Here is a 57,671-nt window from a genome sequence, read left to right on the forward strand (position 1 = left end):
AAATAAAGAAGGATTTTTGGATCTGAATTTATCGATGGAAATTCCTTCTATTAGTATTGATTATGCCGTCATGGAGCGAAGTAAAAAAATTAAAGTTGTTCCAGCTTCTTTTTCTTGGTCAGATTTAGGCTCATTTGAATCTGTATATGATTATTTAAATTCCAAAGGACATCCAACAGATGCTAATGGTAATATGGTTATAGGATGTGATAAGTATACCACTTTCTTGGGATTAAAAAATACAATTTTTGTTTATACTGAAACAGCTAATTTAATTTTACAAAAAGAGAGTTCACAAGATGTGAAAGATATATATATCGAATTAGAAAGAAGAAATTCGGATTTGTTAAATTAATTGAAATTTTAAATGAAAAAAATACTTATAACTGGCGGTGCAGGTTTTATTGGTTCTCATGTAGTTAGACGTTTTGTGAACAAATATTCACAATATCAAATTTTTAATTTGGATGCTTTGACTTATGCAGGAAATTTAGAAAATATAAAGGACATTGAAAACAATGCGAATTACACTTTTGTAAAAGGGGATATTGTTGATGAAAATTTTATAAATGAGCTTTTTGCTCTTCATAACTTTGATGGAGTTTTACATTTAGCTGCGGAATCACATGTTGATAGATCAATTGAAGATCCATTAGCTTTTGTAAAAACAAATGTGATCGGTACAATGAATTTATTAAACGCCGCTAAGAATCAATGGAAAGGAAATTTTGAAGGGAAAAGATTTTATCATATAAGTACTGATGAAGTTTATGGATCTCTAGGAGCTGAAGGACTTTTTACTGAAACTACTCCTTATGATCCAAATTCACCATATTCAGCTTCTAAGGCAAGTTCAGACCATTTTGTTAGAGCATATGGAGAAACTTATGGGTTGCCTTATGTTTTAACTAATTGCTCAAATAATTACGGATCATACCATTTCCCTGAAAAATTGATTCCACTTTTTATTAATAATATTATAAATAATAAGCCATTGCCAGTTTATGGTGATGGAAATTATACAAGAGATTGGCTTTTTGTTGAAGATCATGCAATAGCAATTGATTTAGTTTTTCACGAAGGAAAAAATCATGAGACTTACAATATCGGTGGGTTTAATGAATGGAAAAATATTGACTTAGTTAAATTGTTATGTGGAATAATGGATGAAAAATTAGGAAGAGAAAAAAACACTTCTGAGAAATTAATCACTTATGTAAAAGATAGACCTGGTCACGATTTGCGTTATGCGATTGATGCTTCCAAAATTAATAAAGAATTAGGTTGGAAACCTACAGTAACCTTTGAAGAAGGATTAGAAAAAACAATTAATTGGTATTTGAATAACAAAGAATGGTTAGAAAATGTCACTTCTGGAGCATATAAAGAATACTATCAAAAACAATATTCATAATTCATGAAAAAAATAACATACTTTATTTTCTTACTTTGTACGCTTACAATGTCTTTGAGTGTTCAGGCGCAGGATATAATGAAGTCTAAAGACTTAAGTACAGTTAATGTTGATTATTTATCTGATGACGATTTAGCAAAAATTAGTGCACAACTGAAAAGCAATAATGCAACTATTGATCAAGTTGAACAAATGGCATTATCGAAAGGAATGAGTCAGGCTAATTTTAACAAACTGAAAGCTAAGCTGAATGAATATCAAAAGAAAAATTTAGTAGTAAAAAAAGATGTTGAAAAATCTTCAGAAACCAACTCAGATTCTGGAAGAAAACAAGAAAATATTAAAAATATCAAAGTAAAAGATTCTGCGAATGCGATTATTTTTGGATCTGAGCTTTTTGATAATCCAACTCTAAATTTCGAACCGGATTTAAAGATGGCAACTCCTATGAATTATATTTTAGGGCCTGGAGATGAAGTGCAAGTTACAGTATACGGTATACAGGAGTATAATGGCAATCTACCAGTTAGTGTTGAAGGAAAAATTTCAATTGAATATGTTGGCCAAATTGCTGTTTCTGGAATGACGATAGAAGCGGCAACACAAAAAATAAAAGCAGCAATAGCTAGAGTTTATAGTACGGTTAGGTCTGGACAGTCGCAAGTAAGTGTAAGTCTAGGTAAAATTAGAACAATAAAGATTACGGTGGTTGGAGGAAAACAGCCAGGTAATTATTCAATTTCTTCTTTAGCCACAGTTTATAATGCTTTACATTTGGCAGGAGGACCAGGGAAAAATGGCAGTTACAGAAATATCGAATTAATACGAAATAATAAGGTTTTCAGAAATATTGACATTTACCGATTTTTAGTAAAAGGTGATCAATCTGATAATGTTAGTCTAAAAGAAAATGATGTAATCCGAATTCCTGCGTATACACAAAGAGTAACAGTAGAAGGAGAGGTAAAACGTGCAGGTATTTTTGAAATGAAAAAAGGGGAGAAATTCTCTGATTTATTAAGCTTTGCTTCAGGTTTCAATGAATTTGCTTACACTGCTTCTGTAAACGTAGTGCAAAAAACAGGAAAAGAATTTAAAGTGCATGACATAAATGAAAGTGAATATAATTCTTATCAGCCACAGTCTGGTGATGTTTTTAAAGTAACAAGAATTTTAAATCGTTTTGAAAACCGAATTAAGATTGAGGGTGCTGTTTTTAGACCAGATTACTATTCTTTCACAGAAGGAATGAGAATCTCAGATCTTATTACGAGAGCAGAAGGTCTAAAAGAAGATGCTTACAGTAAAAGAGCAAGAATAATTCGTTTAAAAACAGATTTGACTACTGAAATTGTTAATGTAGATTTGGGGGCAGCTTTATCAGGTGATTTAAATGCTGATGTAGAATTGAAAAGAGAAGATGTTGTTACTGTTTATTCTATTCTAGATTTTAGAGAAGAGTATAAAGTTACAATAGATGGAGAAGTAAAAAATCCTGGGGAATATGAATATTTTGAAAATTTAACATTAAACGATTTAGTGGTTCAAGTAGGAGGTCTTACTGGTTCTGCTTCTAAAAGGGTTGAAATTGCAAGGATGATTAAATCGGATGCAATAGATGATGCTGATCCAAAACGTATAGAATTAGTTGAACTAGAAATCACAGCTGATAATAATGAACAAATTAAAAATTTTGTATTAAAACCTTTTGATGTTATTAATATTCGCCGAATGGCGGTATATGAAAAACCTGAAATGGTAATTGTGAGTGGAGCAGTTGGTTATCCTGGAAAATATGTTTTAGCAAATAAGAAAGAAACTGTTTATAATGTAGTGATGAGAGCAGGCGGTTTAACCTCAATTGCTAATTTGGATGGTATGAAAATTAAAAGACCAATTAAAGCAGAACAAATCGAGACGTTAGAAAGAATTGATTTAAATATCAGTAAAAATGATAGCTTAAAAGGCAAATTGGCAAAGAAATTAAAAGAAGATTTAAAATTTGCAACAATTCCTGTAAACTGGGAAAAAATTGTAAAAGATAAGAATCATTATTCAAATGTTACATTGTTCCCTGGAGATGAAATTGAAGTTGCTACATACAATGAAGGTGTGAAAGTCACTGGAAATGTTCTTTTAACATCTGAAATTCCATATAGAAGAGGTAAAGGTTTTAAGTATTATATAAACTCAGTAGGTGGAGTCGATAGTAAAGGTTGGAAGAGAAAATCCTATATAATTTATCCAAATGGAAAAGCTGACGTAACCACTTCCTTTTTATTTTTTAGATCTTACCCCAAAGTAGAACCTGATTCACAAATTGTAGTTCCAGAAAAACCTGAAAGAAAGAAAATGAGTGCAGGCGAATGGGTTGGTATCGGAAGTGTGATTTCTAGCTTAGCTTTATTAATTGTTACAGCTTTTAAATAATTTTTTTGATGGATAATAAACAAATTGACAATGACGAAATTTCGTTAAAAGATTTAATACAAAAAGGTAATGAGTGGTATTCATATTTGCTTTCTAAATGGAAATTTGTTTTTTTAGCTGGGATAATTGGTGCAGGCTTTGGATTAATGTACTCAATTAGTAAAAAACCTGTTTATAAAGCCACTCTGTCTTTTGCTTTAGAAGATGAAAAAAGTGGAGGTGGTTTAGGTAATGCTTTAGGACTAGCGAGTACACTAGGTTTTGATTTGGGAGGAAATGGAGGAAGTATTTTTTCGGGATCAAACTTGACAGAATTATTTAAGTCTAGATCAATGGTTGAAAAAACATTATTATCTCCAGTAAAAGTAAATGGAAAAATAATTTCGTTAGCAGAAATGTATATCCAAAATAGTAACTGGAGAGAAAAATGGAATGATTCGCAAAAACTTACCACTATAGAATTTTTGCCTAATTCTAATCGCAAATTTTTTAGTCGTGAGCAAGACAGCATTTTGGGTAAAATGTATGAAGACTTGTCAAAAAAATGGTTGACTGTTGAACAGAGAGATAAAAAAGTATCTATAATTAATATTGATGTTTCTTCAACTAGTGAATTATTTGCTAAATACTTTTGTGAAGCTTTGGCAAAAGAAGTTTCAGATTTTTATATAGCAACTAAAAGTAAAAAAGCAAGAATGAATATGTCTATTCTTCAGCATCAAACAGATTCAATTAGAGGAGAATTGAATGGAGCAATTATTGGAGTAGCAGTTGCAAATGATAATACTTTTAATTTAAATCCTGCTCTTAATGTTCGTCGTACTCCATCAGCAAGAAGACAAGTAGATGTACAGGCTAATACAGCTATATTGACAGAATTAGTCAAGCAGAGTGAATTAGCAAAAGTGACTTTGCGGAAAGAAACTCCTTTAATTCAGATAATAGATAAACCAATTTTACCTTTGTATAAAGAACGTTTTGGTAAGATAAAAGGTGTTTTGTTAGGAGGAAGTTTAGCTGTCTTTTTAACGATATTATCTTTGATTTTAAAAAGAATTTTAAACGGATTATTGGAATAATTTCAAACATTAAAATGAAAAATTATACTTTAAAAGTTGAAGAGATTCGAAAAGAAACAAACGATACAATAACATTATGTTTTAAACAGCCTGGTTTAAAAAAAATAAAATATTTTGCAGGACAATATTTAACTCTTCAATTCAGAATAAATGGAAGAAGGTTTGTCAGACCCTATTCTTTTTCTTCTGCACCATTAATTGACTCTACTCTAAATGTTACAGTAAAACGAGTGACCAATGGAATAGTATCTAATTATATAAATGATAATATAAAAGTCGGCGATGTAATTGAAGTTCAAGAACCACTTGGTGATTTTGTTTATGAAGAAAATACATCAATAAATACAGTTGTTTTTTGGGGAGTTGGAAGTGGAATTACACCTCTTTTTTCGATGATAAAAGATTTGTTGAAAGTTTATCCTGCACTAATTATTTATTTAGTTTATGGTAATAAATCTAAAACATCAGTAATTTTTTATGATGAATTAGAGAAACTTAAATCTATTTATCCAGAACGCTTTAAGATCTATTACTTTTATTCAAAAGAAGAATTTTTTGATGATGAATCGCACAATTTTAAAGGACGAATCAATTCTAACTTTGTTGCTGATTTGATAAAAAAAATTGAGGAACCTACTAGGCATTATCTGTGTGGTCCAATAGGATTAAAAAACACAATTAAAGAGTCATTATTAAATCTATCAGGAAATCTGGATAATTTATTTTCTGAAGATTTCGAAATTGTTAAAAACCCTGAAGATTTTAAGGAGATATTTGATCAGGAAATTATATTAAATTTTCAAGATCGTGAGAATAAAATTGCAATAAGCAAAGGAAATTCTATATTAGAAGCAGCATTGGAAATTGGCTTAGAATTACCATATTCTTGTCAAACTGGAAATTGTAGTACTTGTAAAGCAATCCTTAAATCAGGACAAATGAAAATGATAGGATTAAGCAAGCCCAGAGCTGATTTGAATGAAAATGAATACTTATTATGTTGCAGTTATCCTTTAACTAATGATGTATCTGTAGAGATATAATAATCATAAATAAAAAATATAAAATAATGAAAGTAGTAATTTTTGCGGGTGGTTTCGGAACTCGCCTTATGGAAGAGACTGAAGCCAGGCCTAAACCAATGGTTGAAATTGGAGGGAAACCTATTTTATGGCATATATTGAAAATGTTTGAACAACACGGTCACAATGAGTTTATAATTTGTTTAGGTTATAAAGCTACTTATATAAAAGAATATTTTTATAATTATTATTTGCACAATTCTGATGTAACAATAGAACTGGCAAACAATAACATCAATGTTCATTATTCAGAAACAGAGTCTTTCAAAGTTACATTGATAGATACAGGTTTACATACAAATACGGCAGGAAGATTAAAACGTATTCAAAAATATGTTAAAGATGAGACTTTTATGCTTACTTATGGAGACGGAGTAGCGGATGTAGATTTATCCGAATTAATTCAATTTCATAAATCCCATGGTAGATTGGCGACCTTAACAAGTGTTCAGGTTCCTGGCCGTTTTGGGAATTTAGAAATTGGGAGTAATGGTGAAGTTGATAGTTTTATTGAAAAACCTGCTGGTGATGGAATGTGGATAAACGGCGGTTTTTTTGTTCTGGAACCTGGTATTTTTAAATATCTTGAAAATGATGTCGAAAATATTCAATGGGAAAAAGAGCCTTTAGGGTCTATCGCAAAAGATCAACAATTAGCTGCATATAAACACAATGGATTTTGGAAATGTATGGATGCTTTGAGAGATCGAGTAGAACTTGAAGCAATGTGGAGTTCAGGAAATGCAAAATGGAAGACATGGTAGATTCATCATTTCAACAATTAAAAAACATATATAGAGGAAAAAAAGTTTTCCTAACGGGTCATACCGGCTTTAAAGGTGCTTGGATGTTAAAGACCTTATCTTTATTAGGAGCTGAAGTAAAAGGTTACGCTTTAGAACCTCAAACTGTCAATGATTTGTTTTGTCTGATTGAGGGCGAAAAGATATGTGACTCTGTTATTGCTGATATAAGGGATAAAAAACGCTTGGAAAAAGAGATTATAGAGTTTCAGCCGGACTTTGTTTTTCACTTAGCTGCGCAACCTTTAGTTCGCTTGTCGTATGATATTCCAGCAGAAACTTTTGAAGTAAATGTAGTAGGTACAGCAAATGTTTTAGATGCTGTTCGGTTATTAGAAAAAAAATGTGATGTAGTATTAATTACAACTGATAAAGTCTATCATAATAATGAATGGTTGTATCCTTATCGTGAAAATGACAGATTAGGAGGATATGATCCCTACAGTGCAAGTAAAGCTTGTACTGAGTTGGTAATAGATTCTTATAGAAATTCATTTTTTAATAACAAAACATATAGTTTGCACCAAAAAGCAATTGCTGTTGCTAGAGCTGGAAATGTTATTGGCGGAGGTGATTGGTCAAAAGATCGTTTAATTCCTGATATTGCCAAAGCATTTGCTTTAAGTAAACCTGTTATCATAAGAAATCCGCAATCGGTGAGGCCTTGGCAACACGTACTAGAGCCTGTTATAGGATATTTAACTTTAGGTGTTCATTTATCTCAATTTCCTTTACTATATAACCAAGCCTATAATTTTGGGCCTCATCTTTCAGATGCTTTACCTGTAAATGAAATGTTGCAATTAGCGATCGACAGTTGGGGAAAAGGAGAATATATTGTGGAGCAACTACCAGGACAACCACATGAAGCGGGATTACTGAAATTAGATATAAGTAAAGCTATAAACGAATTGCAATGGAAACCTAAAAGGAATGCCTCACAAGCGGTGAGTATGACTATGAATTGGTATGCTGAGTTCGCTGCAGATAAAAATAAAATAGATGATTTTACTACAGACCAAATAAAAGATTTTTTGAATGAGTAATCACATTCTTATAACTGGTGGTACGGGCTATTTGGGGAGTCATATTATAAAAGAGTTACTTTCTAAGAACTATGAAGTTTCTGTTTTAATAAGGGAAAAGTCATCAACAAAAAGATTAGATTCTTGTGCTGGTAAGTTAAAATTTATTGATATTACCAATTTAGAAGCTTTTTTTGTGAATCGGAAAGTTGATGGGATTATTCATATTGCTACAAACTATGGTAGAAAAGGAGAAAGTGTTTTAGATGTAGTTAATTCTAATTTATATTTTCCCATACGATTGTTAGAATTTGCAATACAAAATAAAGTCGATTATTTTATTAATACAGATACCTCATTGCCTAAAAACATAAATCCTTATTCTTTATCAAAGGCTCATTTTAGAGATTGGTTATCTATTATACCAAGTGAAATGAAAATAATCAATGTTATACCTGAATATTTTTATGGACCCAATGATGACGAAACTAAATTTATTACAGGAATGCTTCATAAATTTTTTAGAAATGAAGAATCTATTGATCTAAGTGAAGGGATTCAAAAAAGAGATTTTATTTATATTGATGATGTAGTTTCAGCTTATATGTGTTTGATTGAAAATTTAAATAAAATTAAACATAATACAAATATACAGTTAGGATCAGCATTAACTATAAGCTTAAAAAATTTAGTACTATTATTGAAAGAAATGTCTTGTAATAGAAAAACTGTACTTAATTTCGGAAAAATTCCAATGCGTAAAGATGATGTTTTGGAATCTAAAGCTGATGTTTCCTATTTACTTCAATTAGGATGGAAACCAAAAATTAGCTTAGAAGATGGGATTAGAAAAATTATTGAATTAGAAAATTTAGAAAACAAATAATTTTGTTTTTAATTGAAAAATAAACTTAAATACTATGTTAAAAAATATTCAAGAGACAACACTTCTAGATAGTCTTAAGGTTATTGCAAAAGCAAAAACTACTCAGATTATAGAACCAGGTAAAAATTATATTCCTGTTACAGGAAAAGTATTGGATGAGGAAGATATTTTAATGGGAGTTGATGCAGCTCTTGATGGTTGGCTAACAGCTGGACGTTTTGCCAATAAATTTGAAGCAGATTTTGCGGCATATTTTGGAGCTCACAGATCACTTTTGGTAAATTCGGGATCTTCTGCGAATCTAGTAGCTTTTTATGCTCTAACATCTCCAAAATTAGGAGAAAGAGCAATTACACCTGGTGATGAGGTTATTACTGTAGCCGCAGGGTTTCCAACAACGATTAATCCGATCATCCAATTTGGCGCAATTCCAGTTTTTATCGATGTAGATATTGCCACACACAATGTAAAGGCAGATTTAATTGAAGCTGCAGTGAGTCCGAAAACTAAAGCGATTATGATCGCACACTCATTAGGTAATCCATTTGATTTGGATGAAGTTATGAGAGTTGCTAAAAAGTATAATCTTTGGGTAGTAGAAGATGATTGTGATTCATTAGGTGCTACTTACAATGGAAAAAAGACTGGTACTTTTGGCGATATTTCTACTTTTTCGTTTTACCCAGCACACCATATTACAATGGGAGAAGGTGGAGCAGTATTGATAAATAATCCAATTTTATCAAAATTGGCTGAAAGTTTCCGGGATTGGGGACGTGATTGTTATTGTGAGCCAGGAAAAGATGATACATGCGGATGTCGTTTTGGACAGCAACTAGGAACATTGCCTTATGGTTACGATCATAAATATACTTATTCTCATATTGGTTTCAATTTAAAAGTTACCGATATGCAGGCAGCATTTGGGGTATCACAAATTAAAAAAATAGATCAATTTGTACAACGTCGTAAAGAAAATTATGCGGCTTTGTATGAGCGTATGAAAGAATTTGAGGAAGTATTCATCTTGCCAGAGCCAACACCAAATTCAGAACCATCATGGTTCGGATTTTTATTAACCTTGAGAGAAGGAGATGCAAACGACCGTCACATGTTAGTACAACATTTAGAAAAAAATAAAATTGGTACTCGTTTGTTGTTTGGTGGTAACTTGCTGCGTCAACCTGCTTATGCAAATATAAAACATAGAGTAGTGGGGGATTTAAAAAATACTGATATAATCATGAACCAGTCTTTTTGGTTAGGAGTTTGGCCAGGATTGGACGAAACTCATTATGACTATATTGCTAAAGTAATTAGAGATTACTTAAATTCATAAAAATATGAGATATTTAATAACGGGTGGATGTGGGTTTTTAGGATCCAATTTGGCTGCTGAAGTTTTACAAAGAGGTGACGAACTTTTTGTTTTTGATAATTTGTATCGCACCGGTACAGAGCAAAATTTGAAATGGTTACAATCCATAGGGAAATTTAAATTTTACCATTCAGATATACGTTCATATAATGACGTTGAATATGCCATTAAAGATTGTAAACCTGATATTATTTTCCATTTGGCAGGACAAGTCGCTATGACAACTTCTTTGGATAATCCTAGATTTGATTTTGAGGTAAATGTATTGGGCGGTAATAATGTTTTGGAAGTTGTTCGAAAATTTAGCCCTGATACAATAGTAACCTATTCTTCTACCAATAAAGTTTATGGTGATTTGGAATGGGTAGAATATGAAGAAACAGAAACAAGATTCAAAGCAAAAGGTTTTGAAAATGGTTTTGATGAAAATGTATTACTTGATTTTCAATCTCCTTATGGATGTTCAAAAGGGGCTACCGACCAATATATGCTTGATTACGCGAAAATGTTTGATTTGAAAACTGTTGTTTTTAGACATTCCTCAATTTTTGGCGGGAGGCAATATGCTACAGCTGATCAAGGTTGGATAGGTTGGTTTGTAAAACAGGCTATTGATATAAAAAGTGGTGAATTAAAAGAACCATTTACTATATCAGGTTCTGGTAAGCAAGTAAGAGACGTCCTTTTTGGTGATGATCTTATAAAATGTTATTTCTCGGCTATCAATTCAATTGAGAAAACAAAAGGTAAAGCATTTAACATTGGTGGAGGGATGGGAAATAGTCTTTCATTATTGGAACTTTTTGCTATTTTAGAAAAAGAATTGAATATTGAAATGAAGCATAATAAATTACCTTGGCGAAAAAGTGATCAGAAGGTATATGTTGCAGACATTAAAAAGGCTAAAGATACTTTTAATTGGACACCAACTATTGATAGTCATGAAGGAGTTAGGAAAATGGTCGAATGGGTAAAGTCGATTTAAAGCAATAAATAAATTGAAAAATAAACTTTATTTATTAAAAAATAAACTAGGAATTGATGGAGCAATTGCTTTTACCTCTCTATCTCGAATCATTCAGGCGGCTGGAGGAGTAGTATCCATTGTTCTTGTCGCAAGTTTATTAGATGGTGTAGAACAGGGGTTTTATTATACTTTCGCAAGTATTCTTGCCATTCAGGTTTTTTTTGAACTTGGACTTAATGGTATTATAATACAATATGTTGCTCATGAAGTTTCACACTTGAATTTGGTAGGGAATAATTATGAGGGTAATATAGTAAATTTGTCTCGTGTTGCCTCACTACTCCATTTTACAGTTAAGTGGTTTTCAGCATTAGCAATATTTGTTTTTTTTTTGCTTTTGGGAGTTGGGTTTGTTTTTTTCAATTATTTTTATAAGTCAGAAGTAGTTGTAGATTGGCATTTGCCGTGGGTTTTTCTTTCAGTTGGCACAACATTAAATTTTTTGATTTCTCCCATTATTGCTTTTATTGAAGGACTTGGGAAAGTAAAGGAAATTGCTAAAATTAGACTGATTCAGCAGTTTGTTAGTTTGCTTTTATTATGGACAGGATTAGCAATTGGTCTAAAGCTATATGTTGGTGGAATTTCATCCATTATTGGTGTTTTTGTTCTGGTATTTTTTATTTTTAAAAAGTATAGTATTGTTTTGAGAAATATTTATAATCAAAAAATCACTGAAAAAGTAAGTTATAAAACAGAGATATTTCCATTGCAATGGAAAATTGCTTTAAGTTGGATTGGTGGTTATTTTATTTTTCAACTTTTTAACCCTGTTTTATTTGCAACTGATGGGCCGATTGTGGCGGGACAAATGGGTATGACTTTATCATTGTTAAATGCTGTTTTGGCATTAAGTTTTGCTTGGGTTTCAACAAAAATACCTATTTTTTCAGGGTACATTGCCCAACGGGATTTTTTGAAATTAGATAAATTATTCAATAAAACATTTAAACAATCCTCTATGGTTAACTTTGTTGCGATGACGGGCATGTTTTTAGTTATATTTTTTATAAGATATTTTGATGTAACTTTAGCGAATAAGAAATTAGGAAGTAAATTTTTAGCCTATTTGCCATTATTATTTATGATGATTTCATTTTATATGAATCATATTATTGGGGCGTGGGCTGTTTATCTTCGCTGTCATAAAAAAGAACCTATGTTGGTTCATTCGTTAGCTTACGGAGCGTTAAGCTGTGCTTCAACTGTAATTTTGGGTAACTATTTCGGTGTAATTGGAATTACTTCGGGGTATTGTTTTATTTCATCCACTTTTGCAATTTGGGCTTATTTTATATTTAACACGAAAAAAAAACAATGGCATCTTGATGAAAAATAATTTATTATCAATATTTATTCCGACATATAATAGAGGACATTTAATAGGCGAAACATTAGACTCATTTATTGAACAAGTATCTAAATATAGAATCCAAATTGTAATTTCTGATAATTGTTCAACAGATGATACCTTTCAAGTTGTAGAAAGATATAAGAGTAAGTATTCATATATTAAATATTCTAAAAATATAACTAACCTTGGTTTTGATGGTAATGTTATCAAAATGGGTGATTTGGTGGATACAAAATATTGTTGGCTATTTGGTGACGATGATATTATAAACGAAGGTGCTATTGATACCATTATGAATTTAATCGAAAAAAAAATCGATTTAATTGTGGTTAATGCCTCGTTAAAATCTATAGATTTGTCAAAGCAAATTACATATCGTAATCTTGCAATTGATGAAGATAAATCGTATAGTGGAAAAGAAAAAGAAAAGGCTTTTCTGGATTTAGTAATGTATACATCTTTTATTGGAGGACTCATTGTGAAGTGTGAATTATGGAAAAAAGTAGATTACACTAAATATTTAAAGACCGGATTTGTTCATGTAGGAATTGCTTTTGAATACTTGAATATTGAAAGCTTAGTTTATTATGTGTCAACGCCATTGGTTAATATTAGATTGGGGAATTCAGGTTGGTCTAAAAATGCATTTGAAATATGGAATGTTTTATGGGTAAAAGCAATAAATAATATTCCAAATTATCCAGATTCAGTTAAGCAAATGGTTTTTTCCGATTTCAGAAAAGTATCTTTAAAACGATATGTGATCGAAAGAGCAAGAGGAACATTTAGAGAGGATGTTTATAAGCGATTTTTTAAAAACGATACTTCAATTTCGATAAAAAAGAAGTTTTTTCTTCAATTGATTTTATTACTACCAATTTCTTTTGTAAGATTTTTCTGGAAAGAATATTTGAAATTTAAAAAGCCACCATCGTTCGAATATCAGCTTTATGAACTACGTAATGTTACGGCAAAAGAGACAAATTATTTATAATAAGAATGGTGAAAAAGGGAAGAATAATAGAATTTTATTTGCTATATTTTACCTAATAGCTGAAAATAGAAAATGTTGATGAAAAGAATTCACTTATTGTATAAATATTAAGCTAAGAAAGCATTATTTAAATGAGATAATTGACCTCAATTTATCATAATTATTACGATTTACCAGAAAACAAAGCACTTATAAGCAAGCAAAAATTTACCGAATAAAATGGAGTTGATGATTTTGACTTTATCATTATTTGTCTAATGAGTATGAGTTGTTACATCGACCAATAGAAAACTTAGTAGTGATATAGAGATAGAAATTTATGCCTTATCATTGGCAAATTAGCCTTAGACATGTGCACGAGATGGAGAAAATAAGGAAGTTTAATGGCTCAAGGGGATGGTGAAAAGTCGGATTAGAAATTACAATAGATTATTTACTTATTTTTTAGAAATTCTTTATAAAATAAAATAGATGGAATGTCGATTTTTAATCTTGCTATTCAGCACTATAGTCCTAAATAGTTGAAATTTTAATTTAAAATAATATTACCAGATGAAAATAGCATTTACAATATGCTCAAATAATTATTTGTCTCAGGCCAAAACACTTTTAGATTCAATGCAGTTATTGGCAAGTGATTATGTATTTTATATATTTTTGGTTGATGAATATTCAAGCGAAATTGATTATGATTTTTTTAAACCTGCCAATATCGTATTAGCTAAAGATTTGCCTATTGATTTTAATTCTTTAAAAGAAAAATACAATATAATAGAGTTAAATACCTGTATTAAAGCAAGTTGCTTTAAGTATGTTTTCGAGCATAACTCAGATGCTGTTCATGCCCATTATTTTGATCCAGATATTGAGATATTTAATTCGTTAAATTATTTAGATGAAAATTTTAATGAATATGATTTTCTTATCACTCCTCATATTTCAAAAATTCTACCATGGGGATCTAAGGAACCTAATGAAAATCTTTTTCTTAATCATGGTCTTTATAACTTGGGTTATATTGGTTTGAAAGGAAATTCAGTTAAGGTAAATGAAATGTTAAATTGGTGGGAGAACAGAACTTTAAACTATGGATTTTACAGATTAGAACGTGGTTTGTTTGTGGATCAGTTATGGATAAATTATGTGCCTATTTACTATCCAAAAGAAACAAAAATTTTATTCCATTTTGGATGCAATATGGGACCATGGAATTTGCATGAAAGAGAATTAAATTACGTAAATAATCAATATATTGTAAATGAGGATTATCCTTTGGTTTTCTTCCACTTTAGTTCTTATAAATATTCAAATCCAAATGTAATTTCTAATAATTATAGATACGATTTTAAAACTAATCCAGAACTTATATCCATATACAATTCTTATAATGAAAAAATACAAAAAAATAAAATAGAGGTTTTATCTAAAGTATCTTGTGCATATTTTAATAATAAACCAAGTATAAATTTTTTAAAGAGAATTGTCCAATATATGGAAGTTGCTTTATTTAAATTAAAATATTACTTAAATCCAATGTAGCTTTTGAATACAGAATCACCCAAAATCTCTATTATAACAGTGGTTTTTAATGGAGCAAAGACAATTGAAGAAACGATCAAAAGTGTTATTGCACAAAATTGTAAGGAATGTGAATATATAATAATTGATGGCGGGTCTACGGATGGTACATTGGATATTATAAGAAAGTATGAGCAACATATTTCTTTTTGGATAAGTGAGCCAGATAAAGGTATTTATAATGCAATGAATAAAGGTGTTATCCATGCTAATGGTGAATTTATCTATTTTATAGGTGCTGATGATGTTTTTTATGATGATAAGGTATTGGAAAAAATTTTACCTATTTTGATTGGTAATTATGTCTTCTATGGAAATGTTATTTTTAAAAGTAGAAATATCTTTTATGACGGAAAATTTTCATCATATAAACTGGCGACAAGAAATATTTCTCATCAAAGTATCTTTTATCCCAAGCATGTTTTAGTAAAAAATAAATTTAAAGAGATATATAATATTTTTGCAGATTATGAACTTAATATAAGGCTTTATTATAATTATCAATTTAAATATGTTCCCTTATTAATTGCATTGTTTGATGACAGCGGGGTTTCAGGGTCTAATACTGTAGATGTAAATTTTGAAAAAAATAGGTTGAGAATCATCAAAAAATATTTTAGTAGTGATGTTTTTATCTATAGAAAATTGAGAAGTTATATAGCTAAAAAAATTCGCCATGAATAATTATGTTTTCTATGAAGTAATTTTAAACAACATAAATTTATTCATAATTCTACTTCTTTTTTCAAGCGTCCTTCATGGTGTAATTTTTAAAAATTTGCTATATGGTTGGTTAGATCCATTCTTATTGCCCATTATTGCAAATATTTTCTGTTTCGTAGTTGTATATATTCTTTATTTAACCAGTAATACTTCATTTTATACTTTTTTAAGTTACAATTTAACCCAAATTTCATTTTTCTGCGGATTATTTATGTTTAAAAAAAGGATAAAGTTTAATTTTTCTAGGCCAGTGGATTCTATTTCATATTCATTAAATAGGTCAGCATACAATATTTTTGCATTCTATTTCTTTTCTATTATTTATTTGGGTTGTCAAATCACAATATACGTTTTTAAAGGAATTCCTCTTTTAATGGAATCGAGATTGTCAACTTTTGCAGATGGTGGTGGCACTGGTATTTTAGGGAGAATAACTGATGTTAGTTCAATTTTTGCCTTGTATGCTTTTTTTTGTGTTATAAAAATTGATAAATTTAGATTAAGTGAAATTCCTAAATTTTTAATACTACTTCTAATTTTTATAACTTATTTCTTAAGTGGAGGGAAAAGTAATTTTTTGGCCATATTTTATGTTTTCTGGTGTTTTGTATTCTTTTCTGCTATAAAAAAGGTTGATTATTCAGCGTATAAAAGATTTATAACAACTCATCTAAAAAAGGGGATAGTGTTTGCCTTTTTTTTTGTTTTGGCGATTATTTCTGTGCAGTCAAGAGATATTGAAGACCAATTAAATCCAGTGCTTTTATTAGTTTTAAGATTTGTTCATAGCGGGGATATTTATTGGTATGCATACCCTGATAATGTTTATCTGCAGATAGATTCATCGAATGGATTTAAAGCATTATTTAATGATGGCTTGGGTCTATTAAGAGTTTATCCATGGGAAGAACTGCCCACTGCCATCGGAATCGTTTTCAAGGATATTCATCACCCTAGTGATGTCCCATCAGGACCAAATGCTAGACACAATGTTTTTGGCCTAATATATTATGGATTTTATGGTAGCATATTATTTTCGTTCGTATTAGGACTAGTTATTTCATTTATACGCAATCTGTTGCCATTTTTACTTAGAAATAACTTACTCAACGGATTTATTTTTACATATCTTTTTTTAAAAATGACCGCTTTAGATTCCGATCCTATGCTAACGCTGACTTACGTAAATAACTTACTTTTCATTTTCCCTATTTTGTTCCTAACATTTCTTTTATTGTTCGAAGCATCAAAATTTAAATTTCAAAATAATGCTTAAATCCCTAACTATTATTGTCCCATATTATAACGGGGAAAAGTTCTACGCCAACTTATTAAAATCGATCAAGGTGGCTATTTTAAAATTGGATAATAGCAATGAGTTAAAGTTTGAAATTATAACGATTATTGATTCAATCAACACGTCTTTAAACGAAATAAAAGAGGTGAATAATTTTATTTTTGGCGAAGTAGATAACATAGATATTCTAATTCATAAAAATGATCAAAATATTGGTGTTGCGGCTTCTAGAAATATTGCTTTAGATCTTTCTGCAGGAGAATATATTCATATAATTGATCAAGATGATGAGGTGAATTCTTCTTTTTATTTAGATGCGTTCAAGTTATTGATTAATTCTGATTTTGTGTTAACAAATGGGTTTGTTATGTATGATGGGAGTACATATATAAGTCACAAGCTTTACTATTTTTCACCAAATCTTTCCACTCAAGGAATATTGGAAGATGATTTTATTAGATCTCCTGGGCAAGTAGTTTTTTCTAAGTCTCTTTTAAATGGTATACGATTTCCTGAAACCAAAAATTATAAAGGAGCTGATGACCGATTTTTTTGGATTAAAATATTCGTTTATAATATGAATATTATACGCCCAACGTATGTTGCACAACCAAACTATCTTGCTCACATACATAATAGTAACTATAGTAATGATTTAATAAATATGAAAAAAAGTGAACTTGAAAATTGGGAATTATTTAATCTTGATACTATCCCGTTAGATTTTAGGAGAATTGTCAATGACGATATTTTAAGAATTAAATTAACTTTGGGAGAAAATATGGCATTGATAGATAAGTTAAGAGCTGTAAGATGTAAAATAAGCTATTTTTTAAAGCCAAACAAATTATTAAGATTTATACTTAAAAGATTAAAATGTTAAAAATACTTTACGTTGTATCTACTTTAAAAAGAACAGGACCTACTAATGTTTTATATAATTTAGTAGCAGAGCTTGATAGAAAAGAGTTTGAGCCAATAATATTAACTCTCTCTGAGGAAGATCCTAATTTTCCAAGTTCATGGAGAGCGTTTGAAGATTTAAATGTTAAGATATTTTCATTTAATTTTTCTAGAATTAAAGGTTTTGTTAGTGGTAGAAAGGAAATAAGAAAATTTATAGAACAGCATAATATTAATGTTGTTCATTTATATGGTTTTAGGGGTGATTTTATGTTAAACCGAGAAATCACTAAAAATGTAAAAATTATTAGTACTATAAATAGTAATATTTATGACGACTATACAATGCTTTATGGTAAATATACAGGCAGAATTATGGCTTATTTACACATTAAATCTCTAAAAGGAAAAATAGGAGTTGCTTGCTCAAATTTTGTTTCAGAAGAATTAAAAAAAAGATATAATGTTGATTTGAAAGTCATCTATAATGGAATTCCTTATAAAGAATATACTGCAGCTTCAAAAGAAGAACAAATAAGTATTAGAAAAAAACTAGACTTACCGCTAGATCAAAAAATATTCATTTTTGTAGGATATTTAATTTACAGAAAAGATCCTATTACTGTCATAAATGCTTTTTTAAATTCTAGAGCTTGTAAAAATTCAACTTTACTAATAATAGGAGATGGTCCCTTAAGGGAGGAATGTAAAGAGAAATGTGATTTGAAAAAGGGAAATGTTAAATTTTTAGGTAATCAACCCTCAACTATTGAATATCTAAAGGCTTCTGATTTTTACATTTCATCAGCATATTCTGAAGGTTTGCCAACTTCTGTGATGGAGGCTATGAGTTGTGGTCTGCCAGTAGTTTTATCAAATATCAAACCTCATGAAGAATTAGTATCAGGTTTAAATTGGAATTATTTGTTTCCAGTAAATGATTATAAGAAGTTGTCTATAATTATAGATGATATTATTGAAAAAGATTATGGTACATTGAGTAACAAATGTCAATCTGTAATACTGAATGAAATTAATTCTAATGTTATGGCAACTAAGTATCAATTACTTTATAAATATGATTAGGGGATGAAAAAAAAATGCTTAGTTCTTGGTGGTGGTGGGTTCATTGGGTCAAATTTAGTAGGTTCTTTACTGTGCTCAGGTTATGATGTTAGGGTTTTTGATATGATCGGTTTCTCAAAAAAAAATATTCAAGAGTATTTAAATAAAATTGAAATTATAGAGGGAAGCTTTGATGATTTCTCAAAAATTAAGGAAGCTTTATCTGACATAGATTATGTCTATCATTTAATAAGTACAACAGTTCCGTCGAGTTCTCAATTGAATCCTTGTTTCGATATTGAAAGCAATCTTCTTCCTACTTTAAATTTACTAGAATCTATAAAAACGAGCTCAGTAAAAAAAGTAATTTTTTTATCTTCTGGAGGAACCGTTTATGGCATTCCAGATGAAACTCCAATAAAAGAAAGTCATCCAACGAATCCTATAAATTCGTATGGTATCACTAAGAAAACAATTGAAGATTATTTTAGACTATATAATAGGCTCTGGAATATTGATGTTTGTATTTTTAGATTATCAAATCCTTATGGTGAAAAACAAAATCCAAAGGGAATTCAAGGAGTAATTCCTGTTTTTTTGCATAATGCAATTAAGCATGAACCTATTGAAGTTTGGGGGGATGGTAGTGTAATAAGGGATTATATTCATATTAATGATGTAACCAAAGTTATGGTTGCTGCTTTGTCAATAGAAACGCCTGAAATTATTTATAATTTAGGTTCAGGGATTGGAACTTCAATTAATGATATTTTACGCTTTATAAAAGAAAATTTAGAGCCTAATTTAGTAGTTAATTATTCTGAGGGCAGAATTTTTGATGTACCAATAAATGTTTTGGATATTAAAAATCTTAAAAACAGATTTAGCATAAATAATTGTATTACTATTAATGATGGTATTAGAAAATTACACCAATACATTAAGAGTAATAATAGTTAGAAATAATTGATTAAAAAAATAAATTAAAAGGATGACGGAATTTTCAGTATTAATGTCTATTTATTTTAAAGAAAATCCAATATATTTTAGGCAGTGTTTGGAGTCAATTTTTAAACAGACATTTCTTCCTAATGAGATAGTTTTGATAAAAGACGGACCTTTACCAATAGAGCTTGATGCTGTAATAACCGAGTATACAAATAATTATCCCAAAATATTTAAAATAATATCTTTGTCTGAGAATAAAGGACTTGGCAATGCATTGGCTATTGGTGTTGTTCAATGTTCAAACCAAATTATAGCTCGAATGGATACCGATGATATTTGTGCAATTAATCGTTTTGAAAAGCAAATAAAGTTTTTAGATAGTAATCCTAATATTGATTTAGTAGGTTCTAATGTTGAAGAATTTAATAATGTTCCTGGAGATTTAAAACGTTATCGTAAAATGCCAGAACAAGGAGAAGCACTAAGGAAATATTCAAGATTTAGAAATCCAGTTAATCATCCTTCAGTTATGTTCCGTAAAGATAAAGTCTTAGAAGCGGGTAACTATAATGGAGATATATTGTTATTTGAAGATTTTTCTTTGTTTATAAGAATGTTACAGAATGGATGTGAATTTTTTAACATTCAAGAGTGTTTACTTTATTTTAGAACCGGCATAGGAATAGAAGTTATAAAAAGAAGAAGTGGACTATTCTATATAAAGAATGAATGGAAATTTGCAAAGTTAGCATTGAAAATAGGTAATTTAAATATATTTGAATGGTTGTTTTACATCGCAACTAAATTGCCACTTCGTCTATTGCCTCCCAGAGTAATTCTTTATATATATAATCAATTTTTAAGACATTAATCTTTAGTAAAGATGAATAATATATTAATAACTGGTTCAAATGGTTTTCTTGGGAAATTAATTTACGCAGAATTAGAAAATGGAAATAAAGTTTTTGGGTTATCTAAAAATTCGGGAAATTATAAGCTTTCATTAGAAAAAGATATTCCAGTTTTTTATGATAATTTTGATCTCGTAATACATTGTGCTGGAAAAGCACACGTTGTTCCTAAAACTAAAATTGAGAAAAAAGAGTTTTATGATGTTAATGTATTAGGAACTCAAAATCTGTTAAAAGGATTAGAAAAATCTAGATTACCTAAAGAGTTTATTTTTATAAGTTCAGTATCTGTATATGGACAAGATAAAGGTAATGATATTCAAGAAAATTATCCTTTGCAAGCTACTGATGCATATGGACAAAGTAAAATTGAAGCTGAAAAAATTATTACAAATTGGTGTGAAGACAACAATGTTACTTGTACAATTTTACGTTTGCCATTACTTGTAGGCAAAGATGCTCCTGGAAACTTGGGAGCAATGATAAAAGCCATTACCAAAGGATACTATTTTAATATAGGAGGTGGAAAAGCAAAAAAAAGCATGGTTTTAGGAAAAGATGTAGCTTCAGTAATCATGAAAGTTGCTCCAATTGGTGGGATTTATAATCTTACAGATGGACATCATCCAAATTTTCATGAATTAAGTTTGGCAATTTCAAAAAATAAAAACAAGAAAAAACCATTTAACTTACCAATTAAAATAGCTTTGCTTGTGGGTAAATTTGGAGATCTTTTGAAAGGGAAAGCGCCAATAGATTCGTTAAAAATAAAAAAAATGAGTTCTGATTTAACTTTTGATGATAGTAAAGCTAGAAACTTGTTAGGCTGGAATCCTCAATCAGTGATTGAATATATATATAATAATAAAATATAAAAATATAAAAATGAAAATTGCACTTATAACAGGAATCACTGGACAAGATGGATCCTATTTAGCAGAATTACTATTAGAAAAAGGTTATATGGTTCATGGAGTTAAAAGAAGAGCATCTTCTTTTAACACACAAAGAATTGATCATATTTATCAGGATCAACATGAAGCACATGTAAATTTTAAGTTACACTATGGTGACTTAACAGATTCTACGAATGTTATTAGAATTATCCAAGAAGTAAAACCAGATGAAATATATAATTTAGGAGCTATGAGTCACGTAAAAGTTTCTTTTGATTCTCCAGAATATGTTGCAAATGTTGATGGAATTGGAACATTAAGAATTTTAGAAGCAGTTCGTATTTTAGGTTTAGAAAATAAGACGCGTATTTATCAAGCTTCAACTTCAGAATTATATGGTGGATTAGCTGAGAATAAAAATGAAAGAGGTTTTTACGATGAGCATTCTCCATTTTATCCACGTTCACCTTATGGAGTTGCAAAAATTTATGGTTTCTGGATTACTAAAAATTATAGAGAGGCATATGATATATTTGCTTGTAATGGAATTTTATTCAACCATGAGTCTCCGCGTAGAGGAGAAACTTTCGTTACTCGTAAAATTACAATGGCTACAGCAGCTATAGCACTAGGAGAGCAAGAGTGTTTGTATTTAGGGAATTTAGATGCACAACGTGATTGGGGACATGCTAAGGACTATGTAGAGGCTATGTGGCGTATTTTACAACAAGATGTCGCAGAAGACTACGTAATTGCTATGGGAGAAACTACTTATGTACGTGATTTTGTTAAAATGTCATTTGCTGAAGTAGGAATCAATATCGAGTTTAGAGGACAAGGTGTAGATGAAAAAGGTTATGTTGCATCATGTAGTAATCCTGATTACCAAATTGAGATAGGTAAACAAGTTATTGCAGTAGATCCACAATATTTCCGTCCAACAGAAGTTGATTTGCTTATTGGTGACCCTACTAAATCAAAAACAAAATTAGGTTGGGTTCCTCAATACGATTTAGCTGGGTTAGTAAGAGAAATGATGGCGTCTGATCTTGACTATGTTAAGAGAGAAAAAATGTTAAATGAAGTAAAATCTTCAATTAGATATTAATTTAAATAAATCAAGAATGATTTATTATTCTTTGATTTAGAAATTATCATTATGAATTTACAAGATAAAATATATATAGCAGGACACCGTGGAATGGTTGGTTCTGCTATTTTACGTCAACTAAAATCACAGGGTTACAACAATTTTGTGCTTAAAACTTCTTCTGAACTAGATCTGCGAAATCAACAAGCTGTAGCTGATTTTTTTGTAGAAGAAAAACCAGATTATGTTTTTTTAGCAGCAGCAAAAGTTGGTGGAATTATTGCTAATAATACTTATAGAGGAGATTTTATTTATGAGAATCTGATGATACAAAATAATATCATCCATCAGTCTTATTTAAATAATGTCAAGAAATTAATGTTTCTGGGCTCTTCATGTATTTATCCTAAGATGGCTCCTCAGCCTTTGAAAGAAGAATACATGCTTACAGGTGAATTAGAGCCAACAAACGAACCATATGCAATTGCAAAAATTGCTGGTATAAAAATGTGCGACGCTTATAGAAGTCAGTTTGGATGTAATTTTATTTCTGTAATGCCAACTAATCTATACGGACCAAACGATAACTACGATTTAAAAAATTCTCACGTTCTTCCAGCAATGTTGAGAAAATTTATTACAGCAAAACGTAATAACGATTCTTCTGTAACAATTTGGGGGTCAGGAAGTCCAAAAAGAGAGTTTTTGCATGCAGATGATCTTGCACAAGCTTGTCTTTATTTAATGGAAAACTATAATGAAGAAGGGCTTGTAAATATTGGGGTAGGAGAAGATATTTCAATTCTAGATTTAGCTGTTTTAGTAAAAAAAATAGTTGGTTTTGAAGGTGAAATCTTAACAGATACTTCCAAACCAGATGGTACGCCTCGTAAACTAATGGATGTTTCTAAATTAAATGGTTTTGGTTGGAAAGCAAAAATAAGTTTAGAAGAAGGTATTCAAAAAGTATATGACGAAATAAAAAATATTAACTGGGAATAATTCATAAAATGGAATACACAATTTTAGGAATTATCTTAATGATTATTATGCTACTTTATTTCAAAGTAGCAGATCGATTTAATATAATTGATAAACCAAATCAAAGAAGTTCTCATACTGAAATAACTTTAAGAGGAGGTGGAATAATTTTCTGGTTTTCTGCTTTGCTTTATTTTGTACAGCACATACAGAGTAATTATTTTTTCTTTACAGGAATTACATTAGTTAGTCTGGTAAGTTTTTGGGATGATATTCAAAATTTATCTAATAAATTAAGAATCTCCATTCACTTTCTTGCAATTACATTGATATTCTTAGATTTGGATTTGTTCAATACTATTCCGATCTGGGGCATTTTGATTGCTTATGTTTTGGCTATTGGTTTGATAAATGCTTATAATTTCATGGATGGAATTAATGGCATTACAGGAATTTATACCTTATCAGTAATGGGAGCATTATTGTATGTAAACACAAAAGTGCAGCTTTTTACAGATGGAAGTTTCATAAAATATGCTATGATAGCAAGTTTTGTCTTTTTGTTCTTTAATTATAGAAAAAAAGCAAAATGCTTTGCAGGAGACGTAGGAAGTATTGCCATTGCTTTTTGGGTAATTTATTTAGTTTTGAAGTTAATTATTATTACTAATTCACTTGTTTGGTTACTTTTCTTAGCAGTTTATGGAGTAGATGCCGTGTTTACTATTATACATAGACTATATTTGAAGCAAAATATATTTGAAGCACATCGTTTGCATTTTTATCAAATCTTAAGTAATGAGTATAAAATTCAACACAGATTGGTAGCATTACTTTACGGTGTAATTCAAATTTCAATTTCATTTTTAGTGGTGAATCTTTATCAGAAAGTGGATGATATAATTATCTTTTTACTTATAATTCTACCTTTGCTTCTTGTTTATTCATTAAAATTCTATTTGCTAAGTAAAAGTAATTTAAGATTAAGAGCATGAAACCAAAAGTAATTCAAGGAGGGAATTTTGCAGATCATAGAGGAAGTATCTCTTTTGTAAATGATTTTAATTTTTCTGATATCGAAAGGTTTTACATTATTAGCAACTCTAATGAAAATCCTTTTCGTGGTTGGCAAGGACATAAATTAGATGCTAAAAATTTTTACTGTCTAACAGGATCTTTTAAAATTCATTTTATTAAAATTGATAATTGGGAAAATCCGTCAAAAGATTTAATGATTGAAACGATTGTGGTCTCAGAATCTGATAGTAAAATTGTTCATATTCCTGCAGGGTATGCAAATGCTGTAGAATCTCTGGAAGAGAAATCAAAATTAATGTCATTTTCTACCTTACCATTAACTAAAGTAAGTGAGGATGATGTCCGTTATCCGTTTGATTATTGGCATATTTAATAATGAATAATAATAGGATTTATTTATCGTTGTCTCAGGAAAGTGGTTTTGAACAAGAGTATATACAAAAAGCTTTAAAATCAAATTGGATTACTTCTGGAGGACCAAACGTAGATGAATTTGAAAATGAACTTCAAAATTATTTTGATAAAGGAAAATTTGTAGCCGCACTGAATTCTGGAACATCAGCAATACATCTGGCGTTACTTTTACTTGGAGTCAAAGAAGATGATGAAGTGATAAGTCAAAGTATGACATTTGCTGCTTCAGCAAATCCGATTTTGTATCAAAAAGCAATTCCAATATTGGTTGATAGTGAACCTGAAACATGGAATATCTGTCCTGAGTATTTAGATATTGCAATAAAAGATCGAATACAAAAAGGTAAAAAACCAAAAGCTATTATTGCAGTTCATTTATATGGAATGCCATATAAAGTGGATGAAGTTCATGCAATAGCGGAAAAATACGAAATACCAATTATTGAAGATAGTGCTGAAGCGTTTGGTAGTAGTTATAAAGGAAAGAAATGTGGACAATTTGGAACTTTTGGAATAATTTCCTTTAATGGTAATAAAATTATCACAGCTTCGAGTGGAGGAGCATTAATTGCTAACTCTCAAAAAACAAAAGACAAAGCAATTTTTTACGCTACTCAATCGAAAGATAATGCTGCACATTATCAGCACAGCGAATTGGGATATAATTACAGAATGAGTAATATCTGTGCAGGAATTGGTCTAGGACAAATGAAAGTATTAGAAAACAATATTAGTGCAAGAAGAAATAATCACTTGTTTTATAAAGAAGTTTTTAAAGAAATTAAAAATGTAAAGCTTTTTGATAATTCAAATGAAGATTTTTTTTCAAATTATTGGCTCAGTACAATACTGCTAGATACACAAGAAGAAAGAGAGAAATTAAGAATTACTTTTGATAAGGCAAATGTAGAAAGTCGTCCTTTATGGAAACCCATGCATTTGCAACCACTTTTTGAAAATTATCCCTATTATGGAAATAAGGTGTCTCAAGAATTATTTGAGAAAGGATTATGTCTTCCATCGGGATCAAATTTAAAAAATGAAGATAAAATTAGAATAAAGGAAGTTATATTTAGTTTCTTTTAAATTGAATAAATTTAAAATATGAAAATCGAAAAAACATTTATCGAAGACTTAGTAATTGTAGAACCAGCAGTTTTTGGAGACGAAAGAGGTTATTTTTTTGAATCTTACAGTAAAACAAAATTTGAAGATCTAGGAATCAACATTGATTTTGTTCAAGATAATCAATCCTTTTCAAAAAAAGGAACTTTAAGGGGTTTGCACTATCAAAACCCACCTTTTGCGCAAACAAAATTAGTTAGAGTTTTAGAAGGTGAAATCATCGATGTTGCTGTAGATTTGAGAAAAGATTCTCCTACTTACGGAAAAGCATTCAGTATTTTATTGTCCGCAGAAAATAAAAAGCAGTTGTTGGTTCCGCAAGGATTTGCACATGGTTTTTCAGTTATTAGCGAAACAGCTTCTGTCATGTATAAATGTGATCAGTTTTACAATAAACCTTCTGAAGGAGGAATTAAATATGATGATCCTTCTTTAAATATTGACTGGGGTATGGACTTAAAAGATGCAATAGTTTCAGAAAAAGATCAAATTCTACCTTATATTGATAATTGTAATAGTTTGTTTTAATGAAAAAAATTCTAGTAACTGGTGCGACAGGACAGTTAGGATCTGAACTTTCGGTTTTGGCACCTGCTTATCCTCAGTATGAATGGGTATTTGCGGATCGAAATAAAGTGACATTAGATGATTTAGAATTGCTTCAATCTCAATTGGAAGCAATTAAACCAGATATTATATTTAATTGTGGTGCTTATACTGCAGTTGATAAAGCTGAATCTGAAAAGGATTTAGCTTTTAAGATAAACCAGCAAGCAATAGCATTAATTGCAAAATATGCAGTAGAAAATAATGCTCAATTAATTCATATTTCAACAGATTATGTTTTTGACGGATCTTCTTCAGTTGCTTTAAATGAAGAGGCGGAAACTAATCCAATTAATGTGTATGGAGAAAGTAAACTGGCTGGTGAAGTTGCATGTTTAAAAGAAAATCCTGAATCGATTATTATCAGAACCTCTTGGGTTTATAGCAAATTTGGAAATAATTTTGTGAAAACCATGCAGCGATTAATGCAGGAAAGAGACGAAATAAATGTTGTAAACGATCAAATAGGGTCACCTACATATGGTGCAGATTTGGCACAAGCAATGATCGATATCGTTGAATCTTCAAAATGGATCTCTGGAATTTATAATTATTCTAATGAAGGGGAAATTAGTTGGCACGAATTTGCATTAAGCATTAAAGAATTAGGAAACTATGATTGTAAAGTTGGAGGGATACCATCTTCATCATACCCAACACCAGCAAAACGTCCTAATTTTTCATTGCTAGATAAGACAAAAATAAAATCAGTTTATAGTTTAGACGTTCCAAATTTTAAAGATAGTTTGAAAAAGATATTTATGTAAAACAATTTGATATTTTGTATTCTATTGTGAAACAAAATATTCAAATCTAAAATCAAATTTTATGAAAGGAATAATATTAGCTGGAGGTTCTGGTACGAGATTGCATCCATTAACATTAGCAGTAAGTAAGCAATTAATGCCGGTTTATGATAAACCAATGATTTATTATCCATTGTCAACTTTAATGATGGCGGGAATCAATGAAATTTTAATTATTTCGACTCCTCATGATTTACCACATTTTAAGAAACTTCTTGGAGACGGAAGCTCGATTGGTTGTAAATTCAGTTATGCTGAACAACCAAATCCAAATGGCTTAGCTCAGGCTTTTGTAATTGGCGAAGAGTTTATTGGTAAGGATAAAGTAGCCTTAGTCTTAGGAGATAATATTTTCTTCGGAACCAATATGCAACAGCTTTTAAAGGATAACGCTGATCCGGATGGAGGAGTTGTTTTTGCTTACCACGTTTCTGATCCAGAAAGATATGGAGTAGTTGAGTTTGATGAAAATAAAAATGCAATTTCAATCGAAGAAAAACCCTTAGAGCCTAAATCAAATTACGCAGTTCCGGGATTATATTTCTATGATAATTCTGTGGTAGAAATAGCAAAAAATATTAAACCAAGTGCTCGTGGTGAATATGAGATTACAGATGTAAATAAAGTATATCTTGAAAAAGGACAATTAAAAGTTGGAATCTTAAGTAGAGGTACGGCTTGGTTGGATACAGGAACTTTTAATAGTTTAATGCAAGCTGGTCAATTCGTACAGGTCCTAGAAGAAAGGCAAGGTTTAAAAGTAGGTTGTATTGAGGAAATTGCATGGAGACAAGGATTTATTAACGATGCCCAACTAGAGGAGTTAGCTCGACCATTACTTAAATCAGGTTATGGAACTTATTTGCTAGAATTTTTGAAACAAAAGAAAAAAGGTGTTAAAATTTAATTTGCACCACTAAGTAATTGTTTAAAACCTTTAATTTGTATTTTTGTGTAAAGTTCAAATTATACTGACTTAAATAATGATCAATTGAATACAGATAAACCAAATAATATAACATCTTTGTTGTATAAAAATTTTTCGCCAAGAAATCTTAGGGCAAATATTAATAATCTTAGTTATTTGCCGAGATGGATTATCATTGCTATTGATGTAATGGTTCTGTTTTTTTCTTTTTCATTTACCTATTTGCTTTTTGACGGAACGGCTATAGGTTATATTATTACATCGCACGATTTTTATTTTGTAGCAAGTTTAATCCTAGTCAATATATTTTTCTTTTGGCTTTTTAGAACTTATTCGGGAATTATTCGACATTCATCTTATATTGATGCCATAAAACTGCTGTTTTCTCAAATGTCGGTTTTAGTGTTTTTCTTGTTTATAAATCTTGTTTTTGAATTATATACGGGACATAAAGCATACTTAAATACAGCGCTTTTTATCAATTTGGTTTTGTCTTTTTGTGGACTGTTTTTATATCGTGTGATAGTAAAACAGACTTTTGAAATGTATTTTTCTGAGAAAGCTACAACCAAACTTGTTAGAACTGTAATTTATGGAACTGATGCCAATGCAATTTCTGTCGCTAATGCATTAAAATTTGAAACACCTTCTCGATTTAAAATTGTTGGTTTTGTTGACAAAAACAATCAGAATGCATCTAAGCGTATGCTGGATCTTCCGATTTTAATTTTAAGAAAAAAGCTTCCAGCCTTAATGCGATCTGTTGCTGCAGAAGGAGTTATCATTGCAGATAAAAGTTTAACAAAAGATGAACAGCTGATTATAGTAGACCAGTGTTTAGAATTCAATTATAGAGTCTATACCGTTCCGTTGATTTCAGATTGGGAAAATCAAAAGGAAATTTCGCAGAAAGTAAAAAATATTCAGATTGAGGATTTATTAGAAAGAAAACCTATAGTCCTAGACAGTAAATCAATTTCGAAACAGCTGAAAGATAAAACAATTCTAATTACTGGAGCTGCTGGATCTATTGGAAGTGAAATAGTGAGACAGGTATTGAATTTTGGGCCGAAGAAAGTTATCGTTGTAGATCATGCTGAGACACCTTTGCACAATTTGTGTTTAGAGACACAAGCGATGAATGTTGATACTAAAATTGTAGCTGTAATTGCCGACGTTAGAAGTAAAAAAGCGTTAGAAAAAGTATTTAAGAGCTATACACCACACGTTGTCTTTCATGCTGCGGCTTATAAACACGTACCTCTAATGGAAGAGAATCCTTCACAGGCCATTCAAACCAATATTAAAGGAACTAAAAACTTGGCTGATTTATCCTGTAAATATAAAGTTAAGAAATTTGTGATGGTTTCTACCGACAAAGCGGTTAATCCGAGTAACGTGATGGGGGCCAGCAAGAGAATTGCTGAGAAATATGTACAGTCGCTATTCTTAAAGAATCAAAGAGAGAATGTAGAAGGAGGGACTAAATTTATTACAACCCGCTTCGGAAATGTATTAGGTTCAAATGGTTCAGTTGTTCCATTATTTACTAAACAAATTGCAGAAGGTGGACCTGTGACAATTACACATCAGGATATTATTCGTTATTTCATGACAATTCCAGAAGCTTGTCAGCTCGTATTAGAGGCTGGTGCAATGGGTAATGGTGGCGAAATATATATTTTTGACATGGGTAAACCAGTGAAAATTATTGACTTAGCTAAGAAAATGATTAAATTGGCTGGTTTTATTCCAGATAAAGAAATTAAAATCAAGATTGTTGGTTTGAGACCTGGTGAGAAACTCTACGAAGAATTGTTAAATGATACTTCTAAGACTCTTCCAACTTACCACAACAAAATCATGATTGCACAAGAAATTCAGGATGAGTACGAGAATTTACATATCGATGTAGACGAACTTATCGGGATAGCAGATTTTTACGAAAATGATGATATTGTAACTAAGATGAAAAAAATCGTTCCAGAGTTTAAGAGTATGAATTCTACTTTTGAAGTCTTAGATAAATAATCTAATTTATCAAATTCAAAATATAATCAAAAGGTGTTTTTTTTATAAGAACACCTTTTGGCATTTTTAAACAATTTTCAAAATGTTAAAAATCTTGTTAATTTTTGAATACTGTCAGAAACAAGTTTTACCCCATTCTTTCTAATGAATCACATTGATAATACAAAAGATTGGCTGTTTGAAATAACACCCAAGAATAAGTTTTTTTCGTTAAATTTTAAAGAAATTTGGCAATATAGAGATTTATTGATGCTTTTTGTCAAAAGGGATATTATTACAGTATACAAACAAACTGTTTTAGGACCTCTTTGGTATCTTATACAACCATTATTTACTTCTATAACATTTACTATTATCTTTAATAATGTTGCCGGAATTAAGACAGGAACCATTCCTCCATTTTTATTTAATCTGGCAGGAATCATGGTTTGGAATTATTTTACTTCTTGTCTTAGCGGAACTTCGGATAGTTTTAAATCTAATGCAGGAATATTTGGGAAAGTTTATTTTCCAAGAATAATAACTCCTTTGTCCATAGTGATTTCAAATTTAATTAAATTCGGAATTCAATTCGGGATATTTATATTCTTTTACCTTTTCTTTTATTTTCAAGGGGCAGACCTAAGTTTAAATGGATCAATTTTACTTTTTCCGTTAGTAATCGCATTTATGGGTATTTTGGGATTAGGATTAGGTATGATAATTTCATCAATGGTAACAAAATACCGTGATTTAAATAATTTAGTCAGTTTCGGAATACAATTACTAATGTATATATCGGCCGTAATGTATCCGATGGAATTGATAAAAGAGAAACTACCAAAATTTGGCTGGATAGTACAGTATAACCCATTAGCCTACGTGATAGAAACTTCTCGTTACATGCTTTTAGGTATTGGCAACATCTCCATTTTAGGTTTGGTATATACAATGGTACTTACAATTGTAGTTTTCTTTGTTGGATTGTTGATTTTTAATAGAACAGAAAAAAGCTTTATAGATACGGTATAAATGAAAGATATTATTTTAAAAGCCGAAAATATCTCTAAGCAGTATCGTTTAGGGCAGGTTGGAACCGGAACGCTAAGTCACGATTTAAATCGTTGGTGGCATAGAATTAGAGGAAAAGAAGATCCGTATTTAAGAATTGGAGATACAAACGATCGTTCTACAAAAGGAACTTCAGATTATGTTTGGGCTTTGCAGGATATTAACTTCGAAGTTGAAAGAGGAGAAGTTTTGGGAATTATCGGAAAAAATGGTGCAGGAAAATCTACGCTTTTAAAAATTCTTTCAAAAGTTACAGCGCCCACAACAGGAAGTATTAAATCTCGCGGACGCATTGCGTCATTATTAGAAGTTGGAACTGGATTTAATGGCGAAATGACTGGAAGAGAAAATATTTTTCTGAATGGAGCTATTTTAGGAATGACAAAAAAAGAAATTACTTCTAAGCTTGATGAAATTATCGAATTTTCAGGATGTGAACGCTATATAGATACTCCTGTAAAAAGATATAGTTCTGGAATGACAGTTCGTTTAGCATTTGCCGTTGCTGCTTTTTTGGAACCTGAAATTTTGGTTATTGATGAGGTTTTGGCAGTTGGTGATGCCGAATTTCAGAAAAAAGCCATTGGTAAGATGCAAGATATTTCTAGAGGAGAAGGAAGAACAGTTTTATTTGTAAGTCATAATATGGCGGCTGTAAAAAGTTTATGTACAAAAGGGGTAGTTATGGAGTATGGTAAAATAAAACTAATAAGTGATATTGAACATGCAGTTAGTTATTATTTAAGCGGAGATTCTGAGATAATAAACCAAAAAGTATTCACAAATGGTTATGAAAAGGATGAGTTTAAATTAGAAAAAATTTCAATAAAAAACAAAGGTAAAGATATTGAAGAGCCACTTTCAGAAAATGATGAAATAGAATTAACAACTATAATCACATTAAAAGATAATCAAGCGGATCGTTATCATATTACATATCATTTGTATAATGAAATGGGTGAAGCACTTTTTTCTTTTTCAAATGAAAGTAATAAATTAAAATACGGAAAAAATGAATTAACTTGTTTGTTTCCTGCTTCATTCTTTCAATCTGGACAGTATTTTTTATCCTTTTTCTTTATAGTAGACAGACGCGATGCCCTTTTCATTGAAAAGGATATTTTGTCCTTTAATATAGTTGATGGTAGTAGAGATTTAGGAGTATTTATGGGAAGAGAACCAGGATATATTAAACCTAAGTTTAACTGGATATTAAAAAATAATTAATGATCACAGTAACCAAAACCTTTCTACCGCCGCTAGAAGAATATAATAAGTATCTAAGACGTGTTTGGGAAAACCAATGGCTTACTAATCGCGGAGAGCTTGTAATAGCCTTAGAACAAAAATTAAAAGAATATTTAAATGTTTCAAATATTATTGTAACCAATAATGGAACAATACCTTTACAAATAGCCTTAAAATTATTAGGAAATCGTGGTGAAATTATAACAACACCATTTAGTTACGTTGCTACATCAGCTGCGATTGTTTGGGAAAATTGCACGCCTGTTTTTGTCGATATTCATCCTGAATATTTAACTATTGATGAGACTAAGATTGAAGACGCTATTACAGACAAAACCACAGCAATTTTAGCAACACATGTTTTTGGTAATCCATGCAATGTAGAAATTATTGAAATTATAGCGCAAAAACATAATCTAAAAGTAATTTATGATGCCGCTCATGCTTTCGGTGTAACTTACAAAGAAAAGTCGTTATTTGAGTATGGAGATATAAGTACTTGTAGTTTTCATGCAACTAAGTTGTTTCATACCGGAGAAGGAGGGGCAATGTTTACCAAAGATGCAAACTTATATCATAAATTTTTTTATAGCCATAATTTTGGACACAATGGCGCTTTAGCTTTTCATGATGTAGGCATTAATGGGAAAATTTCAGAGCTTAATGCCGCAATGGGATTAGCAATTTTACCTTATTTGGAAAATATAATTTCTGAAAGGAGAAAGGTAATAGATTATTACAATCAAAATTTAAATTTAAATAAAATTCAACTTTTAAAATTAAGAGCTGATACGCAATGGAATTACAGTTATTATCCGGTTATTTTTAAAAGTGAAGAAGTATTATTGAAAGTAGAAGGAAAATTAAATGACAATCAAATTTTTCCAAGACGATATTTTTACCCTTCTTTAAATAAATTAAGTTATATTAAAGATAGCGAAATGCCTCAATCAGAAAGTGTTTCTTGCCGAGTTTTATGCTTACCTTTATATGTTGGCTTGTCTGTTCAAGAGTTACAACTAATAATTTCAATTATAAACGAAAATTTATAATGCGAGTAGCTATTATGCAACCTTATTTTCTTCCTTATATAGGATATTTTAAGTTGATCAGCCAAGTAGATACTTTTGTAGTTTACGATGATGTAAATTTTATAAAAAGAGGATGGATAAACAGAAATAATATTTTGGTAAATGAAAAAGCATTTTTATTTACAGTTCCTCTAAAATTGGCGAGTCAGAATAAATTAATCAATGAAATTGAGATTGATATAAATTCTATATGGAAAGATAGTTTGCTTAAAACTATACAGTTATCTTATGCAAAGGCTCCGTTTTTCGAGGAAGTTTATCCTATTATTGAAGAAATAGTAGGTTTTAAAGAAAAAAACATTTCAAAATTCATAATTTATTCTTTAAAAAGGATATGTGATTTTCTAGATATAAAAACAAACATTCTTATTTCATCTGAAATTAGAAAAAATAATGATTTAAAAGGTCAAGAAAAAATAATTGAAATTTGTCAAAAACTTGGCGCTACAGAATATTTAAATGCATCTGGAGGAAAAGATTTATACGAACAAAATGAATTTTTAAATAAAAATATTTGTCTAAAATTTATAGGATCCTCTTCGATAACTTACTCACAATTTAAAAATACATTTATACCTTATTTATCAATAATCGATGTTATGATGTTTAATTCGTCAAAAAGTATTGTCGAATTTTTAAATAGTGATAATCTATGAAAAAATATAATGAAATAATCAAACATTACGAAAGCTGTTTAGAAAAGTATGGAGACAATCATTTAGGAGTAGATTGGCCAAAGTTAGAAGATGTAGACAAACGCTATAAAGTGATGTTAGATGTTATAAAATTTAATGAAGAAAACAACAAAGAAGTATCTTTATTAGATTTTGGCTGTGGCACTGCTCATCTTTTAGATTATATTCAGAAGAATAAAATGTCAATTAATTATTCCGGCTTAGATATTTCTCATAAATTTATTGATGTTTCAAAAGAAAAATTCCCAAATCATTCTTTCTATTGCTTAGATATATTTGAAACAGAAACGACCTTAGATAATTTTGATTATATAATCATGAATGGGGTTTTTACGGAAAAAAGATCATTGAGTTACGATGAAATGTGGAAGTATTTTTGTGATTTGCTAAAAATTATTTATAAAAAAGCGAGTAAGGGATTTGCGTTTAATGTAATGTCAAAAAATGTTGACTGGGAAAGGGAAGATCTGTTTCATGTTTCACATGATGAATTAACTAGGTTTTTATGCAATGAACTCTCTAGAAACTATATTATAAGAAACGATTACGGATTGTATGAATATACTATATATGTTTTTAAAAAATAATTATGGCAAAAATTATAATTTTTGGAATTCAGGATTTTGCAGAACTAGCACATTATTATTTGCAAAATGATTCTCAACATGATGTAGTTGCATTTGCTGTTAATGAGGATTATTTACCTGAGGATAAGTTTTTTAAAGGATTGCCAATAGAAGCTTTTGAAGATATTGAAAAAAAATATTCTCCAAAAGATTTCAAGTTTTTCGCTCCAATGGCACCTCAAAAAATGAATACATTAAGGGAAAATATCTATAATAATATTAAATCAAAAGGTTATGATTTAATTAGTTATATAAGTAGTAAAGCGACAATTTTTAATGGATCTATAGGCGATAACTGCTTTATATTAGAAAACAATACAATTCAGCCTTTTACGACTATAGGTAACAATGTTATTTTATGGAGTGGAAATCATATTGGTCATCATAGTGTAATAAAAGACCACGTTACTTTTACATCACATGTAGTATTATCAGGACATTGTGTGGTTGAAAATTACTGTACTTTTGGAGTGAATTCAACCATTAGAGATGGTTTACATATAGCGGAAGGAACCTTTGTTGGAATGTCAGCAAGCATAACTAAAAATACTGAATCGTGGTCAATATATAAAGGGAATCTAGGTCAAAAATCAGAAATTTCAAGTAAAAAGATATAAGGATGTGGAAAAAAAAAGGGCTACTTTTTAATATAGATGATTATAAAAATGATTTTATAAAATCGCATGCTTCTATACCGTTTGCGTTTCATGTTGAAGGCAATACTTTTAGAATTTATTTTAGTTCAAGAAATGAAAATGGAAAATCTTTGCCTTACTATGTTACAGCAAATATAAATGCCGGAAGTATTCAAATAATAAGTGAACCCGTAGGACCACTTCTTGATTTGGGGAAATTAGGAACTTTCGATGACAGCGGAATAATGCCATCATGTTTGATAAAAGAAAATAATCAATTATTCATGTATTATATAGGGTGGAATCCTCAAACAACAGTTTCCTATAGGCTCTCTATAGGTCTTGCAATTAGTCATGATGATGGACTAACTTTTAAAAGATACAGCGAAGGACCAATATGCGATAGGAGTCTAGATGAACCTTATTTTAATACTGCACCGTATGTAATTAAGGAAAGGAACATTTGGAAGATGTGGTACATATCTTGTACAGGATGGGAAATAATCAACAATTATCCTGAACCTTCATATCATATAAAATATGCTGAATCAGAAGATGGAATTAATTGGAACAGAAATGGAACTATTAGTGTAGATTATGATCAAAAAGCAAAAGCACTTGGTAGACCATGTATTTTAAAAATAAATAATATCTATAATATGTATTTTTCATATCGAAATACTGACGGATATCGAGTTTCTAATAAAGATGGATATAAATTAGGATTAGCATTATCATCAAATGGCATTGACTGGGAAAAAAGATATGATGAGACAGGTATTACATTATCAGATTCAGGTTGGGATAATAAGATGATGGAGTATTGTCATGTTTTTGTGCATAATGGATTTACCTATATGCTTTATAATGGGAATGAATTTGGAAAAGAAGGTTTTGGATATGCAGTCAAATAGTCTGCCGTACCTAGCGGTATACATGATCACTTATAATCATAGTAAATTTATCGAACAAACGATAGAATCTATTATGAACCAAACGACTAATTTTGATTACAAATTATTTATTGGAGAAGATTTTTCATCGGATGATACTCGAGCTATTTGTAAAAGATTAAAGTATAAATATCCAGATAAAATTGATTTGTTTTTAAATGATACTAATTTAGGAGCAAATGTAAATGCAAGACAAATTTTTAAAGCTTGTTTTGAAAGTGGAGCAAAATATGTTGCTCTTTGTGAAGGCGACGATTACTGGATTGATCCTCTAAAATTGCAAAAACAAGTAGATTTTTTAGAAGACAATAAAGATTATGTTTTATGTTTTCATCCGATAAAAATTTTAAAACAAGATGGAGAAATAGTAGATGATTTTATTACAAATGTCCCACAAGATTATGAAACCATAGAGACCCTAGCGAGATTAGGTAACTATATACATACACCATCAGTAGTTTTTAGAAATGTTATCAAAGAACTTCCTTTCGAATTTCAATTAACTCCCATAGGTGATTATTTTCTTTATATCATTCTTGCTCAATATGGCAAATTAAAATGCTTAGAAGAAAAAATGGCTGTTTACAGGTACAATGTTGGTGTAATATCAAAAATGTCAAATTTGGATATAGCAAATAATAATGTAAAAATGTACTCCTGTATGATTGGCTATATTAAAAATGAAAATGTAAAGAAAATTATTATTGAAAAGCAGATAAAAGTTGTGACAGGGCATTATAAAATGATTAAAGCCACTTATGATGACGCTTTTATCTCTCGGCATTTTATTTTTTTGAAAATAAAAAAGATTGCTTTTTTTAGTAAGAATCCAAAATTATTCTGGAAAAGAGTAAAAAAGAAATTTCAATTTTAATTAAATGCTATCAATAATTATTTGTTCAAGAACCAAATCAATATCAAATGATTTAGTAAATAACATAAACCAAACTATTGGTATAGAACACGAGCTGGTTGTAATTGACAATTCGAATAATGAATATTCAATTTTTGAAGCTTATAATATTGGACTTACCCAAAGTAAAAACCAATTAATTTGCTTTCTACATGACGATATTCATTTTATCACTCAAAACTGGGGAAAAATAGTAGTCGAAATTTTTCAGAAAAATAAGGACATTGGATTAATAGGTATTGCAGGCGCAAAGAGTAAAACAAAAATGCCTTCAGCATGGTGGGATTGTGCAAATGAAGATTTGTATATGAACATTTATCAACACTTGCGAGACGGAAGAAAAGAACACTGGTACAAAGGATTTACTAATAATGCTCTAGAAGATGTTGTAGCAATAGATGGAGTTTTTATGGCCGCAAGAAAAGATAATTCCATTATATTTAATACCAAGTTAAGTGGTTTCCATAATTATGATTTAAACTTTTCATTTGAATATTTAAAGAACAGATACAGAGTCGTTGTAACAAAAGAAATTTTATTAGAGCATTTATCTATCGGAATTTTAAATGAATCTTGGTATAAATCAACTTTGCAAATTCATGAATTGTATCGCAATTTTTTACCTTTAAATAAATCTAATTATGATTCTTCAAAAAAGTATGAGTTCATTAATGGTGCAAGATTTCTAGATCATCTTTTAAAACTTAAGCTTAAAAAGCAGGCCTTTTATCTGTGGATTAAATTATTTAAGATAAAGCCAGCGAGTAAATTTCAATTTAAATTTTTTAAATCTTTATTTCAATAAATGCTTGCTATAATTATTCCATATTATAAATTAACATTTTTTGAGCAAACATTAGAATCTTTGCAAAATCAAACTGATAAAAGATTTAATGTTTATATTGGAGATGATGCTAGTCCTGAAAATCCAGTTTTTTTATTAGAAAAATTTAAAGAAAAAGTTGATTTTGTATATCACAGGTTCGAGGAGAATTTAGGAGGAACTTCTTTGGTGAAACAATGGCAACGTTGTATCAGTTTATCAAAAAATGAAGAATGGATAATGATTTTGGGCGATGATGATTTATTGTCCAAAAATGTTGTTGAAGAATTTTACTCAAATTTACCTGAATTTGAAAATAAAACGGATGTCGTGAGATTTGCTTCTAAAAGTATTTCAGAAGAAAATCAAAAAATTTCAGAAAAATTTGAACATCCAAAATGGGAAGCGGCTTTAAGTTTTTACTATAAACGATTTAAAGGATTAACAAGAAGTTCTCTTTCAGAACATGTTTTTACGAGAAATTCTTATTTGAAATATGGGTTTAGAGAGTATCCATTAGCATGGCACAGTGATGATATTGCTTGGATAGACTTTAGCCAAAACAAACCCGTATTTGCAATAAACTCTAGCTATGTTATTGTTAGACATTCTAAAATAAATATTACAGGTAAAAAAGATAATTTTGACTCTAAGCATAAGGCTGAACAATTATTCTTTACAGATCTGGTTTACGAAAAACTAGATTTTTTCAAATCAAATCAAAAGAACGAATTCTTGATGACTTACGAAATTGCCATTAAAAGATATAGAAAATTGACATTTAAAGAATGGAAATTTTTATTCGAAAATTATTTAAAAAATGCCGAAATAGTTCCTTTCCTAAAATGCATTCGTAGATTTTTTAAGGATAATTTAGCGCTATGAAACCTTTAATTTCAATAATAATTCCATCTTATAATAGGGCATATTTAATAGCTGAAACATTAAATAGCATTTTATTGCAAAGTTATGACAATTGGGAATGTATAGTAGTTGATGATGGTTCTACAGATAATACCCAAGAAGTTTTAGCGGAGTACATTAAAAAAGATAATAGATTTCAATATTATAAAAGACCGAAAGAAAGACTAAAAGGTCCAAATTCATGCCGAAATTATGGATTTGAGTTGAGTAAAGGAGATTATATAAAATGGTTTGATAGTGATGATTTTATGTATCCAGATTTACTTGAAAAACAATTGGATGCTATTAAAAACAATTTTCACTGCAATGTTTGTAAAGTCGCTTATTATGATTTTGAAAACAACATCGTTTTAAAACACAGTGAAATTTTTTCAAACCACATAATTGAAGATTACTTAATTGGAAATCTAACATTTTATGTGTCAGGTCCAATTTGGAGACGATCTTTTTTAGATAAACAAGAAATATTATTTGACACCAAAATATCTAATCTTGACGATTGGGATTTTAACTTGAGAATGCTTTACAATTATCCTAAAATTAATTTTTTAGATGAAGTTTTAATCAAATATCGGGTACATAATAATTCTCTTTCTCAAGAGATAGGAAAGCTTAATTTTCGAGAAATTCAATCAGAGTTTAAAGCTCGAAGAAAGCACTTGTTACATTTGATTTTTATGAAAAATGTCAATACCAAAGCTTTTAAACAATTTATAATAGCGAGAAATAAATACTTTTTACGAGAAGCTTTAATCTTAAAAAACAATTGTGACTTTTTTTTATTTAAAAATTTAATTCTAACACAGGTTTTAGCTATTGATATTAAAGGTATTATAAAAAGTTTTGTTGGTTACATCGGATTGAAGTTTTTTAAGAAAGGGTATAAATTTTTTAAATGAAAATATTAATAACAACACCATTCTTTCAATTTTCAGGTGGCAGTGAGTTAGAGACCATTCATACAGCCAATACTTTTGCGTCTTTTGCAGAAGTAAAAGAGGTTCATGTTTTTGTAGCCGGCGTGTATAATTTAAAATTTACTGAAAACATTTACATAAATGAGAAGGTAAAATTTTTTAGAAGACCAGATATTTTTGATAAGAGATATTTTTATAAATTAAATAATTATCTAAAGAAAAAATTAAATTTAGAAGCATTACCATTTGATTTTATTTATTGGAAATTTAAAAAACTTTCAAGATTTGATAAATTGTATATCATCACAAAAAGCACTCTTGCAAGTGATTATATTCCATTAATAAAATTGTACAAGTCAAAGAATAATATAGTTATAAAATACACAACTATATTCTTTCAGCCTCTCGAAAATGTTGTTTTAAAATATTTATCTCAAATAAGATACAATATCGTTACATCTCAAAAACAGAAAGATTTTTTTGTAAATCAATTAAATCTGAAGAATGCTATAGCACAAGAAATTTTACTTTTTAACGAAAATCTTGGTGTAAAGAAAGTAAGAACTAAAAAAGATGTATCACTGTATGATTTTGGTATTTTAGGAAGATATTCAGAAGAAAAGCAATATGAACATGCCATAAATTTGATTGAAAATCTTAGAAATAAAGGATTTGAATCTACATTAATTATTAAAGGAGGATGTGATGAAGATTATTACAAAAGCCTCATAAAGTTAGTTAAAGAAAAAAATCTGGAAGATTTAATTACTTTAAGTTTTGAAGAAGTCTCGTATGATAAAGTATACGATTTTTTCGATGTTTTTAATTGCTTTTTAATCACGTCAAAATATGAAGGAGGACCAAACGTCGGATTAGAAGTTATGGCCTACGGTCTGCCGATTTTATCTTATGATGTAGGGGCAATGAAAGATAGATTAAATAAATTTCCAGAATTGATTGCTCTCAACGAAGAAAATTTAACCAAAAAAGCTATTGAAATATTAAATTATGAAGAAGTTGCTTTTTTGCAAAAATGTGACGACATAAAAAAAGAGTATACAGCTAAATTTTCTAATAATACAAAAATATCTTTTCTAAAAGATTTTTTGGAAAACAAATAAAAATCATTTTATAGAGAATTAATTTTCTTTTTAAAATTAACAGTTGCAAATGAAAATAAAAGTAGGTTATCTTCTGTCTTACGACTACAAAATGTTTTTCACATCAGTTAAACAGATTTATGATCATGTTGATGCTATCTTCCTTGCAGTAGATAAGAATTATGTTACCTGGAGTGGAAATCCGTTTGAAATTGAAGAAAGTTTTTTTGAAGAGGTAAAGCTTTTAGACGTTCAGAATAAAATTCAGTTTTATTTTGATGACTTTTATGTTCCTGGACTGTCGCCAATAGAATGCGATATTAGAGAACGAAATATGCTCTTAAAAAAAATGGGACGCGGATGGTTGATACAATTGGATGTTGATGAGTATTTATATGATTTTAAAAAAGTCAGAAAATTTCTTAAACAACATTGGTATTTAATGGTATTTCCTAAACTCACTCCAATTGTTTTTAAAGGAATCTTGATAACAGTATTTAAAAAACTTCCGGAAGGTTACCTTTATATTGAAAATAATGAGAGATTTTCTTTTATAACCAATTGCCAACAATACGAGGGTATTAGGACCAATTATAGTGTGAGTAATCATATAACGAATGCAAAAGTAATTCATCAGTCTTGGGCAAGATCAGAAGAAGAAATGTTTTTTAAAATCTCAAATTGGGGACATAGAGATGATTTTGATACTAAGAAATATTACGAATTTTGGAAAAATTTAGATATTTCAAATTATAAAAATTATAAAAACATACATCCCCTAAGAGCTGAAATGTGGGATAAACTGCATTTTATGCCATCATCTTCAATTGATGATTTTATAACAAACTATGCAGAGAAAAATAAACAAGTGCTAATTAGTGTTGGCTTCTGGCAAATGGTGAAAGCATTTTTTAGAAAAATACTAAAAAAAATAAATAAATGATATGCAGTTATCTGTAGTAATATTATCATATACCACAACAGAAGGATTATTTGAAATGACCTCAAACTGTATCAATTCTCTAGTAGATTCGGAGAAGGATACAAAAATGGAAGTTATTTTAGTAGAGTCAAATAAAGATTATTTAAACTCAGGATTTGTTTATCCTGAATTTGTAAAAGTTATTGTTCCCGAAGCAGATTTCAATTTTCATAAGTTCTTAAATATTGGTATTAAAGAGTCAAAAGGAGATTTTGTAGCTTTATGTAACAATGATTTAATTTTTTATAAAAACTGGTTTAGTGAAATTTTGAAAATCCAAAAAGCAAATCCAAAAATTGAATCCTTTTCTCCAAGTGGTAAAATTGATGATTTTGGTTTTATAAATGACTTTGAGTTAGGATATAAAGTCCGAACTCATGTTTTAGGATGGTGTTTAGTTGCAACTAAAGAAGTTCTCAAAAGAATAGGATATCTTGATGAGACATTTAATTTTGGTTACGCAGACAATGATTATGCTATGACTTTAAAAAAGTACAATATAAAACATGCTCTAGTAAATACAGGTAAAGTTGAACATTTAGAAAGAGAAAAAGTAAAGAAAAATCGCGAAGGACTAAGTGAAGGCTACAAAAAACTTCAGGAAAAGGTAAGTCTAGAGAAGTTGCCTTCTTATGTTCTACAAAAAGGAAATGAATATCTTTTAGAAGATAAAAAAGTTCTAGACGATTATTTAAAATATCATATCAAATGGGGAAGCCCAAATTTATTATATAAAAAAAATAAAATTGCAGATTTGCTTATACGTTTTCATTTAGGTTTTTTTAATAGAATAATTTTATAGATTAATAAACAATTATCCCAAAGCTTAGGCTTTATTTTATATGAAAAATAATTTTACAGATCTAAAAATCAGCTATGGTAACTTGGAGAGTTTCATTATAAGAAATGAAATTTTTAAAGCAGTTAAAAATGCAATTCCTCAATTTAAAGGAAAAGTTTTAGATTCTGGATGTGGTTCAATGCCATATAAACAAATTATTCTTGAAAATAGAAAAGTTGAAAGTTATGTAGGTTTAGATATTGATACAAGTTTAAATTATGAAGGCATTAAACCAGATTTTTTATGGGACGGAGTTACGATGCCCTTTGAAAATGAAAGTTTTGACGTTGTAATATCTACAGAAGTTTTAGAACATGTACCAAATCCAGATGCTTATTTATCAGAAGTTAGGCGAGTTTTAAAACCTGGCGGTATTTTCTTTTTTACGGTACCTTTTTTAATGTCTTTGCACGAAGTTCCGCATGATTATTACAGATATACGCCATATGCTTTAGAAATGATTTTTAAAAGGAATGGTTTCACATCGACACAAATTGTTCCTCAGGGCGGTTATAACGCGGCAGTGGGGCAAATGATTGGACTTTGGGTTAATATGTACCTTTGGGGAAAGAAAAAGAAAATAATGAGGATTATTGCAAAACCTATTATCAGTTTTTTATATAAAAAGGATAAAGCTCCATTAAACTTTAAAAAGTCGACAATGATTGTTGGACTTTCGGGAACTACTGTAAAACCAATTTCATAAATGAAAATCCTTTTTGTTTCAATGCCTTCCATTCATGTAATTCGATGGATAGAAAATTTAAAAGATACTCATTACGAATTGTATTGGTTTGATGTTTTAAATAGAGGCCGTTTAGAAACTATAGATAGTGTAAAACAGTTTACAGGCTGGCATGAAAGAAAATTATCATACATAAAAGGAGAATATTTTTTAAGAAAAAAAATGCCTGATTTGTTTCAGATATTTAGTCCCTATCTTGAAATAAATGCAAATGAAGCTTTAGAAAATATTATTTTAGAAATTAAGCCCGATATTGTTCATAGTTTTGAAATGCAAAGCTGTTCTTATCCGATTCTAAAGACAATGCTTAAATATCCAAAACTTAAATGGTTGTATTCTTGCTGGGGAAATGATCTTTATTATTACATGAATTTTAAAGCACACAATTCTAAAATTAAAAATGTTTTAAAAAGAGTCGATTATCTGCATACAGATTGTAGAAGAGATTTTGATTTAGCTAAGAAATTAGGCTTTACCGGCAAATATTTGGGTGTTGTTCCCGGAGGAACAGGGTATAAGTTAAACGAATTGAATGAGTTTAAAATGCCTGTTTCTAAGAGAAAAATCATTTTAGTTAAAGGTTATGAGCATCATTTAGGACGAGGCTTAAATATTGTAAAAGCGCTCCATTTAGTACAAAAAGAAATTGAATCTTATCAGGTAATTGTTTTTGGATCACACCCTCAAATAATTGATTACATAAAAAAGAATGATTTAAATTTTGGTTTTTTTGAAAGACATGAGCTTTCACACGATAGTTTAACTAAGCTAATGGGAGAAGCTTTATTGTATATCGGAAACAGCATTTCAGACGGAATGCCAAATACGCTTTTAGAAGCGATTGTAATGGGAGCATTTCCTATTCAGTCCAATCCTGGCGTTGCGACCGAAGAACTAATTACAGATGGCGAAAACGGATTTTTAATTTCTGATCCCGAATCGGTTTTAGAAATAAAAGAAATTGTTTTAAAAGCTCTTTCAAATCTAAAACTTGTTGAGACAGCAACGGTTAAAAATGAAAAAATAGCATTAGAAAAACTAGATTATTCAGATAATCAGTTAAAAGTGATTGAAATGTATAAAACTGTTTTAAAATGCGAGTAGGTTTTAATCCAAATAAAGATCAGCAAAACAGTAGCTCTGAATATTTTCATCAGATTATAATTCCTGTTTATATTCCAGATCTGGAAGGATATTTTAAAGATAGTCTCGTTATTCTTAGATTCTGTCTGGATTCAATATTGCTAACAGTTCATAAAAAAACCTTCATCACTATAGTAAATAACGGAAGTTGTGCAGAAGTGAAGCATTATTTACAAGAATTATACGTAAAAGGAAAAATTCATGAAATTTTAGAAACAACAAATATTGGAAAACTAAACGCCATTTTAAAAGGTATTGTAGGTCATAATTTTCCAATAATTACCATTACAGATTCCGATGTTTTATTTTTAAATGGATGGCAAAAAGCTGCATATACTGTTTTTGACAATTTTCCTAAAGCTGGAGTTGTTTGTCCGACGCCTTCTTCACGTTCTTTACGAACTTTTACGGCTAATATTTATTGGGATAAATTTTTCTCAAAAGATCTTTTCTTTTCGGAAGTCAAAAATCCTGCAGCGTTAAAAAACTTTGCTCTTAGTGTTGGAAATCCTGATTTTTACAACAAAGCACATTTAGAAAAATATTTCACAGTTTCAAATAAAAATGAAAAAGCAGTCATCGGAGCCGGGCATTTTGTTGGAACTTACAGAGGAATCATATTTGAAGATTTAACAATTAAATACTCAGATTATAAATTAGGAGGAGACAGCGAGAACAAAATTTTAGATATTCCTGTTGTGAAAAAAGGTTTTTGGCGCTTATCGACGGCAGATAATTTTGCCTATCATATGGGAAATGTTGTCGAAAACTGGATGTACGATGAGGTTTCTAAACTAGAGCAAAATCAAACAGAAAGTGATTATCATTTGCCTTCTTTTAAAGTGGGCTCAAATTGGTCTTATTTTGTTAAAAGTAAAGTCTTTGGGAAATTTATTTTGAATAAAAAAATAATGAAATACTTTATACTTTGGAAGGGACTCTCCAAAGATCAAACTAAAAATTATCTTAAATGATTCATAAAGCAAAAAAAATATAGGAAAATGATAGGTATAATTTTTCCTTATCGCAATAGAGAAGTTGAGAGGGTCAAGCGCTCACTAGATTCATTGAGTTTACAAGAAAACCATAATTTTAAAGTTATTTTTGTCGATTATGGTTCTGATCTGGCTTCGTCTTCTGCGATAAAAGAATTGATTTTTCAATATAAATTTGCAAGTTACATTTATAGCTTTTCTGAATTTCAACCTTGGTCTAGAGCAAAAGCACTAAATATTGGATTGAAAAATACAACTGCCGATTATGTTTTTACCGCAGATGTTGATATGATTTTTAGTCCCAATTTTATTTCGAAACTTTATGAACTGAGAAATCCTCTAAAAGCCTATTATTTTAAAGTTGGTTTTTTAAGTGAAAAAGAATCAAAAGCGGATAAAAAATTTGAAGATTATTCAATTGATTTTAATACCGGAGTTGGTGCGCAGGGATTGTCGTTGTTTTACCTTAAAAATGTTGAAGAAATTGGAGGATATGATGAGTTTTTACATTTTTGGGGAGCAGAAGATATAGACATTCACGAAAGATTAATACGAACTGGAACTGAAAGCATTTTTTATAATGAGGAAACACTTCTTTTGCATCAATGGCACCAGAGTTATCGAAAAAGTGAGACAGCTGTTTTAATTGAAGGTCTTCAGTTAAAAGGTGTTGTTCAATTAAATCATCAACATTTAAAAAGTAATCAGAAAAATAAAGTGACAAAGGTTAATAATGAAAAATGGGGAAATCTAATTTCTGAAGCAGATTTTAACGAATTAGAAACGGCCGATTGTCAAATAACTCTAAATAATAAATTAGAAGTAATAGACCATTTTTTATTTGTTGAATTGCCGCAATACAAGGATAAAATAGTTTCGGTTCAATTTACAAAAGATGATTTTCAAGATTCATTAAAGTATAAAGTAAAGAAGCTTTTAGGAAAAACAGTTCCCCAATATTATTCGTTGAAAGAAATAAACGACAGGCTTTTGCTTCACATTATTTCGTTTTACCATACATATCCTTATTCTTTTAAAATCGATAAAAATCTGAAAAGTATCCGTTTTAAAATAAAAAAATAAGAAAGATTTAATTTCATTATTTTTACTCAAATCTAAATAAAAATGCCTCAAGTAATTCTGATTTCTCAAGTACCATTGCCTTATTCTACTATTGGAAGTTGGACAACTTTGTATCATAATTATTTGACCAATAAGCATCAGGTTGATTATATAATTTGTGAAAAACCAGAAAATTTCTATTCTGAAATTGAATACGGAATTGTTAGCAATACATATCTTTTTAAACTTCAAAAAAAACTTCAAAAAAAGAAATACCTGGGATATTTTCAAGAACTCGAAAAAATTCTCGAAAAGGAAGAAAAATTCATCATTCAAATCATTGATAATTTCGGAATTGTAAAACCACTTATTGATTTTTTAGAAAAAATCGGGAAGAGGAATAAGTGTTATCTTCAGTTTTTTTATCACGGTTTTGCACCATTTCATGAAAACTTTCATGGAAGATGGTTTTATAAAGCAATTGATGAAATGGTTTTATTAACTTATGATTCTTATAAAGTCCATAAAGAATATTATACTATTCTAGCCACAAGATTTTCTGTTTTGCACAACGGAATTGACACTTCTAAATTTCATAAAGTAACTTCCGATAAAAAAGAAGAGTTAAAGAAAGAATTAGGTATTACAAATAAAAAAATCTTTGTTTGGTGTTCACAAGATCGCCCGAAAAAAGGATTGGATTTTATTTTAAATGTTTGGAAAAGAATAAACAAGCAAAATCAGGATGCTGTTCTTTTAGTAATTGGCGCAAATCGTGAAACGGCAATCGACGGGGTTTCTTTTTTAGGAAGAATACCCAATACAGATTTACCAAAATATTATCAGATTGCAGATTGTTATTTGTTTCCTACGTTGTGGCATGAAGGATTCGGATTGAGTTTGATTGAAGCACTACATTGTGGTTGTTATTGCATTGCGTCTGCAAACGGAGGTGTTCCTGAAGTTTTACAATATGGAAAACTCGGAAAATTGATTGAAAATCCAAATTTTATTGAAGAATGGATTTTGGAAATTGAATCATTTTTGAATGAAAAGGAAACGTACAATAATATAATTCCAGAACATTTGTACTCGATGCAAAATTGGAATGATGGAATGAATTTAATTATTGAAAACGCAAAAAAGAATTTCAGTTAAATGAAAACTATTGCCATAATTCCAGCACGCGGAGGTTCTAAAAGACTGCCAGAAAAAAACACCAAATTATTGGGGAATATTCCTCTTTTGGCGCATTCTATTTTATATGCAAAACAAAACAGTGACCTAATAGATGAAATTTACGTTTCAACCAACGATGAGGAAATAAAAAAGGTAGCATTGCAATATGGTGCCAAAGTTATAGATCGCCCAGAGATTTTATCAGGAGATTTGGAACCAACTATTTCGGCATTGAAACACGTTTTAGAATCCATTGAAGGTGATATCGAAAATGTGATTTTATTGCAGCCAACCAATCCATTACGTCCAGAAAATTTACTAAAAGAAGCATTTGATTTTTATTTAAAAGGAAATCATGATAGCTTATTTACAGTTTCTAGAAATCATCAGAAATTCGGTAAAATAAGAGAGGGTAAGTTTATTCCTTATAATTACGAAATCGGGCAGAGAAGTCAGGATTTAGAGCCTCTTTTTTATGAAAACGGTTTACTTTACATAACAAAATCAGAAAAAATTTTAAACGATATAATTATATCAAAAGATGCTTTTCCATTTGAGATAAATCATACTTTTGCCGGCGTAGATATTGATACGCAGGAAGATTTTGACTACGCTCAATATTTATACAAAAACATTAAATAGATGAATCCATACATTGAAATAGCAGGCCGTAAAATTGGTCCGGATTATCCACCTTTAGTAATTGCCGAAATCGGAATCAATCATGAAGGATCACTTCAAGTTGCCAAAGAAATGGTAGATGCCGCTCAGAGAGCAGGTGTTGAGGTGGTAAAACATCAAACGCATATCGTTGAAGACGAAATGACCGGAGCTGCAAAAAAAGTAATTCCCGGAAATGCTGATGTTTCTATTTATGAGATTATGGAACGTTGTTCGTTAAATGAAGCAGAAGAACTCGAACTTAAAAATTATGTGGAAAGTAAAGGCATGATTTTTATTTCGACACCATTTTCTCGTGCTGCAGCCGAAAGATTAAAGAAATTTGATGTTCCTGCTTATAAGATTGGATCTGGAGAATGTAATAATTATCCGCTTTTGGAGCATATTGCCTCTTTTGGAAAACCTGTAATTCTAAGTACAGGAATGAATACTATTGAAAGTATAGAAAAAGCAGTTGCTGTTTTCGATAAATATAATGTTCCAGTTGCCTTATTGCACACAACAAATTTATATCCAACTCCAATTCATTTGGTTCGATTTGGTGCAATGGTCGAATTGAATCAGGCTTTTCCAAACAAAGTTTTTGGCTTAAGCGATCACACTTTAAATAATAATGCTTGTTTAGGAGCCGTAGCGCTTGGAGCCAGCATCTTAGAACGACATTTTACAGATCATATGCAGCGCACAGGTCCGGACATTGTCTGTAGTATGGATGAAAATGCTTGTAGAGAATTAATTATTGGATCTGCAGAAATCGCTCAAATGCGTGGTGGAACAAAAAAACCGGCAGATGAAGAACAAGTAACAATCGATTTTGCTTTTGCAACAGTATGTTCCATCGCTCCAATTAAAAAAGGAGAAATCTTTACCAAAGAAAATATTTGGGTTAAACGCCCAGGAACTGGTAAAATTCTAGCTGAAAATTTTAATGATGTCTTAGGAAAAACAGCATCAAGAGATATTGAAAACGATGAGCAATTAGATTATAACGATTTAAACTAATGGATAATTTATACGATTTAGATAAAAAATTTGCATACGAAAACGGATTTTATGCCACAGCAGATCCATCAAGATTCAGCAAATTTATTACTCATTTAGAATTTTTTAAACAAACTTCGAATGTTCGTGGAGAAATAGTAGAGTTTGGTATTTTCAAAGGAAACTCGTTTTTTAGATGGATTAAATTTCGTGATTTACTTGAGCAGACGAATAGTCGAAAAGTAATTGGATTTGATATTTTTGGCGACTTTCCAGAGGCAAATTTTGAAGAAGACAAAGAAAAAAGAGATGCATTTGTAAAAGAAACCAATGGAGGAAAAAGCATATCATTGGAGGAAATAAATGATCTTTTGGAAAAGCAAGGTTTACATAAAAATGTAGATATCATTAAGGGCGATATTTTAGTAACCTTAGATGAATATTTGGATAAAAATCCACATCTTAAAATTTCGCTTCTGCATATCGATGTTGATTTATACGAGCCAACAAAACATATTCTGGAAAAACTATATCAAAGAGTTACTACAGGAGGAATAATCATATTGGATGATTATGGAGCTTTTGCTGGAACGAATAAAGCAGTAGACGATTTTTTTCAAAACAATGCTGAAATTAAGAAACTTCCTTTTTCTCACGCTATTTCTTATATCGTCAAATGATGAAAAAAATCCTTTTTTTGACTGGCACAAGAGCCGATTTCGGAAAAATAAAATCATTAATCTCAATTCTTGAAAAACAAAAAGAATTTGAGGTTTTTGTTTTTGTAACCGGCATGCATTTACAGCACGAATATGGTTATACTTTAATCGAGATCGAACGATCCAATTTTAAAAATATACACACTTTCGTGAATCACACGCACGAAACCACAATGGATCTTACTCTTGCCAAAACTATTGAAGGATTTTCAAGTTATTGTAATACCATAAAACCAGATATGATAGTGGTTCACGGTGATCGTGTGGAGACTCTTGCCGGAGCTATTGTAGGTTCTCTCAACAATATTTTGGTAGCACATATTGAAGGTGGTGAAGTCTCAGGAACTGTTGATGAGCTGATCAGACACAGTGTAAGTAAATTGAGTCATATTCATTTTGCATCAAATGCTGAAGCTGAAAAGAGATTGATTCAAATGGGAGAAATAAAAGAATCTGTTTTTACAATTGGTTCTCCAGATATTGATATTATGTTTTCAGATCAATTACCAGATTTGAATACAGCAAAAGACTATTATAAAATTCCGTTTAACGATTTTTCTATCGTAATGTTTCATCCCGTGACTACCGAAATCAACGACATGAAACAATATGCTGAAAATTTTGTTGCGGCTTTGCTAAAAGACAATCATAATTATGTGGTTATTTATCCCAATAATGATTTGGGAAGCAAATTTGTTATGGATGCCTACGAAAAATTGAAAGGAAATGATCGATTTAAAATTTTTCCTTCCCTTCGATTTGAATACTTTTTAACACTTTTAAAGAACAGTCAATTCATCATAGGAAATAGCAGCGCCGGAGTTCGAGAAGCACCTTACTACGGAATTCCAATTATAAATATTGGTACAAGACAGAAAAATAGAGCAGTTCACGCAGATATTATTAATGTTGATTATTCTGAAAAAGAAATTACAGAAGCGCTTTCTATTATTGATTCTCATAAAGTACGAAAAACAGACAATGATTTTGGACAAGGAAATAGTGCCGAATTATTTCTTAATTGCCTGCAGAAATCGGATATTTGGCAGCTCAATCATCAAAAACAATTCAGAGACAGTTAATGCCTAAAAAGATTTTTATTTTACTGCCAGATGGCGTTGGACTTCGAAATTTTGCTTTTTCTAATTTCTATAAAATAGGACTAGAAAAGAAATTCGATATAACCTACTGGAACAATACGCCTTTTGATTTAACAAGTTTAGGTTTTAATGAAATCAAAATCAAAAATGCTAAATCGGACCCATTTACGGACAGCTATAAAAATGCACGTAAACACATCGAGCTCAATCTGAATAAAAAAGCAGATAACGACGCTGTTTATGATGCTTACCGCTTTCCTTTGTCATATAAAAATGTAAAAGCAGCAATAAAAAGCTACTTTGCGAGATTTCTAATTGAATTTTATAATTCGGAAAAAGGATTAAAAAAAATTAGAGAAAAAATGAAAGTCCGTGAGTCCAAAACGGAATTTTATCAGCACTGTTTAGAAACGCTTCAGAAAGAAAAACCTGATTTTGTATTTTGTACCAATCAGCGTCCTGTTTTAGCAATTCCTTCAATAGAAGCGGCAAAAGCACTAAAAATACCAACAGGAACTTTTATTTTTTCGTGGGATAATTTGCCAAAAGCAACTATGGTGGTCGAAACCGATTATTATTTTGTCTGGAGCGAACACATGAAAGCGGAGCTTAAGAAATATTATCCGTACATACAGGAAAATCAGATTTTTGTTGTTGGAACACCTCAGTTTGAAAGTCATTTTGATGAGGGTATTATTGTGGATAAAGAGACATTTTTTAAGAATCATCAACTGGATTTCAATAAAAAGTACATTTGTTATTCAGGCGATGATATTACAACCTGCCCAGATGATCCTCAATATTTATCTGATGTTGCTGATGCAGTTAGAAAAATAAACGAAGAAGGGAATTCTCTTGGAATATTGTTCAGACGTTGTCCGGTGGATTTTTCTGCAAGATACGATGAGGTTCTAGGAAAAAATAAAGACATAATAGTGCCAGTTAGTCCAATTTGGGAGAAAATAGGTTCGGGATGGAATACTGTTTTACCAACACAAGATGATGTTAAGTTGCTTGTCAATACCATTTTTCATACAGAAATGGTCATAAATTTAGGATCTTCAATGGTATTTGATTATGCTTGTTTGAAGAAGCCATGTGCTTTTTTAAATTATGATGTTCCAAATAAATTAGATTCGAATTGGTCGGTTTCTAAAGTTTACAATTTCATTCATTTTCGATCAATGCCGAATCAAAATGCCGTTATTTGGCTGAATTCTGCAGACGAAATTGCTGCTAAAATTAAGGATGGATTGGAGAAAAACGAAACTTTAGAAAGTGTTCAAAATTGGTTCGAAATTATCAATCAACAACCTCCAAAGGCTGCTTCAGAGAGAATTTGGAAATCAATAGAAACAATTCTTACTATTTAAAAATTTTGATATAAATCAAATAAATTTATGTTTTTCAATTCTCTGGCTTTCGCCATTTTTTTACCAATCGTTTTTTTTCTCTATTGGTTTGTTTTCAACAAAAATAAAAGCACACAAAATGCTTTATTAATTGTTGCAAGTTATTATTTCTATTCTTGCTGGGATTGGAGATTCCTGTTTTTATTGGTTTTTTCTACTTTTTTGGATTATTACACTGGAATACAAATCGAGAAAAGCGATTCGGATAAAAAAAGGAAGTTTTGGTTTTGGCTTAGTGTTTTAGTCAATTTAGGATTTCTTGGAATTTTCAAATACTATAATTTCTTTGCCAATTCGTTTGCAGAAATGTTTACTTCTTTCGGATTTAAAGTAAGTCCGATTTTATTAAACGTTATTCTACCGGTCGGAATTTCATTCTACACTTTTCACGGTTTATCGTACGTTATTGATATTTATTACAAAAGAATAAAAGCCGAATATAATTTCATAGATTATTCTTTGTTTGTGAGTTACTTTCCGCTTTTAGTGGCAGGACCAATAGAAAGAGCGACACATTTATTACCAGAAGTAAAGGTAAAACGCGAATTTAATTTACAAAAGGCAAAAGAAGGCGTTTATCAAATCGTTTGGGGATTGGTAAAAAAAGTGGTTATTGCAGATACTTGTGCTGTCTATGCAAATGCCATTTTTGATCATTATCCTTCAATGAATTCCTTTTCTCTGATTTTAGGTGCCATTTATTTTGCTTTTCAGATTTACGGAGACTTTTCAGGATATTCCGATATTGCTCTGGGAGTTTCTAAATTGTTTGGTTTAGACTTATTAAGAAACTTTAATTATCCTTATTTTTCAAGAGATATTGCCGAGTTTTGGCGTCGTTGGCATATTTCACTTTCATCTTGGTTTCGCGATTATTTATATATTCCGTTAGGAGGAAGTAAAGGCGGACTTTGGATGAAAATCAGAAACACCTTTATCATCTTTATTGTCAGCGGATTTTGGCATGGAGCCAATTGGACTTACATCGTTTGGGGATTTATCAATGCTGTTTATTTTCTCCCTTTATTGTTATCCAATAGTAATAGAAATAACATCGATTCGGTTGTTTTAAAATGGAATCTCGATTCTGTAAAAGTATTGTTCAGCATTCTGACCACATTTTTATTAACCTGTATTGCGTGGGTGTTTTTTAGAGCCAGAACAATTACCGATGCGGTTTTGTATTTAAAAAGGATCGTGACAGATAAAAATTTTGCATTCCAATATTTGGATAACGAAAGGTATAATTACGAATTGTTATTGATGATTGGTGTATTTGTTTTGGTTGAATGGAATAACAGAACCAAAGTGGAGCCCATTTCCGGAAAAAGAAGCATGCTGAAAATGGCATTGGCAATTTTAGCCATAATTGCTTTTGGAACGTATTCAGACTATAAAGAATTTATTTATTTCCAGTTTTAATGAAGAAGTTTTTACTCTATATATTTAAAATTTTTATTGTAACGCTTTTAGTCGCTGTTCTTCTTGACGGATTGTATACCTACGTATTTATGCAGTCAAAGAATCGAGGGAAAGTTGAAGCGGTTGTAAACTCGAAAGAACAAAAATACGATGTTGTCATTTTAGGTTCGTCTAGAGCCAATAATCATTTTGTATCGCAAATGTTTGTTGACAAAGGGTTAAAGACTTTCAATTATGGAATGAGCGGCGGTCATTTATTCGAAGCTTCATTAATGCTGAAATTAATGCTGGAGAGAAAGTATGAAATCAAAAATGTTATTCTCGAAGCAGATCTTAATCTTTCCAACGATCAGGAATCTGAAGGTGTTGCGGCTAAATTTTTGCCTTACATTCATTCTTCAGAAGTTATAAAAGAGCATTTTTCACCAGAAGCAAACTTCAAAGAACTGTATTATATCCCTTTTTACAGATATATAAAATTTGATTCTAAAATTGGTTTTCGTGAGGTATATAAAATTGCCCAAAACGAAAAAACAAATGCTTTAGACAATTTAGGATTTTATCCGTTAGAAAAACATAAAAACGGAAATATGAAAAACAACATTGTCAATCTGAATCCGTTACCGCATAATAAATACTACGAGGAAATTAAAGACATTTGTAAAAAGAACAACATTAATTTTATTGCAGTTATGACTCCAATGTGCGAGAATGTTGTCGGCATGAATTATTTTGATAAGGTTAAAAAAGCTTATCCAGAAATTCATAATTACGAAAATGTTGTGATAGAGAATAAGTATTTTTCTTCTTGTGGACACATGAATGATAAAGGAGCTAGGTTGTTTACAGCCAAAATTATTCATGATTTTTTTCCAAAAAAATAAATTAAGAGGAGAAATTCATTTATGGAATTAAGAAAATTTATACTTTATGTCGTAAAAATCATTTTTCTGACTTGCCTTTTGGCACTAATCTTAGATCAAACGTATACTTATGTTTTCCTGAATTCAAAACATAGAGGTAAAATAGAAGATGTCTATAATTCTCAGGCAGAAAAATACGATGTAGTTATTCTAGGATCATCGCGCGCAAATAATCATTTCGTGGCACCAATGTTTGAAGAAAGAGGTCTTAAAACGTATAATTACGGAATGAATGGAGCAAATTTATTTGAAGCTTCGCTAATGCTAAAATTGATGATAGAAAGAAAGTATCAAATTAAAAATATAATTCTTGAAACTGATGTAAATCTTTGCTTTGACAGAAATTCAGAGGGAGTTTCGGCAAAATTTTTACCTTACATTCTTAACTCTAGCACAATAAAGAATCATTTTTTAAATAATAGTGACTTTAAATATATATATTATATTCCTTTTTACAGATACATTAAAAACGAAACAAAGATTGGATTTAGGGAAACATTCTTTACAGCCATTCATAAAAGGGGAGGGAATTTAGATAAAAATGGATATCTCGCTTTGCTTGAGACCTCAAATACCGGAATGAAAAACAACATTTCTAATTTGAATCCGTTGCCTCACAATAAATACTATGAGGAAATTAAAGACATTTGCAAAAAGAACAATATTAATTTTATAGCAGTTATGACTCCAATGTGCGAAAATACTTTGGGTATGAACTACTTTGATAAAGTTAAAAAAGCTTATCCGGAAATTCATAATTACGAAAATGTTGTGGTCGAAGACCGATATTTTTCTTCCTGTGGGCACATGAATGACAATGGCTCTAGATTGTTTACAGCCAGAATTTTAAAAGACTTTTTTAATAAATAATATGCATATTGCTTTTTTAACTCCCGAATTTCCACACCAAGAAACTTTACCATCAGGTGGATTAGGAACAAGTATAAAAAATCTTGTTTCAGCATTGACAAGGGAGAATGTCAAAGTAACCGTATTGGTTTATGGGCAAAAAGAGCAAAAGATCATTGAAGAAAATAATGTTCGAATCCATTTAATTGACAAGAAAAGCTATAAATTTTTGGGATGGTTTTTTCATCGAAAATACATCAATAATTATTGCAATTCGATTATAAAAAAAGAAGGTATTGACCTTATAGAAGCACCCGATTGGACAGGAATAACTGCTTTTATGAATTTCAAAATCCCATTGATAATCCGATTGCATGGAAGCGACACTTATTTCTGTCATTTAGAAAATAGAAAGCAAAATCGTAAAAATTTTTGGTTTGAAAAAAACGCAATCAATAGAGCAACCGCATTTATTGCACCAACGAAGTTTGCAGGAGAACTTTCTAAGAGCCTTTTTAAAATAAAAGATAAAACGATTGCCACAATCCATAATGGACTGGATCTTCAAAATTTTGAAAATTACGCACCAGAAGAGTTTGGAAAAAATGTGATACTCTACATCGGCACTTTAATTAGAAAAAAAGGTGTTTTAGAATTGCCTGAAATTTTTTCTAAGGTTAGAATGCGTTTTCCAAATTCAAAATTAGTTTTGATAGGAAATGATTCTTTGGATGTAAATACGAATTCAACATCAACTTGGGAACTAATGAAGAATCTGTTTTCCAAAGACGATTTGAAAAATGTAGATTATTTGGGTAAAATTCCATACAACCAAATTCACGAATATATC

The 57,671-nt window shown here is 30.1% G+C and carries 57 protein-coding genes (2 of these 57 running past the window's edge); all 57 read left to right on the forward strand.

Going from position 1 to position 57,671, the window contains the following annotated elements; translation table 11 throughout:
- On the forward strand, positions 1 to 355 hold the 3' end of the coding sequence (locus K6T82_RS17325; RefSeq protein WP_223708224.1) for a mannose-1-phosphate guanylyltransferase. The gene continues 653 nt to the left of window position 1, outside the view; 355 of the gene's 1,008 nt are visible here — the last part of the coding sequence; its start codon lies beyond the left edge, outside the window; the stop codon is at positions 353 to 355.
- Between the two features lie 12 nt (positions 356 to 367).
- Positions 368 to 1,414 (forward strand): dTDP-glucose 4,6-dehydratase, encoded by a 1,047-nt coding sequence (gene rfbB / locus K6T82_RS17330; RefSeq protein WP_223708226.1) that lies wholly within the window; start codon positions 368 to 370, stop codon positions 1,412 to 1,414.
- A gap of 3 nt (positions 1,415 to 1,417) precedes the next feature.
- Entirely contained in the window at positions 1,418 to 3,844 is a 2,427-nt protein-coding gene (locus K6T82_RS17335; protein ID WP_223708229.1) for an SLBB domain-containing protein, read from the forward strand.
- An 8-nt stretch (positions 3,845 to 3,852) separates the two neighbouring features.
- Entirely contained in the window at positions 3,853 to 4,923 is a 1,071-nt protein-coding gene (locus K6T82_RS17340; protein ID WP_223708231.1) for a GumC domain-containing protein, read from the forward strand.
- A gap of 14 nt (positions 4,924 to 4,937) precedes the next feature.
- On the forward strand, positions 4,938 to 5,966 hold the full coding sequence (locus K6T82_RS17345; RefSeq protein WP_223708233.1) for a ferredoxin--NADP reductase: 1,029 nt from the start codon (positions 4,938 to 4,940) through the stop codon (positions 5,964 to 5,966).
- A gap of 26 nt (positions 5,967 to 5,992) precedes the next feature.
- Positions 5,993 to 6,769, forward strand: a complete 777-nt coding sequence (gene rfbF, locus K6T82_RS17350) for a glucose-1-phosphate cytidylyltransferase (protein ID WP_223708236.1) — start codon at positions 5,993 to 5,995, stop codon at positions 6,767 to 6,769.
- Positions 6,763 to 7,854: a CDP-glucose 4,6-dehydratase gene (gene rfbG / locus K6T82_RS17355; RefSeq protein WP_223708238.1), complete on the forward strand. Its 1,092-nt coding sequence runs from the start codon at positions 6,763 to 6,765 to the stop codon at positions 7,852 to 7,854. The genes rfbF and rfbG overlap by 7 nt, the downstream gene beginning before the upstream one ends.
- Positions 7,847 to 8,719 carry an NAD-dependent epimerase/dehydratase family protein gene (locus K6T82_RS17360; protein ID WP_223708240.1) on the forward strand — a complete coding sequence of 291 codons (873 nt, stop codon included), beginning with the start codon at positions 7,847 to 7,849 and terminating at the stop codon, positions 8,717 to 8,719. Before rfbG ends, K6T82_RS17360 begins: the two co-directional genes overlap by 8 nt.
- Positions 8,720 to 8,753: 34 nt before the next feature.
- Entirely contained in the window at positions 8,754 to 10,058 is a 1,305-nt protein-coding gene (gene rfbH, locus K6T82_RS17365) for a lipopolysaccharide biosynthesis protein RfbH (protein ID WP_223708242.1), read from the forward strand.
- A 4-nt stretch (positions 10,059 to 10,062) separates the two neighbouring features.
- Complete coding sequence (locus K6T82_RS17370) at positions 10,063 to 11,082, forward strand: GDP-mannose 4,6-dehydratase (protein WP_223708245.1); 1,020 nt, start codon at positions 10,063 to 10,065, stop codon at positions 11,080 to 11,082.
- A 13-nt stretch (positions 11,083 to 11,095) separates the two neighbouring features.
- Positions 11,096 to 12,463, forward strand: a complete 1,368-nt coding sequence (locus K6T82_RS17375) for an MATE family efflux transporter (RefSeq protein ID WP_223708247.1) — start codon at positions 11,096 to 11,098, stop codon at positions 12,461 to 12,463.
- Positions 12,453 to 13,472 carry a glycosyltransferase family 2 protein gene (locus K6T82_RS17380; protein WP_223708249.1) on the forward strand — a complete coding sequence of 340 codons (1,020 nt, stop codon included), beginning with the start codon at positions 12,453 to 12,455 and terminating at the stop codon, positions 13,470 to 13,472. Before K6T82_RS17375 ends, K6T82_RS17380 begins: the two co-directional genes overlap by 11 nt.
- 552 nt (positions 13,473 to 14,024) lie before the next feature.
- Positions 14,025 to 15,011: a hypothetical protein gene (locus K6T82_RS17385; protein ID WP_223708252.1), complete on the forward strand. Its 987-nt coding sequence runs from the start codon at positions 14,025 to 14,027 to the stop codon at positions 15,009 to 15,011.
- A gap of 3 nt (positions 15,012 to 15,014) precedes the next feature.
- On the forward strand, positions 15,015 to 15,734 hold the full coding sequence (locus K6T82_RS17390; RefSeq protein WP_223708255.1) for a glycosyltransferase family 2 protein: 720 nt from the start codon (positions 15,015 to 15,017) through the stop codon (positions 15,732 to 15,734).
- Positions 15,727 to 17,049 carry an O-antigen polymerase gene (locus K6T82_RS17395; RefSeq protein ID WP_223708257.1) on the forward strand — a complete coding sequence of 441 codons (1,323 nt, stop codon included), beginning with the start codon at positions 15,727 to 15,729 and terminating at the stop codon, positions 17,047 to 17,049. The genes K6T82_RS17390 and K6T82_RS17395 overlap by 8 nt, the downstream gene beginning before the upstream one ends.
- A complete protein-coding gene (locus tag K6T82_RS17400) occupies positions 17,042 to 17,953 on the forward strand; it encodes a glycosyltransferase family 2 protein (protein WP_223708260.1) in 912 nt (303 codons plus the stop codon). The genes K6T82_RS17395 and K6T82_RS17400 overlap by 8 nt, the downstream gene beginning before the upstream one ends.
- Complete coding sequence (locus K6T82_RS17405; protein WP_223708262.1) at positions 17,947 to 19,059, forward strand: glycosyltransferase family 4 protein; 1,113 nt, start codon at positions 17,947 to 17,949, stop codon at positions 19,057 to 19,059. The genes K6T82_RS17400 and K6T82_RS17405 overlap by 7 nt, the downstream gene beginning before the upstream one ends.
- 3 nt (positions 19,060 to 19,062) lie before the next feature.
- Entirely contained in the window at positions 19,063 to 19,998 is a 936-nt protein-coding gene (locus K6T82_RS17410) for an NAD-dependent epimerase/dehydratase family protein (RefSeq protein ID WP_223708271.1), read from the forward strand.
- 31 nt (positions 19,999 to 20,029) lie between these two features.
- Entirely contained in the window at positions 20,030 to 20,857 is an 828-nt protein-coding gene (locus K6T82_RS17415; RefSeq protein ID WP_223708273.1) for a glycosyltransferase, read from the forward strand.
- 12 nt (positions 20,858 to 20,869) lie between these two features.
- Positions 20,870 to 21,772, forward strand: a complete 903-nt coding sequence (locus K6T82_RS17420; protein WP_223708291.1) for an NAD-dependent epimerase/dehydratase family protein — start codon at positions 20,870 to 20,872, stop codon at positions 21,770 to 21,772.
- A gap of 10 nt (positions 21,773 to 21,782) precedes the next feature.
- Positions 21,783 to 22,901: a GDP-mannose 4,6-dehydratase gene (gene gmd, locus K6T82_RS17425; protein WP_223708293.1), complete on the forward strand. Its 1,119-nt coding sequence runs from the start codon at positions 21,783 to 21,785 to the stop codon at positions 22,899 to 22,901.
- Between the two features lie 51 nt (positions 22,902 to 22,952).
- Positions 22,953 to 23,885, forward strand: coding sequence for a GDP-L-fucose synthase family protein (locus K6T82_RS17430; RefSeq protein WP_223708295.1), 933 nt, complete (start codon positions 22,953 to 22,955; stop codon positions 23,883 to 23,885).
- Between the two features lie 8 nt (positions 23,886 to 23,893).
- The gene (locus K6T82_RS17435; protein WP_223708297.1) at positions 23,894 to 24,859 is read left to right on the forward strand and encodes an MraY family glycosyltransferase; all 966 of its coding nucleotides are present in this window, start codon (positions 23,894 to 23,896) and stop codon (positions 24,857 to 24,859) included.
- Entirely contained in the window at positions 24,856 to 25,275 is a 420-nt protein-coding gene (locus K6T82_RS17440; RefSeq protein WP_223708299.1) for a WxcM-like domain-containing protein, read from the forward strand. The genes K6T82_RS17435 and K6T82_RS17440 overlap by 4 nt, the downstream gene beginning before the upstream one ends.
- 2 nt (positions 25,276 to 25,277) lie before the next feature.
- Positions 25,278 to 26,402: a DegT/DnrJ/EryC1/StrS family aminotransferase gene (locus K6T82_RS17445; protein ID WP_223708301.1), complete on the forward strand. Its 1,125-nt coding sequence runs from the start codon at positions 25,278 to 25,280 to the stop codon at positions 26,400 to 26,402.
- Positions 26,403 to 26,420: 18 nt separating this feature from the next.
- Positions 26,421 to 26,969 (forward strand): dTDP-4-dehydrorhamnose 3,5-epimerase, encoded by a 549-nt coding sequence (gene rfbC / locus K6T82_RS17450; RefSeq protein ID WP_223708303.1) that lies wholly within the window; start codon positions 26,421 to 26,423, stop codon positions 26,967 to 26,969.
- On the forward strand, positions 26,969 to 27,814 hold the full coding sequence (gene rfbD, locus K6T82_RS17455; protein ID WP_223708305.1) for a dTDP-4-dehydrorhamnose reductase: 846 nt from the start codon (positions 26,969 to 26,971) through the stop codon (positions 27,812 to 27,814). The genes rfbC and rfbD overlap by 1 nt, the downstream gene beginning before the upstream one ends.
- A 61-nt stretch (positions 27,815 to 27,875) precedes the next feature.
- Positions 27,876 to 28,760, forward strand: a complete 885-nt coding sequence (rfbA, locus tag K6T82_RS17460; protein ID WP_223708307.1) for a glucose-1-phosphate thymidylyltransferase RfbA — start codon at positions 27,876 to 27,878, stop codon at positions 28,758 to 28,760.
- An 84-nt stretch (positions 28,761 to 28,844) separates the two neighbouring features.
- Positions 28,845 to 30,812 (forward strand): polysaccharide biosynthesis protein, encoded by a 1,968-nt coding sequence (locus tag K6T82_RS17465; protein WP_223708309.1) that lies wholly within the window; start codon positions 28,845 to 28,847, stop codon positions 30,810 to 30,812.
- Between the two features lie 144 nt (positions 30,813 to 30,956).
- Positions 30,957 to 31,823, forward strand: coding sequence for an ABC transporter permease (locus K6T82_RS17470; RefSeq protein WP_223708312.1), 867 nt, complete (start codon positions 30,957 to 30,959; stop codon positions 31,821 to 31,823).
- On the forward strand, positions 31,824 to 33,089 hold the full coding sequence (locus K6T82_RS17475) for an ABC transporter ATP-binding protein (RefSeq protein ID WP_223708314.1): 1,266 nt from the start codon (positions 31,824 to 31,826) through the stop codon (positions 33,087 to 33,089).
- Entirely contained in the window at positions 33,089 to 34,162 is a 1,074-nt protein-coding gene (locus tag K6T82_RS17480) for a DegT/DnrJ/EryC1/StrS family aminotransferase (RefSeq protein ID WP_223708316.1), read from the forward strand. Before K6T82_RS17475 ends, K6T82_RS17480 begins: the two co-directional genes overlap by 1 nt.
- Positions 34,162 to 34,857: a WbqC family protein gene (locus K6T82_RS17485; RefSeq protein ID WP_223708318.1), complete on the forward strand. Its 696-nt coding sequence runs from the start codon at positions 34,162 to 34,164 to the stop codon at positions 34,855 to 34,857. Before K6T82_RS17480 ends, K6T82_RS17485 begins: the two co-directional genes overlap by 1 nt.
- Positions 34,854 to 35,483: a class I SAM-dependent methyltransferase gene (locus K6T82_RS17490; protein ID WP_223708326.1), complete on the forward strand. Its 630-nt coding sequence runs from the start codon at positions 34,854 to 34,856 to the stop codon at positions 35,481 to 35,483. Before K6T82_RS17485 ends, K6T82_RS17490 begins: the two co-directional genes overlap by 4 nt.
- A 2-nt stretch (positions 35,484 to 35,485) precedes the next feature.
- On the forward strand, positions 35,486 to 36,139 hold the full coding sequence (locus K6T82_RS17495) for an acetyltransferase (protein ID WP_223708329.1): 654 nt from the start codon (positions 35,486 to 35,488) through the stop codon (positions 36,137 to 36,139).
- Between the two features lie 2 nt (positions 36,140 to 36,141).
- Positions 36,142 to 37,071 (forward strand): glycoside hydrolase family protein, encoded by a 930-nt coding sequence (locus K6T82_RS17500; RefSeq protein WP_223708331.1) that lies wholly within the window; start codon positions 36,142 to 36,144, stop codon positions 37,069 to 37,071.
- Positions 37,072 to 37,093: 22 nt separating this feature from the next.
- Complete coding sequence (locus K6T82_RS17505) at positions 37,094 to 37,984, forward strand: glycosyltransferase (RefSeq protein WP_223709156.1); 891 nt, start codon at positions 37,094 to 37,096, stop codon at positions 37,982 to 37,984.
- Positions 37,985 to 37,988: 4 nt separating this feature from the next.
- Positions 37,989 to 38,828: a glycosyltransferase gene (locus K6T82_RS17510; protein WP_223708334.1), complete on the forward strand. Its 840-nt coding sequence runs from the start codon at positions 37,989 to 37,991 to the stop codon at positions 38,826 to 38,828.
- On the forward strand, positions 38,829 to 39,731 hold the full coding sequence (locus K6T82_RS17515) for a glycosyltransferase family 2 protein (protein WP_223708336.1): 903 nt from the start codon (positions 38,829 to 38,831) through the stop codon (positions 39,729 to 39,731). It abuts the gene before it with no gap.
- Positions 39,728 to 40,669: a glycosyltransferase family 2 protein gene (locus K6T82_RS17520; RefSeq protein ID WP_223708339.1), complete on the forward strand. Its 942-nt coding sequence runs from the start codon at positions 39,728 to 39,730 to the stop codon at positions 40,667 to 40,669. Before K6T82_RS17515 ends, K6T82_RS17520 begins: the two co-directional genes overlap by 4 nt.
- On the forward strand, positions 40,666 to 41,808 hold the full coding sequence (locus K6T82_RS17525; protein ID WP_223708342.1) for a glycosyltransferase: 1,143 nt from the start codon (positions 40,666 to 40,668) through the stop codon (positions 41,806 to 41,808). The genes K6T82_RS17520 and K6T82_RS17525 overlap by 4 nt, the downstream gene beginning before the upstream one ends.
- Before the next feature lie 49 nt (positions 41,809 to 41,857).
- A complete protein-coding gene (locus tag K6T82_RS17530) occupies positions 41,858 to 42,730 on the forward strand; it encodes a hypothetical protein (protein WP_223708345.1) in 873 nt (290 codons plus the stop codon).
- A 1-nt stretch (position 42,731) separates the two neighbouring features.
- Positions 42,732 to 43,571, forward strand: coding sequence for a glycosyltransferase family 2 protein (locus K6T82_RS17535; protein ID WP_223708347.1), 840 nt, complete (start codon positions 42,732 to 42,734; stop codon positions 43,569 to 43,571).
- Between the two features lie 40 nt (positions 43,572 to 43,611).
- A complete protein-coding gene (locus tag K6T82_RS17540; RefSeq protein WP_223708349.1) occupies positions 43,612 to 44,316 on the forward strand; it encodes a class I SAM-dependent methyltransferase in 705 nt (234 codons plus the stop codon).
- Positions 44,317 to 45,459, forward strand: coding sequence for a glycosyltransferase (locus tag K6T82_RS17545; RefSeq protein ID WP_223708351.1), 1,143 nt, complete (start codon positions 44,317 to 44,319; stop codon positions 45,457 to 45,459).
- Complete coding sequence (locus K6T82_RS17550; protein WP_223708354.1) at positions 45,450 to 46,472, forward strand: glycosyltransferase; 1,023 nt, start codon at positions 45,450 to 45,452, stop codon at positions 46,470 to 46,472. The genes K6T82_RS17545 and K6T82_RS17550 overlap by 10 nt, the downstream gene beginning before the upstream one ends.
- 3 nt (positions 46,473 to 46,475) lie before the next feature.
- On the forward strand, positions 46,476 to 47,576 hold the full coding sequence (locus K6T82_RS17555) for a glycosyltransferase family 2 protein (RefSeq protein ID WP_338083353.1): 1,101 nt from the start codon (positions 46,476 to 46,478) through the stop codon (positions 47,574 to 47,576).
- 42 nt (positions 47,577 to 47,618) lie between these two features.
- Positions 47,619 to 48,713 (forward strand): glycosyltransferase family 4 protein, encoded by a 1,095-nt coding sequence (locus K6T82_RS17560; RefSeq protein ID WP_223708358.1) that lies wholly within the window; start codon positions 47,619 to 47,621, stop codon positions 48,711 to 48,713.
- Positions 48,714 to 49,376, forward strand: coding sequence for an acylneuraminate cytidylyltransferase family protein (locus tag K6T82_RS17565; protein WP_223708360.1), 663 nt, complete (start codon positions 48,714 to 48,716; stop codon positions 49,374 to 49,376).
- The gene (neuB, locus tag K6T82_RS17570) at positions 49,377 to 50,417 is read left to right on the forward strand and encodes an N-acetylneuraminate synthase (protein ID WP_223708362.1); all 1,041 of its coding nucleotides are present in this window, start codon (positions 49,377 to 49,379) and stop codon (positions 50,415 to 50,417) included.
- Positions 50,417 to 51,076, forward strand: a complete 660-nt coding sequence (locus K6T82_RS17575; protein ID WP_223708364.1) for a TylF/MycF/NovP-related O-methyltransferase — start codon at positions 50,417 to 50,419, stop codon at positions 51,074 to 51,076. Before neuB ends, K6T82_RS17575 begins: the two co-directional genes overlap by 1 nt.
- Positions 51,076 to 52,197, forward strand: coding sequence for a UDP-N-acetylglucosamine 2-epimerase (gene neuC / locus K6T82_RS17580; RefSeq protein ID WP_223708366.1), 1,122 nt, complete (start codon positions 51,076 to 51,078; stop codon positions 52,195 to 52,197). Before K6T82_RS17575 ends, neuC begins: the two co-directional genes overlap by 1 nt.
- On the forward strand, positions 52,137 to 53,588 hold the full coding sequence (locus K6T82_RS17585; RefSeq protein ID WP_338083351.1) for a UDP-glycosyltransferase: 1,452 nt from the start codon (positions 52,137 to 52,139) through the stop codon (positions 53,586 to 53,588). Before neuC ends, K6T82_RS17585 begins: the two co-directional genes overlap by 61 nt.
- A gap of 27 nt (positions 53,589 to 53,615) precedes the next feature.
- Entirely contained in the window at positions 53,616 to 55,049 is a 1,434-nt protein-coding gene (locus tag K6T82_RS17590) for an MBOAT family O-acyltransferase (protein ID WP_223708368.1), read from the forward strand.
- Positions 55,049 to 55,933: a hypothetical protein gene (locus tag K6T82_RS17595; protein ID WP_223708370.1), complete on the forward strand. Its 885-nt coding sequence runs from the start codon at positions 55,049 to 55,051 to the stop codon at positions 55,931 to 55,933. Before K6T82_RS17590 ends, K6T82_RS17595 begins: the two co-directional genes overlap by 1 nt.
- A gap of 21 nt (positions 55,934 to 55,954) precedes the next feature.
- A complete protein-coding gene (locus tag K6T82_RS17600; RefSeq protein ID WP_223708372.1) occupies positions 55,955 to 56,842 on the forward strand; it encodes a hypothetical protein in 888 nt (295 codons plus the stop codon).
- A 1-nt stretch (position 56,843) separates the two neighbouring features.
- On the forward strand, positions 56,844 to 57,671 hold the 5' portion of the coding sequence (locus tag K6T82_RS17605; protein WP_223708374.1) for a glycosyltransferase family 4 protein. 327 nt of this gene lie beyond the right edge of the window; the window shows 828 of its 1,155 coding nt (coding positions 1–828); its start codon is at positions 56,844 to 56,846; its stop codon lies off the right edge, out of view.

The organism is Flavobacterium potami (assembly GCF_020026915.1).
Taxonomy (GTDB): Bacteria; Bacteroidota; Bacteroidia; order Flavobacteriales; family Flavobacteriaceae; genus Flavobacterium; species Flavobacterium potami.

What these genes read in the sequence shown, in the direction of transcription:
- neuB (WP_223708362.1), top strand. Translation starts at nt 49,377, where the DNA reads ATGAATCCATACATTGAAATAGCAGGCCGTAAAATTGGTCCGGATTAT.
- K6T82_RS17380 (WP_223708249.1), top strand. Translation starts at nt 12,453, where the DNA reads ATGAAAAATAATTTATTATCAATATTTATTCCGACATATAATAGAGGA.
- K6T82_RS17445 (WP_223708301.1), top strand. Translation starts at nt 25,278, where the DNA reads ATGAATAATAATAGGATTTATTTATCGTTGTCTCAGGAAAGTGGTTTT.
- K6T82_RS17400 (WP_223708260.1), top strand. Translation starts at nt 17,042, where the DNA reads ATGCTTAAATCCCTAACTATTATTGTCCCATATTATAACGGGGAAAAG.
- rfbD (WP_223708305.1), top strand. Translation starts at nt 26,969, where the DNA reads ATGAAAAAAATTCTAGTAACTGGTGCGACAGGACAGTTAGGATCTGAA.
- K6T82_RS17545 (WP_223708351.1), top strand. Translation starts at nt 44,317, where the DNA reads ATGAAAATCCTTTTTGTTTCAATGCCTTCCATTCATGTAATTCGATGG.
- K6T82_RS17360 (WP_223708240.1), top strand. Translation starts at nt 7,847, where the DNA reads ATGAGTAATCACATTCTTATAACTGGTGGTACGGGCTATTTGGGGAGT.
- K6T82_RS17485 (WP_223708318.1), top strand. Translation starts at nt 34,162, where the DNA reads ATGCGAGTAGCTATTATGCAACCTTATTTTCTTCCTTATATAGGATAT.
- K6T82_RS17510 (WP_223708334.1), top strand. Translation starts at nt 37,989, where the DNA reads ATGCTATCAATAATTATTTGTTCAAGAACCAAATCAATATCAAATGAT.
- neuC (WP_223708366.1), top strand. Translation starts at nt 51,076, where the DNA reads ATGAAAAAAATCCTTTTTTTGACTGGCACAAGAGCCGATTTCGGAAAA.
- K6T82_RS17370 (WP_223708245.1), top strand. Translation starts at nt 10,063, where the DNA reads ATGAGATATTTAATAACGGGTGGATGTGGGTTTTTAGGATCCAATTTG.
- K6T82_RS17335 (WP_223708229.1), top strand. Translation starts at nt 1,418, where the DNA reads ATGAAAAAAATAACATACTTTATTTTCTTACTTTGTACGCTTACAATG.
- K6T82_RS17405 (WP_223708262.1), top strand. Translation starts at nt 17,947, where the DNA reads ATGTTAAAAATACTTTACGTTGTATCTACTTTAAAAAGAACAGGACCT.
- gmd (WP_223708293.1), top strand. Translation starts at nt 21,783, where the DNA reads ATGAAAATTGCACTTATAACAGGAATCACTGGACAAGATGGATCCTAT.
- K6T82_RS17560 (WP_223708358.1), top strand. Translation starts at nt 47,619, where the DNA reads ATGCCTCAAGTAATTCTGATTTCTCAAGTACCATTGCCTTATTCTACT.
- K6T82_RS17395 (WP_223708257.1), top strand. Translation starts at nt 15,727, where the DNA reads ATGAATAATTATGTTTTCTATGAAGTAATTTTAAACAACATAAATTTA.
- K6T82_RS17505 (WP_223709156.1), top strand. Translation starts at nt 37,094, where the DNA reads ATGATCACTTATAATCATAGTAAATTTATCGAACAAACGATAGAATCT.
- K6T82_RS17470 (WP_223708312.1), top strand. Translation starts at nt 30,957, where the DNA reads ATGAATCACATTGATAATACAAAAGATTGGCTGTTTGAAATAACACCC.
- K6T82_RS17590 (WP_223708368.1), top strand. Translation starts at nt 53,616, where the DNA reads ATGTTTTTCAATTCTCTGGCTTTCGCCATTTTTTTACCAATCGTTTTT.
- rfbF (WP_223708236.1), top strand. Translation starts at nt 5,993, where the DNA reads ATGAAAGTAGTAATTTTTGCGGGTGGTTTCGGAACTCGCCTTATGGAA.
- K6T82_RS17420 (WP_223708291.1), top strand. Translation starts at nt 20,870, where the DNA reads ATGAATAATATATTAATAACTGGTTCAAATGGTTTTCTTGGGAAATTA.
- K6T82_RS17415 (WP_223708273.1), top strand. Translation starts at nt 20,030, where the DNA reads ATGACGGAATTTTCAGTATTAATGTCTATTTATTTTAAAGAAAATCCA.
- K6T82_RS17480 (WP_223708316.1), top strand. Translation starts at nt 33,089, where the DNA reads ATGATCACAGTAACCAAAACCTTTCTACCGCCGCTAGAAGAATATAAT.
- K6T82_RS17490 (WP_223708326.1), top strand. Translation starts at nt 34,854, where the DNA reads ATGAAAAAATATAATGAAATAATCAAACATTACGAAAGCTGTTTAGAA.
- rfbB (WP_223708226.1), top strand. Translation starts at nt 368, where the DNA reads ATGAAAAAAATACTTATAACTGGCGGTGCAGGTTTTATTGGTTCTCAT.
- K6T82_RS17475 (WP_223708314.1), top strand. Translation starts at nt 31,824, where the DNA reads ATGAAAGATATTATTTTAAAAGCCGAAAATATCTCTAAGCAGTATCGT.
- K6T82_RS17575 (WP_223708364.1), top strand. Translation starts at nt 50,417, where the DNA reads ATGGATAATTTATACGATTTAGATAAAAAATTTGCATACGAAAACGGA.
- K6T82_RS17530 (WP_223708345.1), top strand. Translation starts at nt 41,858, where the DNA reads ATGAAAATAAAAGTAGGTTATCTTCTGTCTTACGACTACAAAATGTTT.
- K6T82_RS17495 (WP_223708329.1), top strand. Translation starts at nt 35,486, where the DNA reads ATGGCAAAAATTATAATTTTTGGAATTCAGGATTTTGCAGAACTAGCA.
- K6T82_RS17435 (WP_223708297.1), top strand. Translation starts at nt 23,894, where the DNA reads ATGGAATACACAATTTTAGGAATTATCTTAATGATTATTATGCTACTT.
- rfbA (WP_223708307.1), top strand. Translation starts at nt 27,876, where the DNA reads ATGAAAGGAATAATATTAGCTGGAGGTTCTGGTACGAGATTGCATCCA.
- K6T82_RS17600 (WP_223708372.1), top strand. Translation starts at nt 55,955, where the DNA reads ATGGAATTAAGAAAATTTATACTTTATGTCGTAAAAATCATTTTTCTG.
- rfbG (WP_223708238.1), top strand. Translation starts at nt 6,763, where the DNA reads ATGGTAGATTCATCATTTCAACAATTAAAAAACATATATAGAGGAAAA.
- K6T82_RS17535 (WP_223708347.1), top strand. Translation starts at nt 42,732, where the DNA reads ATGCAGTTATCTGTAGTAATATTATCATATACCACAACAGAAGGATTA.
- K6T82_RS17525 (WP_223708342.1), top strand. Translation starts at nt 40,666, where the DNA reads ATGAAAATATTAATAACAACACCATTCTTTCAATTTTCAGGTGGCAGT.
- K6T82_RS17520 (WP_223708339.1), top strand. Translation starts at nt 39,728, where the DNA reads ATGAAACCTTTAATTTCAATAATAATTCCATCTTATAATAGGGCATAT.
- K6T82_RS17565 (WP_223708360.1), top strand. Translation starts at nt 48,714, where the DNA reads ATGAAAACTATTGCCATAATTCCAGCACGCGGAGGTTCTAAAAGACTG.
- rfbC (WP_223708303.1), top strand. Translation starts at nt 26,421, where the DNA reads ATGAAAATCGAAAAAACATTTATCGAAGACTTAGTAATTGTAGAACCA.
- K6T82_RS17515 (WP_223708336.1), top strand. Translation starts at nt 38,829, where the DNA reads ATGCTTGCTATAATTATTCCATATTATAAATTAACATTTTTTGAGCAA.
- rfbH (WP_223708242.1), top strand. Translation starts at nt 8,754, where the DNA reads ATGTTAAAAAATATTCAAGAGACAACACTTCTAGATAGTCTTAAGGTT.
- K6T82_RS17385 (WP_223708252.1), top strand. Translation starts at nt 14,025, where the DNA reads ATGAAAATAGCATTTACAATATGCTCAAATAATTATTTGTCTCAGGCC.
- K6T82_RS17340 (WP_223708231.1), top strand. Translation starts at nt 3,853, where the DNA reads ATGGATAATAAACAAATTGACAATGACGAAATTTCGTTAAAAGATTTA.
- K6T82_RS17540 (WP_223708349.1), top strand. Translation starts at nt 43,612, where the DNA reads ATGAAAAATAATTTTACAGATCTAAAAATCAGCTATGGTAACTTGGAG.
- K6T82_RS17410 (WP_223708271.1), top strand. Translation starts at nt 19,063, where the DNA reads ATGAAAAAAAAATGCTTAGTTCTTGGTGGTGGTGGGTTCATTGGGTCA.
- K6T82_RS17500 (WP_223708331.1), top strand. Translation starts at nt 36,142, where the DNA reads ATGTGGAAAAAAAAAGGGCTACTTTTTAATATAGATGATTATAAAAAT.
- K6T82_RS17595 (WP_223708370.1), top strand. Translation starts at nt 55,049, where the DNA reads ATGAAGAAGTTTTTACTCTATATATTTAAAATTTTTATTGTAACGCTT.
- K6T82_RS17345 (WP_223708233.1), top strand. Translation starts at nt 4,938, where the DNA reads ATGAAAAATTATACTTTAAAAGTTGAAGAGATTCGAAAAGAAACAAAC.
- K6T82_RS17550 (WP_223708354.1), top strand. Translation starts at nt 45,450, where the DNA reads ATGCGAGTAGGTTTTAATCCAAATAAAGATCAGCAAAACAGTAGCTCT.
- K6T82_RS17440 (WP_223708299.1), top strand. Translation starts at nt 24,856, where the DNA reads ATGAAACCAAAAGTAATTCAAGGAGGGAATTTTGCAGATCATAGAGGA.
- K6T82_RS17430 (WP_223708295.1), top strand. Translation starts at nt 22,953, where the DNA reads ATGAATTTACAAGATAAAATATATATAGCAGGACACCGTGGAATGGTT.